Raw genomic sequence first — 57,671 nt, 5'->3', positions numbered from 1 at the left:
GGGCATCAATGCGGATGGGTTCGCACACCACGCCTTTCGCAGCCAACGCGGCAATCGACTGTTCAACATCATCAACACAAAACGCCAGATGACGCAGACCGCAGGCTTCCGGCCCACTGACGCGTGGCGGCGGCGAGGGGAACGAGAACAGTTCGATGGTATAAACCCCGTTCAGTCCCAGATCCCCTTTCCACGAATCACGCTCGGCGCGGTAATACTCACCCAGCAAATCAAAACCTAACACGTCACAGTAAAACGCCTTACTGCGCTGATAATCGGTGGCAATAATGGCAATGTGGTGGATCTGTTTTATCTGCAGCATAGCGGCTCCTAAAGAATCAGCCGCTAAGCCTACGTGCTCGGTAGCGCGCTGAAAAGAGGCAATTGTCCGAAGTTAACGGCTGTTTTCCTCACGGAGCACGCGCACCAGATAGCGCCCATCGTCGGTGAGTGTTGCACCATGGATATCGGTTTCAAATCCAGGATAGTGCCGTCCAATCGTGCAGAGCATCAGCAGAAAATCGAGCACCGCGCGACTCTCCTCCGTGATCATCTCGCCCGGCATCACCAACGGCACGCCCGGTGGATAAGGCAGAATCATGTTGGCAGAGACCCGGCCCACTAACTCACGGATATCGACGGTTTCGACTTGCCCCTGCACCTGGCGCTGGAAGGCCTGATGCGGCGTCATTTTTGATTCAGGTAAAACGTCGAAAGCCTTAAGCATCAGGCGTGGCAGATCGTGTTGTCGAATCAGATTATGAATGCCCTGCGCCAATGTCTGGATGCGCATATTACGATAGAAATCGGGATCTTCGGCATAGAGATCCGGCAGCATGTTTTTCACCCGCAAATTAAGATCGTAGGCGCGTTTGAATTCAGTCAGACCACGCAACACGCTCATGGCTTTGGTTTTATCGATGCCGATGCTGAACAGGAACAGCAAATTGTACGGACCGGTCTTCTCTACCACCACGCCGCGCTGATCGAGGAACTTCGCCACCAGCGCCGCCGGAATGCCTTCATCTGCCATTTTCCCCAATTCACTCATTCCGGGCGTCAGGATGGTGACTTTGATCGGATCGAGGTACATGTGATCACGATCGGCATGGGTGAATCCATGCCAGTCCTCTTCGCCTGGCTGGATCGGCCAGCACTCAGCTTCATCGATCTGCTCAGGCTGCCAGATGTCGAAGAACCAGCCATCGCACTCTTCACGCAGTCGCTGAATCTCACGACGGAAGTGCAAAGCGCGCTCAACTGAGCGATTGATCAATCGCTTTCCCGGATTACCGCGCAGCATCGCCGCCGCCGTTTCGATCGATGAGACAATCGCGTAACTCGGCGATGTGGTGGTGTGCATCATGTAGGCTTCATTAAAGGTGTCGTGGTCGTAATCACCTTTGATGTGAATCAGCGAGGCCTGCGAAAACGCCGCCAGCAGTTTGTGCGTTGACTGCGTTTCATAAATCACCTTGCCGGGAATACGCTCCCCGCTCATACCACTTTTGCCGCTGTAGATGGGATGAAAGTTGGTATACGGCACCCAAGCCGAATCGAAATGAATCGACGGCACATCCAGCGTCTCTTTGATGTACTGGGTGTTATACAACAGGCCATCGTAAGTGGAGTTGGTGATGACGGCATGCACCGGCCAACTGGCGCGTGGTGTCTGATTAACTTTCTGCTGAATGCTGTCGCGTGTGAATTCCCGCTGCGGGATCCCCCCTAAAATGCCCAGCGCATTACGCGTAGGCTTGAGCCAAATCGGGATGATGTCGCTCATCATCAGCAAATGGGTGAGTGATTTGTGGCAGTTACGGTCAATCAGCACCGTACTTCCTGCGGGTGCAGCGTACATCCCAACAATTTTGTTTGAGGTTGAGGTGCCATTGGTCACCATATAGCTTTGTTCAGCGCCAAAAGTACGCGCCACATACTCTTCTGCTTCGAGGTGCGGGCCGGTGTGATCGAGCAGAGACCCCAGTTCGGTGACGGAGATGGAGACATCCGCCTTGAGCGTGTTTGCACCAAAGAAGTCATAGAACAGGCTGCCCACCGGGCTTTTCTGGAAGGCGGTGCCGCCCATGTGGCCCGGCGTACAGAAGGTGTATTTGCCCTCTTTCACATAGGTGAATAGCGCCTTGGTGAGCGGCGGCATGATTTTATCGATGTACTCATCGGTGTACTGCCGAATGTGCAATGCTATGTCGTCAGCGGCATTGAGCGCGTACTCAAAGAATTGCAGCGCCATGCGCATTTCGTTAATGCTGACATCCATCTGCGAATGGGTGTTAATAAAGGCATACAGCGGCAGATATTCGTTGAGCTGGTTGATGTCGCTACACAGCGCCAGACTGTAATCGTCCCAGTCAAAAACCACGCCGCAGATACGCGGGTTGTGTTCTATCAGTTTCAGCAGGTCGCTGGCATTGTTGGGATAGACGGTCTGGAACCCTTGCAGCTTGAGGGCTGCGTCCAGTTCACGAATCGGTTCATCTTTGTAGAACGCGCCGTGCGGTCCCATGATCGCGATAATATTCAATGCTCACCTCCTGTGGTGTTATGGCACTGAATAAGGATAGCGAAAAGTGAGAGGTGAATGTTCTGGAATGCGGTGTTGTTGTTTAGGGGGGATTGCTGTTAATTGGGTGCGAGGGCCAGAAAAGGCCAGCCCGATCGCAAAGGAACAACGCATCCATGCAGATCGGCCGGGCCGTCCATGGCCCGGACGCTTTGCTCTTCGGGCTGGCCTTCTCAGCCCGGTTAGAACGTCATGGCTGACCAATTCATCGTCGTCTGTTTGATCCCACTCAATATTCAGGTGAGTTCATGATTGAATGAGCACCTTGATAATAAAAAGGTTTTTTTGGCTGATTAGATTCTCTTTACTGCCCAATGCATAGCAGTTTGAACGATCTCGCTCGGTAATCAGCGGGCATAAAAAAAGCGGACCGGAGTCCGCTTCTCTTCATGCACAGGCTGGCTTACGCGTAGCCATAGCTCATCAGGCGCTGATAACGACGGTTAAGCAGCTCTTCCGTGCTCAACACGTCGAGATCGGCCAGATCCGCCAGCAGTTGCTTTTTCAAGCTTGCCGCCATATCCACTGGTTGACGATGCGCGCCGCCCAATGGTTCAGGGATGATCGAGTCGATCAGCTTCAGCTCTTTCAGGCGATCGGCGGTGATGCCCATCGCTTCCGCAGCCAATGGCGCTTTATCAGCGCTTTTCCACAGAATAGAAGCACAGCCTTCCGGTGAAATCACCGAGTAGGTGCTGTACTGCAGCATGTTCACTTTGTCGCCCACGCCAATTGCCAGCGCACCACCGGAACCGCCTTCGCCAATCACGGTACAAATGACCGGAATTTTCAGACCTGACATTTCACGCAGGTTGCGTGCGATGGCTTCTGATTGTCCACGCTCTTCGGCGCCCACACCAGGGTATGCACCCGGGGTGTCGATGAAGGTGATCAGTGGCATTTTGAAGCGTTCAGCCATTTCCATCAGTCGCAGCGCTTTACGATAGCCTTCTGGTGCTGGCATACCGAAGTTACGACGGATTTTCTCTTTGGTTTCACGGCCTTTCTGATGGCCAATGACCATCACCGGACGACCATCAAGACGGGCAATACCGCCGACAATCGCTTTGTCATCGGCATAAGCGCGGTCGCCAGCCAACTCATCGAAATCATCAAACGCGTTGCGGACATAGTCCAGCGTGTAAGGGCGCAGCGGGTGACGCGCGAGCTGCGCAACCTGCCATGCACCTAAATCGGAGAAGATTTTACGGGTCAGCTCAACGCTTTTTTCGCGCAGACGCTGCACTTCTTCATCCAGATTAATATCGTGTTTCTCATCCGAACGGCCAATTGACTTCAGCGAGTCGATTTTCGCTTCCAGTTCTGCGATTGGCTGTTCAAAATCCAGGTAATTAAGACTCATAATGTTCCTGTTTTAGTCAAACTCCAGTTCCACCTGCTCCGATCCTACTAACGACCGCAAATCGTTGAGTAAACGATCGCTGGGCGAAATACGCCACGCTGCACCAAAGCGCAGCTTCGCCCGCGCATCTGCTCTCTGATAATAGAGATGCACCGGAATGGTCCCGGAGCGATGAGGCTCCAGAGACTGGCGGAGACGGTTTAAAAGCTGGTCATCAATTTGCCTGTCCGTCAGCGAGATAGCAAGTCCGCGCGCGTATTTTTCCCGCGCTTCGTCGATGTCCATCACTTCTCGAGCGGTCATTTTAAGGCCACCGCTAAAGTCATCAAAGCTGACCTGTCCACTGACGATCAGGATACGGTCTTTCTCCAGCAACTGCTGGTATTTATCTAACGCATCGGTAAATAACATCACTTCCAGACGACCAGAGCGATCGTCGAGAGTACAAATACCAATTCGGTTGCCGCGTTTCGTGACCATCACGCGAGCGGCAATCACCAGCCCCGCCGCGATGGTTACTTTACCACGATCCGTCGGGTGCATGTCCTTCAGGCGCATACCGCCAACGTAGCGATCAATTTCTTTAAGATACTGATTAATTGGGTGGCCGGTGAGATACAAACCCAGCGTCTCACGCTCACCGTCCAGTTGAATCTGTTCCGGCCATGGCGTGATGTTGGTGTATGACTTCTCCACCTGTTCAGGCTCTTCGGCCAGCACGCCAAACATATCTGCTTGTCCGGTCGCTTCCGCTTTTGCGTGCTGATCCGCAGCTTTCAATGCATCGCTGAGCGCGCTCATCAAGGCTGCACGATGCGGACCGAGGCGATCAAAAGCTCCCGACATGATCAGTTTTTCCATCACACGACGGTTAATCTTTTTCGTGTCGGTGCGAGCGCAGAGATCAAACAGCTCTTTGAAGTAGCCGCCTTCGTTACGTGCTTCGATGATGGCTTCAATCGGCCCTTCACCCACGCCTTTAATGGCGCCGATACCATAGACGATTTCGCCTTCATCATTCACATGGAACGGATACAAGCCGGAGTTGATATCGGGCGGCAGCACTTTCAGGCCCATGCGCCAGCACTCATCCACCAGGCCAACGACCTTCTCGGTGTTGTCCATATCGGCGGTCATTACTGCTGCCATAAATTCTGCCGGGTAGTGCGCTTTCAGCCACAGCGTCTGGTAAGACACTAAAGCATAGGCTGCAGAGTGCGACTTGTTAAAGCCATAACCCGCAAACTTCTCTACCAGATCGAAGATCTTCATCGAGAGTTCACCGTCAACACCCATTCTTTCTGCACCGTCCTGGAACACCGAACGTTGTTTGGCCATCTCTTCGGGTTTCTTTTTACCCATTGCACGGCGCAGCATATCCGCGCCACCCAGGGTATAACCCGACAGCACCTGAGCGATCTGCATCACCTGTTCCTGATACAGGATGATGCCGTAGGTGGGTTCCAGTACCGGCTTCAGGGTTTCGTGCTGCCACTGAATATCCGGGTACGAAATTTCTTCACGGCCGTGCTTACGGTCAATGAAGTTATCAACCATGCCCGATTGCAGCGGTCCCGGGCGGAACAGTGCCACCAGTGCAATCATATCTTCAAAGCAGTCCGGCTTCAGACGCTTGATCAGATCTTTCATGCCGCGTGATTCAAGCTGGAAAACCGCTGTGGTTTCCGAGCGTTGCAGCATATCGAAGCTTTTCTTGTCATCCAGCGGGATGGCGGCGATATCAATCGGCTCCAACCCTTCTTTGGCGCGGCGCGGGTTAATCATCTTCAGCGCCCAGTCAATGATGGTCAGCGTGCGCAAGCCGAGGAAGTCAAACTTCACCAGGCCGGCGTATTCCACATCATTTTTATCAAACTGGGTTACCGGGAATTGGCCATTCTCATCACAGTAAAGCGGCGCAAAATCAGTGATTTTGGTCGGTGCGATAACCACCCCACCGGCGTGTTTACCGGCGTTACGTGTGACACCTTCCAGCTTGCGCGCCATATCGATTAGCGCTTTGACCTCTTCATCTGCCTCGTAGATTTCCGGCAGCTGCGGTTCCGCTTCAAAGGCTTTTTCCAGCGTCATGCCGGGATCCGGCGGGATCAATTTGGAGATGCGATCCACAAAGCCATACGGATGACCCAGCACACGTCCTACGTCGCGGATAACCGCTTTCGCCGCCATGGTACCGAAGGTGATGATTTGCGAAACCGCTTCGCGCCCATACATCTCGGCAACGTGATCGATCACCTGATCGCGCTTCTCCATGCAGAAATCGACGTCGAAGTCGGGCATGGAGACACGTTCCGGGTTGAGGAAGCGTTCGAACAGCAGATCAAATTCCAGCGGGTCGAGGTCAGTGATTTTCAGCGCATACGCGACCAGAGAGCCTGCACCCGAACCACGGCCCGGCCCAACCGGGATACCGTTATCCTTCGACCACTGGATAAACTCCATCACGATCAGGAAGTAGCCAGGGAAGCCCATCTGGTTGATAACGTTGAGTTCAATCTCAAGACGTTCATCATATTCTGGCCGCTTCTCTGCACGCACCTTGTCATCCGGGAACAGGAATTCCAGACGCTCTTCCAGCCCTTCACGAGACTTCATGACGAGGAAATCTTCAGTCGTCATTTCCCCGGTGGGGAATTGCGGCAGGAAGTATTCACCCAGGCGTACCGTGACGTTACAACGCTTAGCAATCTCTACGCTGTTTTCCAGCGCTTCCGGGATGTCCGAGAACAGCTCGCACATCTCCTCTTCGCTGCGCATATATTGCTGAGGACTGTAATGACGTGGGCGTTTTGGATCGTCCAGCGTGAAGCCATCATGAATCGCCACGCGAATTTCATGGGCGTCAAAATCTTCTTCGTTGAGGAAACAGACTTCGTTGGTGGCCACCACCGGCACACCTTCGGCAATCGCTAACTCAACGGCGGCATGCAGATAAGCCTCTTCATCGGCGCGTCCGGTACGTGTCAGCTCGAGGTAATAACGATTGGGGAAATGTTCCTGATAGAAACTGAGGCACTGCGACACCAGCGCACTGTTGCCGCGCAGTAGACTGCGGCCAACATCGCCCTTGCGTCCACCGGAGAGCAGAATGATGCCTTCACCCAGTTCGACCAGCCAGTCACGGTCAATAATCGGTCCGGCAATGCCATATCCACGCTGATAGGCACGCGAAATTAACAACGTAAGGTTCTGATAACCGGTGTTGTTGGCGGCAAGGACCGTGAGTTGTGTCAGCTCATCGCCCATCAACTCGCTGGCGACGTGGAAATCCGCACCAATAATCGGTTTGATGCCTGCATCGTGCGCACTGCCGTAAAAACGCACCAACCCGCAAAGGTTGATGTAATCGGTAATCGCAATCGCCGGCATACCCAGCGCAGCCGCCTTCTTGACCAATGGCTTAGTTTTCGCCAGGCCATCGACCATCGAATAGTCGCTGTGTACGCGCAGATGTATAAAACGAGGTTCAGCCATATCAGTTTCCGATTAAAACAGCGTCAGGCTATTAAAGCGCAGTCGGCTGACGCGCGGCCAGCACATCAGCATCAATCAGGGCATTTCGCACCGGGGCAAAGCTGCGGCGATGATGTGGCGTGGCACCAAACTGCGTCAATTTTTCCATATGCAACGCAGTTGGGTAGCCTTTGTGCTGGGCAAATCCATATTCCGGGAACAACAGATCCAGCTCGGCCATTTCACGATCGCGCGTAACTTTCGCGATGATCGAGGCTGCACTGATCTCTTGTACCAGGCTATCGCCCTTCACCACCGCCTGCGATGGCATGGGCAATGCCGGACAACGGTTGCCATCGATCAACACAAAATCAGGCGTAACAGGCAGACCCGCTACCGCACGCTGCATCGCCAGCATAGTGGCGTGCAGAATGTTGAGTTGGTCGATCTCTTCAGGCTCCGCCCGGCCGAGGCTCCAGGCTAGCGCTTTCTCTTTGATCTCGTCATACAGCGCCAGCCGACGCTTTTCGGAAAGCTTCTTTGAGTCGGCCAGCCCTTTAATCGGATTCGCGGGGTCGAGGATGACTGCTGCGGTGACAACGGCGCCTACCAGCGGACCTCGCCCCACTTCATCCACGCCAGCAATGCGCTGTGCGTTTGGGTAGATAAACTCAGTCATTGGCAATCTCCAGTACGGCGTCCGCGGCTTGCTCATCAGCATTCCAGCGAATCTGTTGATGCAACTCGTTGAAGGTGTTCAGCAGGTCATCGCGCTCTGGTCCGGCATGCAACAGAGGTTCCAGCGCAGCCGCCAGTGCCTCTGGCTGGCACTCTTCCTGCAACAGCTCTTTGACCAACTCCCGACCCGCCAGCAGATTGGGCAGTGAAACGTAAGGCGTTTTCACCAAACGCTTCGCCAGCCAGAAGGTAAAGGGTTTCATGCGGTAACCGACCACCATCGGACACTTCGCCAGCATGCACTCCAGCGCAGCAGTGCCGGATGCGAGAATCGCCGCATCGCTGGCGATCATCGCCTGACGGCCTTTGCCATCCAGCAAATGCATCGGTAGCTCGGGCGCCACTTCAGCTTTAATCTGTTCAAACTGTTCGCGGCGTTTGGCATTGACCAGCGGCACCACGATTTCCAGCGCGGGATAACGCTGACGCAATAACTGCGCCGCACGCAAGAAATCCGCACTCAGCATTTCCACTTCTGCACCACGGCTACCCGGCAGCAAGCCCAGACAGATCGCATCCTCCGCGATGCCTAACTCACGTCGCGCCGCAGATTTGTCTGGCTGCAGCGGCATGGCATCTGCCATGGTGTGGCCGATAAAGCGGCAAGGTACGTTGAATCGATCGTAAAACGCTTTTTCAAACGGCAGAAACGCCAATACCAGGTTGGTGTTGCGGCCAATTTTGAACACGCGTTTTTGTCGCCACGCCCAGACGGAAGGACTGACGTAATGAATGGTGCGAATTCCTGCGCGCTTCAGGCTGCCTTCCAATGTGATATTGAAATCTGGCGCATCAATGCCGACGAAGACATCAGGCTTGAGTTCGGTGAAGCGCTGCGTTAAATCCTTGCGAATTTTCAGCAAGCGGCGCAAGCGGCCGAGCACTTCAACAATGCCCATCACCGCCAGCTCTTCCATCTCATACCAGACTTCACAGCCTTCGGCCTGCATCAGCGGACCGGCAACGCCGACAAAGCGGGCATCAGGATGACGCGCTTTGAGCGCACGGATAAGACCTGCACCAAGAATATCGCCGGAGGTTTCTCCGGCGACCAGGGCAATCGTTAAGGGACGCACTGACATGGATTAACGAATCAATCCACGCGTCGAACGGGCAAAGAAGTCATAGAAAGGCTGCACTTCGCTGTGTTGTTTTGCCAGCTCTTCAATCTCTGGTTTCACTTCATCCAGCGTTTTACCACTGCGATACAGCAGTTTGTACGCATTGCGAATCGCGTGCAGTGCTTCTTTGCTAAAGCCACGGCGTTTGAGGCCTTCGATGTTGATACCGAACGGGGTCGCGTGGTTACCCTGCGCAATAACGTACGGTGGGACATCCTGCGCGACGCCTGAACAACCGCCAACCATCACGTGTGCACCAATGGTGCACCACTGGTGGACTGCCGTCATCCCGCCGATAATCGCGAAATCATCCACGGTGACATGGCCACCCAGCGTGGCGTTGTTGGCAAAGATGCAACGGTTACCAATGACGCAATCATGCGCGATATGCGCATTGACCATCAGCAGGTTATCACTGCCGAGTTTAGTGAGGTTGCCACCCTGCGTAGTGCCACGGTGAATAGTCACACTCTCGCGGATGCGGTTGCGATCGCCGATTTCAACACGGGTCGGTTCACCGGCATATTTCAGGTCCTGGTTCACTTCACCAATCGAAGCAAACTGATAGATCTGATTGTCTTTGCCGATACGCGTGTGGCCGTTCACCACCACGTGCGATTTGAGCACCGTACCTTCACCAATTTCCACGTTAGCGCCGACAAAGCAGAACGGGCCGATGTGAACATTGGCGCCGATGACGGCACCTTCTTCAATAACGGAACTGGGATGAATATTGGCGGTTGAATCAATCACTAATTATGCCTCCCGGCTACGGGCACACATCATGGTCGCTTCACAGACAATCTTGCCGTCTACAGTTGCCACGCCTTTGAAGCGCGTCAGACCACGACGAGTTTTCTCGAAGGTCACTTCCATGATCATCTGATCGCCCGGTACCACTGGACGTTTGAAGCGGGCTTCGTCGATACCGGCGAAGTAGTACAGCTCGCCGGGTTCCAGTTTTCCAACGCTTTTGAACGCCAGAATACCGGTTGCCTGCGCCATTGCTTCCAGAATCAGAACGCCTGGGAAAATCGGCTTACCAGGGAAGTGTCCCTGGAAAAACGGTTCATTAACAGAAACGTTCTTCACCGCACGCAGATATTTATGCTCTTCAAATTCCAGCACGCGGTCAACCAGCAAGAACGGATAGCGGTGCGGCAGCAGTTCTAAAATCTCTTCGATTTTCAGAGTATGCGTTTCAGTTGTCAAAATACTCTTCCTGTCCTAAAAAATCTGATGGCAATAATAACACGGCCTGCACAGATCAAAATGATCCTCCGCAGGCCGCAAATCAGTTCGGTGGCGTAACGCTTTCCTGAGAGACCTCCTCACACGCATTCGGGGTAAGCCGAAGTCGCAAGAAGGCACGCTGCTTTATTATGAAAGCGGGTCGCGAGCGATGCGTTTAGTCGTCTTTGCCGACCTTACGTTCGATGGCTTTTAAGCGTTTGCTTATTTCATCGATATTCATCACCAGCGCTGCCGTTTTACGCCAGGTTTTGTTGGGTTGCAGTGGGATACCCGATGAGTATACCCCAGGCTCTGTGATCGGGCGCATTACCATGCCCATGCCCGTTACGGTCACTTTGTCACAGATTTCCATATGGCCGTTAATGACGCTGGCGCCGCCAATCATACAATAACGTCCAATCTTCAGACTACCCGCCATGATCACACCGCCCGCAACGGCCGTGTTATCTCCAATCACAACGTTGTGCGCAATCTGACACTGGTTGTCTATGATAACACCATTGCCGATCAGAGTGTTATCCAGTGCACCGCGATCGATGGTGGTACAAGCACCAATTTCAACGCGATCACCAATTACCACGGTTCCCAGCTGTGGAATTTTCACCCAATTGCCACGGTCGTTAGCATACCCGAAACCATCGGCACCGATCACGGTACCCGACTGAATCAGACAATCCTGACCAATCTCGATCTCATGGTAAATCGTCACGTTAGCCCACAAACGTGAGCCGCGACCGATACGCGTCTGCTTACCGACAAAACATCCTGCGCCAATCACGACGTCGTCGCCCAGCTCAACGCCAGACTCGATCACCGCATTCGCGCCCACCGAAACGTTCTTACCCAGCGTCGCTGTCGGATCGATCACCGCACTGGGCGCGATATTCTGCGCGGGCTGCGGCGTTGTGTCCAGCAGTTGTGCCATGCGAGCGTACGTTAAGTAAGGATTTTTCACCACCAGGGCAGCGGTTTTACACCACTCCAGATCCGCTTCCGTCAGCACCACGGCTGAAGCCTGGATATGAGCGAGCTGCTCGCGGTAGCGGCTGTTTGCAAGAAAAGTGATTTGACCAGTGGTGGCGGATTGCATAGAAGCAATGCCGGAGATGGCGATATCGCCATCTCCGTGCAATTCTGCATCCAACTGCTGGGCTAAATCAGCCAGTCGAATTGATGACATCGATTATTTAACCTGTTTTACAACGTCAGCAGTGATGTCTTTAGCATCAGCAGAAGAGTACAGAACGGCCTGAGAATCCAGCACCAGATCGTAACCATCGCTTTTCGCTACAGACTGAACAGCGGTCTGGATTTTAGCCAGCAGCTTGTTACGCTCCTGCATCTGACGAGTCTGGTTGTCTTTGTCGAAAGCCTGCGCTTTCTGTTCAAAAGCAGCACGCTCAGAAGCAATCTGCTTCTCTTTCTTGGTACGGTCGCTGGCCTTCATGGTTGACGCATTGCGCTGCAGATCCTGGATTTCACCCTGGATTTTCTGCTGCTGCGCCTGGAGGTCAGAAGCACGGCTTGAGAACTCGCCCTCAAGCTGTTTAGCAACAGCGGCACGCTGCGGAGACTGCTGGAATACCTGGCTCAGGTTCACAACGGCGATTTTATCGGCCGCCTGGGCACCCGCAGAAGCAGCTAAAGCAACACCCAGAGCAGCAGCACAGAACAACTTTTTCACTATAAACTCCTTACCTCAACGTGTGTGTTTGCAGCGTGTCACGACAGAGCGCGACACGGATGCAAGACGGTATTTTCACTTCCTTGTTCAGAGCCTTACCAGGTTTTACCAATGTTAAACTGGAACTGCTCTGACTTGTCTCCCTCGACTTTCTTCATCGGCTGAGCATATGAGAATACCAGCGGACCTAATGGCGACATCCATTGCAGGGCGACACCCGCAGAGACACGAATGTTATTCGGATCGCTGTAGTCCGGAATGCCCGCCGCACGCGTTTCTGCAGTGTTCTGCCATTTGGTATCCCAGACGGTACCGGCATCCATAAACACCGAAGTACGGACTGAGTTAGCGTATTTCTCGCTCAGGAATGGCGTTGGCGTGATCAGCTCAAGGCTGGCAATCGCCATAGCGTTACCACCCACCGCGTCATCTGACTTACAGATACCGTTAGCATCGGTCAGATTACAGGTGGACGAGTGATCGTTCAGATAAGCCGCTTTCGGACCAATGGTATTGGACTGGAAGCCACGAACCGTACTTGAACCACCGCCGTAGAAGTTCTCATAGAACGGCATCTCTTTTCCACCGAGCCCGTCACCATATCCGACACGGCCACGTCCCAGCACCACCCAGGTGCCATCACGGTTCAGTGGCACGTACTGCTGGCTATCCAACGTCGCTTTGTAGAAGGCGTTGTCGGAACCCGGAATGGTCACTTTGCCGTTCAGGTTGGTACGGTTACCCTTGGTTGGGAAGAATCCACGGTCCAGCGTGTTATACGTCCAACCGTAGTTGAAGGTGAAGTCATCTGCAGAGAAATCACCATCATCATTCAAACCCTGATGGCGTCCAACCGAGTCCAGATAACGCCACATCGCAACCTGCGGCTGCATGTTGGACAGGTCGTTATGCACATAACCCAGGCCGACACGCAATGTGTTGTTTTCATTAACCGGGAAGCCCAAAGTGCCATCCACACCATAACTTCTGTTGGTGTAGTCAGACAGGTCAGCATCGTCCGCTTTAAAGTCGTTATAGAATACGCGGCCACCCAGGCTCACACCGTCGACCGTGAAATACGGATCGGTCAGTGAGAATTCAGCATAGGTCTGGTAATCGTTTTTAGTACCGCTGATGCCAACGGTATTACCGGTGCCGAGCCAGTTTTCCTGTGTCACACCTACCTGGAAGCTGACGCCACTTTCAGTACCGTAACCCACACCAAAGTTGAAGGTACCGGTGTTACGTTCTTTAACCTTATAAACTACATCCACCTGGTCCGGAGAACCTGGCACACGCTGCGTGTCCACATCGACGGTTTCAAAGTAACCGGTACGGTTCAGACGCTCTTTACCCTGGTCAACCAGGTCGCTGCCCAGCCATGCGCCTTCCATCTGACGCATCTCACGGCGCAGCACGGCATCTTTCGACGTATCGTTACCTTCGAAGCGCACTTTACGCACGTAATAACGGTTACCGGCATCCACATTGATATGCAGTTTAACGGTTTTGTCTGCATCGTTAATTTCCGGCTGTGTCACCACACGCGGATAGGCATAGCCATAACGACCCAGCAGTTTTTTGATGTCGTCTTCCATCTGGGTAACTTTGGTGCCGTTGTACAGCTCACCCGATGGAATACGCGTCATCTTTTCGATTTCCGCAGAGTGGCCCGCCATGCTGCCGTTCACGATCACGCCGGCAATCTTATACTGATCGCCTTCGTTGATGTTCACAGTGATGTAGATGCCTTTTTTATCTGGCGTCAGGCTCACCTGAGTGGAATCGATGTTGAAGCGCGCATAACCGCGATCCAGATAGAAGCTACGCAGGGTCTCAAGATCCCCGGCCAGCTTTTGTTTCTGGTATTTACGATCGCCAACCACGTTCCACCATGGCACTTCATCACGCAGTGAGAAGCGCGAGATCAATTCGTCAGAGCTAAAGGCTTTGTTGCCAACGATGTTGATCTGCTGAATCTGAGCTGACACGCCTTCCTGGAAGACGAATTTCAGATCCACGCGGTTACGGGGCAGCGGTGTCGCAATCGCTTTCACGCTGGCGGTGTATTTACCGACGCTGTAGTAGAAGTCTTCCAGGCCCTTCTCAATCGAAGAAAGTGTGGTGCGGTCGAGTGCTTCACCGACGCGCACACCAGAAGCTTCAAGGTTCTGCTTCAGCTGATCTTCTTTCACCGCTTTGTTGCCGGAGAAAGTGATGCTGGCAATGGTCGGACGCTCTTTCACCTGAACAATCAGGGTTGTTCCATCACGCAGAACCTGAACATCTTCAAAGTTGCCGGTGGCGAACAGAGAGCGAATGGTGTTTCTGACGTCATCGTCAGAAATGGTATCACCGACACGTACGGGCATGCTGAGCAGAGCCGCGCCGACGGCGACTCGCTGGAGACCTTCGAAATGAATGTCCTTCACTACGAAATCGTCTGCACCGTAAACGGTGGCGCTGCTAAACAGCAGCGACGCTATGAGCAACTTTTTCATCGCCATCGTTGTTATGCGTTTTCCTAACACATCCCGCGCCTGTCCGCAGTCCAGCTATTACAGACGTGAGAAATCATTGAAAAGTGCAAGCCCCATTAATAACACCAGCAGAATTGAGCCAATGCGATAACTGAAGTCCTGAACTCGCTCGGACACCGGTCCACCTTTGATCTTTTCGATCGCCAGAAAGAGCAGATGTCCACCATCTAATACCGGCAGAGGGAACAGGTTGATGATCCCCAGATTGACGCTGATCAGCGCCAGGAACATCAGATAATAAATCACCCCGTATTCCGCTGATAACCCTGCACCTTGCGCAATCGAAATTGGCCCGCTCAGATTATTCAGCTTCACATCCCCGGTAATCAACTTGCCCAGCATTGAGACCGTTAACTTCATCAGTTGCCAGGTTTTGACACTGGCTTCACCGATAGCGGCAAAGGGCCCATACTGCCTAACCGTTTTATACTCATCCGGCAGCGGAATGACGCGCGGAATCACTCCCGCAAAGCCTTCCGCTTCATTGCCCGGTTTCGCTTCTGGCGTTAACGTCAACGCCACGAGTTCGCCGTTACGTTCCACATCCAGCGCCATGTTTTTGCGCGGATTATCGCGCACCTGCGCCGCAAAAGCCTGCCATTGTGTTAACGGCTGACCATCGACTTTAACGATCCTGTCGCCTGCTTGCAAACCGGCAGCGCTGGCCGGCGAATTTGCCTGCACTTCAGCTAAGGTCGTTTCGATTTGTGGCCCACGAGGACGAATCCCTAATGCCACAACCGGGTCCTGTTTATCCGGTTCAAACTGCCATTCGCGCAAATCGACCTGCTTCTGCTGCGTGGCATCTTCACCGAATTGCGAGACGGTAAGCGTGGTACTGCTGTCGCCGATTTTTCCGATCAGCGCCATGCGCACTGCATCCCAATCAGGCGTTTCGATACCATCTACCGCTTTAAGTTCCATACCGGAGGTAATTTGCGCTTCAGCTGCGACGGAACCGTTCAGAATTTCGCCAACAACCGGACGCACACCGGGAACGCCGTGGATAAAGACGACCCAATAAGCGAAGACGGCAAAGATAAAGTTAGCAATGGGGCCGGCCGCGATGATCGAAGCACGCTGCAGCACAGTTTTATTGTTGAAGGCCTGATGGCGGAGTTCAGCGGGAACGCTCTCTACGCGTTCGTCGAGCATTTTGACGTAGCCGCCGAGCGGGATCAGGGCAATGACGTATTCCGTGCCCTGACGATCGCTACGACGCCACAACGCTTTGCCAAAGCCAATCGAGAAACGTTCGACTTTAACACCGCAGCGGCGGGCGACCCAAAAGTGGCCGAATTCGTGCACGGTGATCAGTACGCCAAGTGCCACGATAAAGGCGACAAAACTCCAGAGTATGCTCAACATTGTCGCTAATCCTCAGAGGGTGCGGAACACCAGCAGCAGCAGGCAGGCAAAAACCGGCACCGCAGCGGTCAGGCTGTCGATACGATCGAGGATACCACCGTGACCCGGAATCAAGTTACCGCTGTCTTTGATGCCCGCTTCACGTTTGAACATGCTCTCGGTCAGATCCCCCAGAACCGAAGCCAGCGTAGCAATAACGGCACAGATAATCAGCGTACCCGGCGCCACAGAAAGCGGAGCCAGCAGCGCAAACAGCCAGGCGATAATCGCGGATGACAGCAGGCCGCCAAAGAAGCCTTCCCAGGTTTTACCCGGTGACACTTTTGGCGCCAGCTTATGTTTACCAAACAAACGGCCAAACATGTAAGCGCCAGAATCTGCGCCCCAGACCAGCAGCATCACAAACAGCAACCACCATGCTCCCGCAAAGTGATCGGTATCGTAATGATACTGGCGCAGCGCCATCATGCCCCAGAAGAAGGGAATCACGGTCAGGATGCCGAATAACACGCGGAGTGGGCGCGAAGTGCGCCACAACGCCGCAGAGGCAGGATAAAACAGCACGAGAAACAGGGCGACAATCCACCATCCCAGCGCGGCCCAAAGTGAGCCCTCCATCTGGAACTGGTGCAGATTGCGTTGATAGGGTTGCAGGGTGAACAGCATCACTGAGAGCAATAAACCGCATAACACGGCGAGCCAGATACGCTGCTGACGTGTCTTCATACCCGCCAGCTGCCCCCATTCCCAGGCGGCAAGCATACAGATGATGATAGTGGTAATCGCAAATCCGGACAGCGGTAACCAAAACAGAGCAGCGATCACCAGCGGAATCAGAATAAACGCGGTGATCAGACGAGACTTCAGCAAAGGTTACCCCCAGATTGCTCAGGCGCCGCCTGGTGCCGCGCCGCCAAAGCGTCGCTCCCGCGAAGAGAATGCATTCAGTGCACCTTCAAAAACGTGTTCATCAAAATCAGGCCAAAGAACATCGGTAAACCAAAACTCAGCATAGGCAATCTGCCACAGCAGGAAGTTGCTAATCCGATGCTCTCCCCCGGTCCTTATCACTAAATCCACCGGCGCCAGCTCCTGCATACACAGATAGGGAGCCAGACTTTCTTCGGTTATCTGGTCAGGACGTAATAAACCTTCCTGAACCTGTTCAGCCAGTTTTCTGGCACCCTGGATAATATCCCAACGGCCACCATAGTTGGCAGCAATGTTGAGGGTGAGTCCATTATTTTGCTGAGTCAGTTCCTCGGCGCGACGAATGCGTTCCTGAATACGATTATTGAAACGACTAATATCGCCAATCACGCGCAGACGCACGTTATGCTTGTGCAGGCTTTTGACTTCGCTGTCGAGCGCCCAGACAAACAATTCCATTAAGGCCGTCACTTCCTGTACCGGTCGGCTCCAGTTTTCACTGCTGAACGCATAGAGCGTGAGCGCTTCCAGTTTATGGCTGACCGCAAAGCTGACGGCCCGGCGTACTGATTTTACCCCGGCTTTGTGGCCTGAAATACGCAGTTTGCCCTGATTTTTTGCCCAGCGACCATTACCATCCATAATGATGGCCACGTGACGTGGCGTGCAGTACGACTCGTCATCGATTGTGTTGTGATTGTTGGACGACATAACGCGTAATAATTCCTTTCATCAGAAATGCTGTGGTTTCTGAATACATTGCGCCTGCGGCAAACCCCGGCATCGCTACCAGATGACATCGAAACAATGTCGGGCCGAAAAACGCGAGCGAGCGACTATACCATTTTCACCCTGAGCGAACAAATAGCGGGAAGTATCAACCTGCTAAACGAAAGCGTGGTAGCAATTCTGTGGCACAGATACGCGCTAACCGATCGATCTCCATCACATCCTCAATGCTGCCCGGCTCCTGGCATATCAGGGACGCCAGCACTTCGCTGTTGATGGCGGCGATGTCGGTAAAGCGAATCTGATGCTGCAGAAATGCCGCAACGGCCACTTCGTTTGCCGCATTCAGCGTGGTGGTGGCGGCCTGCCCTGTTGAGCAAGCATCGATTGCCAGCTTCAGGCAGGGATAGCGCTCATAGTCCGGCTCAGCAAACGTCAGTGACTTCATTCGCGTGAAATCGAGTGGCGTTACGCCGGCCGAAATACGTGCTGGCCATGCCATGCTGTGCGCGATAGGGGTTCGCATATCAGGCGACCCTAGCTGCGCCAGCACACTGCCATCGCAGTAACGCACCATGGAGTGAATCACCGACTGCGGATGCAGGATGACTTCCATCTGTGCGTCAGTGGCATTAAATAGCCAGCGGGCTTCAATGTATTCAAGACCTTTATTCATCATGGTGGCCGAATCAACGGAGATTTTACGCCCCATTGACCAGTTCGGATGTGCGCACGCTTGATCTGGCGACATAGCGGCCAAATCCGCTAATGGCGTGTCACGAAAAGGACCACCCGATCCCGTAAGGAGAATAGAATCAATGCCATTCTCTCGCAGATCAGCGTACCCCAACTGATGCTGTATGGAAGCGGGTAAACTCTGAAAAATGGCGTTGTGCTCGCTGTCGACCGGCAACAGCTGTGCCTTGTGATGACGCACAGCCTCCATAAACAGGCGGCCGCACGTGACAAGTGACTCTTTATTCGCGAGTAAAACGGTTTTGCCAGCACGAATTGCGGCAAGTGTGGGTTGCAGCCCAGAGGCGCCAACAATAGCCGCCATCACCTGATCCACTTCATCGAGTGCCGCCAGCTCGCAAGCCGCCTGAACGCCGGAGAGCACTTCGGTAGGAAGATTCAATGCTCTCAGTCGCTCACGCAGCGCTTGTGCGGAGGCTTCATCAGACATCGCCGCATAGCGTGGGGTAAATTGCTGACACTGTTCAGCCATCAGCGCTACGTTTTGACCCGCCACCAACGCGGTGACCTGGTACAAGTCTGGATTGGCTGCGATGACTGCCAGTGTGCTGGTACCAATTGAGCCGGTGGAACCCAGCAGAGTTAATCGCTTCATCATGCTATCCCTGTGACGTCGTGGATCGTGCCTGCAACAGCGCCAGGCACAATGTAAAACGCCGCCAGAGTCGCACAACGTCTCTGAACGGCGTTTTTAAAGGCAGTAGATGGAATTAGAAATCCATCAGTTCCTTTTCTTTTTCGGCCAATGCGACATCAACATTTTTGATATAGCCATCGGTCATTTTCTGGATCTCATCCTGCGAGCGACGTTCGTCGTCTTCGCTGATCTCTTTGTCTTTCAGCAGCGCTTTGATCTTGTCGTTAGCATCGCGGCGCACGTTACGAACAGAAACACGCCCCTGCTCCGCTTCACCACGCACGACCTTGATCAGATCTTTACGACGCTCTTCGGTCAGCGCTGGCAGTGGCACACGAATATCGGTACCTGCTGAGCTTGGGTTCAGACCCAGGTCAGATGCCATAATCGCTTTTTCAACGGCCGGGCTCAGTGAGCGGTCAAACACGTTGATTTTCAGCGTACGAGAATCTTCTACCGTGACGCTAGCCAGCTGACGCAATGGCGTAGGTGTACCGTAGTAAGGCACCATAATGCCGTCGAGCAGTGAAGGCGAAGCACGACCGGTGCGCACTTTGCTGATTTGGTTTTTGAATGCTTCCACGCATTTTTCCATGCGCGTGTCGGCATCTTTTTTAATGTCGTTAATCACGTTAAAACCCTTGGATTCGGTTTGACCTGGCCATCTCCGGGCAGCCCGGAAGTGGTATCGATAAACATCGATCATCCTGAAAGCTGCGCGATGCCACTGCATCGCGCCAACAGAATATACCTTATTTTATCTTGCGTCGGGTATTAATGCGTAATCAGAGTGCCTTCTTTTTCACCCATCACTACGCGACGCAGTGCGCCAGGCTTGTTCATGTTGAAGACGCGGATCGGCAGTTGATGGTCGCGAGCCAATGTAAAGGCCGCCAGATCCATCACTTTCAACTCTTTATCCAGTACTTCGCCATAGGTCAGCTGTTCATACAGCGTCGCATCCGGGTTTTTCACCGGATCATCTGAATAAACACCGTCAACTTTGGTGGCTTTCAATACCACATCGGCTTCGATTTCGATGCCACGCAGACAAGCGGCGGAGTCAGTGGTAAAGAACGGGTTGCCAGTACCGGCGGCGAAAATCACCACGCGGTTATTGCGCAGCAGGCTGATCGCTTCTGCCCAGCTGTAGTTATCACACACGCCATTCAGCGGAATCGCGGACATCAGACGCGCGTTAACATACGCACGGTGCAATGCGTCTCGCATTGCCAGACCGTTCATCACGGTTGCCAGCATACCCATGTGATCGCCGACCACACGGTTCATGCCTGCCTGTGCCAGGCCAGCGCCACGGAACAGGTTACCGCCACCAATAACCACACCCACCTGGATGCCCAGCTCAACCAGCTCTTTCACCTCTTGCGCCATACGGTCAAGCACGCTCGCGTCAATACCAAAACCTTCGGCACCTTGCAGTGCTTCGCCACTCAGTTTTAGCAGGATACGTTGATATACAGGTTTTGCGTTGGTCGCCATGGTCAATTCTTCCTGGAAGATATGATGAATGAGAAGTTAAATCTGATCGATCATCCGCTTAGCGAACGAAAAAAGCTATTGGGATGAGACTGAAAAGTGGTCCACGCAAAACGCAGACAAAAAAGAACCGCCTTCCGGCGGTTCTTTCGGAGCATTAAGACTGTTTGGACATTGCAGCAACTTCTGCTGCGAAGTCAGCTTCAACTTTCTCGATGCCTTCGCCCACTTCGAAGCGGATGAAGTTAATCACGTCTGCGCCTTTCTCTTTCAGAGCCTGGCCAACAGTTTTGCTTGGATCGATAACGAAAGCCTGACCGGTCAGAGAAACTTCGCCGGTGAATTTCTTCATGCGGCCTTCAACCATTTTCTCTGCGATTTCTTTAGGCTTGCCAGACTGCATGGCGATGTCCAGCTGAACCTGGTACTCTTTCTCAACCACATCAGCAGACACGTCTTCTGGCTTAACGAATTCTGGCTTGCTTGCCGCAACGTGCATCGCAACTTGCTTGCTCAGCTCTTCATCAGCACCGGTGGTAGAAACCACTACGCCGATACGTGCGCCGTGCTGGTAGCTGTTCAGCTGAGCACCTTCCAGGATAGCAACACGACGGATGTTGATGTTCTCACCGATTTTAGCAACCAGCGCTACGCGTTCTTCTTCGAACTGCGCTTTCAGAGCTTCAACATCAGTCACTTTACCAGCAACAGCTGCATCCAGCACTTTGTCAGCGAAAGCCTGGAATCCAGCATCTTTAGCAACGAAGTCAGTCTGGCAGTTAACTTCCAGAATCACTGCGAAACCATCAGCGATTTTGGTTTTGATCACGCCGTCAGCAGCAACGTTGCCTGCTTTCTTAGCGGCTTTGATCGCGCCAGATTTACGCATGTTCTCAATCGCCAGCTCGATGTCGCCGTTCGCTTCGGTCAGCGCTTTTTTGCAATCCATCATGCCTGCGCCAGTACGCTCACGCAGTTCTTTTACCAATGCAGCGGTAATTTCAGCCATTCCAGAATCCTCGATTCGTCTCTGTGTGCGTTAACACTGTCAGAAACTTGTTGCGGAAAATTTACTCTGCCCCGCTTACCCGAAAGAAGCGTGACAAACTTAGATAAATAAAAGGGGCCTGTGCGGCCCCCTTAACAGATAACATCTGATGTCTAAGGGCTCTTAGAAAGAGCGAACCTTATTAAGCTTCAGCAGCTTCTTCAGCCTGCTCAGCCAGATCCTGTGAACGGCCTTCGCGCACGGTGGTCGCAACAGCAGTCAGGTACAGGCTTACAGCACGGATCGCATCGTCGTTACCTGGGATAACGAAATCAACGCCATCTGGATCAGAGTTGGTATCAACGATAGCAAATACTGGGATACCCAGGTTGTTTGCTTCTTTGATTGCGATGTGTTCGTGGTCAGCGTCAACAACGAACAGTGCATCCGGCAGACCGCCCATATCTTTGATACCGCCCAGGCTGTTTTCCAGCTTGGCCAGTTCACGAGCACGCATCAGTGCTTCTTTTTTGGTCAGTTTGTCGAAAGTACCGTCCTGAGACTGAGTTTCCAGATCTTTCAGACGCTTGATTGACTGACGAACAGTTTTCCAGTTGGTCAGCATACCACCCAACCAGCGGTGGTTAACGAAGAACTGGTCGCAGCTCAGAGCTGACTCTTTTACCGCTTCGGCAGCAGCGCGCTTAGTACCAACGAAAAGGATTTTGCCTTTACGTGAAGAGATCTTCTGCAACTCAGCCAGAGCTTCGTTGAACATTGGTACAGTTTTCTCAAGGTTGATGATGTGAACCTTGTTACGAGCACCGAAGATGAATGGCTTCATTTTCGGGTTCCAGTAACGGGTCTGGTGACCAAAGTGAACACCAGCCTTGAGCATGTCGCGCATTGAAACAGTTGCCATGATTACCTCTAAAGTATGATTGGGGTTGGGCCTCCATGTATCCCATACAACCGACCTCTTTCAAGGCACCCCGGCGTATGTGTCGATACATGTGTGTTTTAGTACACATAATGAGTTTTATGCGTTTCCTGCCAGCCAACAAAACGAAGGTGACAGAGAATCGTCGGCGCGCTTTATACCATAACGCGCAGGAATACGCCAACAGTTGTTAGCAGCGTGAGCGAGGAGTCATCCCGATTTGGCAGCCTAATGACTGACTGCTAACATGACTGCCACAGAACTCATTATTGTCGAAAATGTCGGCAATTGCGGATTATTTAATGGCCATTTCAATCAAAACCCCTGAAGAAATCGAAAAAATGCGCGTGGCGGGCCGTCTGGCTGCTGAAGTGCTGGAAATGATCGCCCCGCACGTGGTGCCGGGTGTGACCACAGGTGAACTCGACCGCCTCTGCCACGATCACATCACGAATAAGCAGCAGGCTATCTCAGCCTGCCTTGGCTATCACGGCTTCCCGAAATCGGTGTGTATTTCGGTTAATGAAGTGGTGTGCCACGGCATCCCGAGCGATGACCGCGTTTTAAAAGATGGCGATGTAGTCAACGTTGACGTCACGGTGATCAAAGACGAGTATCACGGCGATACCTCGAAGATGTTCATCGTCGGCAAACCGACTATTCAAGGCGAGCGCTTGTGCCGTGTCACCCAGGAAAGCCTCTACATTGCACTGCGTCTGGTTAAACCGGGCATCCGCCTGCGCGAGCTGGGCCGTGCGATTCAGCAATATGTTGAAGCACAGGATTTCTCTGTGGTACGTGAATACTGCGGCCACGGCATCGGCAAAGGTTTCCACGAAGAACCACAAGTGTTGCACTATGATGCCGATGACGGCGGCGTGGTGTTGCAGGCGGGGATGACCTTTACCGTAGAGCCGATGGTCAATGCCGGTGATTATCGTATCCGCACCATGAAGGATGGCTGGACCGTAAAAACCAAAGATCGCAGCTTGTCCGCGCAGTATGAGCATACTATTGTGGTGACAGAAAACGGCTGTGAGATTCTTACGCTGCGTGAAGATGACACCATTGCTGCGGTGCTCGAAAACAACGCGTAACGTTCTTCAAGACAGTACCAGGCCGGCATAATGCCGGCCTTTTTTATGGCGCTTACGAGGCATGTCGATGAGTGGTAGCGTGACCGAAGCAGTACACAAAGGCCTGACTGATTCCCCCGCCAGCTGGCCCGATGAAGCCCTGACGCGTGACAAATTAAAACTCTATCTGGAGCAATTCCAGCAGCATCTCGGTATGGCCTTTGATGCCGGTACTGACGTTGAATCACTGATTGATGCCCGCACGCTATTTATCGATCGTCTGTTGCGCCGACTGTGGCGCTTCTACGGCTTCGATAAAATGAAAGAGATTGCGTTGGTTGCGGTGGGCGGCTATGGCCGTGGTGAACTGCATCCGCTCTCCGATATCGATGTCTTGATACTCAGCCGCCAGCCACTGGATGATGCGGCCGCGCAACGCACCAGCGAACTCCTGACGCTGATGTGGGATTTAAAACTCGAAGTTGGCCACAGTGTGCGCACGCTGGAAGAGTGCTTACTGGAGGGGTTGTCCGATCTTACCGTCGCGACCAACCTGATCGAATCCCGCATGCTGACAGGCGATGTCGCCCTGTTCCTTGAGTTGCAGAAGAACATTTTCAGCGATGGCTTCTGGCCGTCCTCTCGCTTTTTCGCGGCCAAGATTGAAGAGCAGCAGGAACGTCATCAGCGCTACCACGGCACCAGCTACAATCTCGAACCCGATATTAAAAGCAGCCCGGGCGGCCTGCGCGACATCCACACCTTACAGTGGGTGGCGCGCCGCCATTTCGGTGCCACCACCATGGATGAAATGGTCGGTTTTGGCTTTATCACGGAAGCCGAACGTAATGAGATCAATGAATGCCAGGAGTTCCTCTGGCGAATTCGCTTCGCGCTGCACTTAACGCTCACACGCTACGACAATCGATTGTTGTTTGATCGCCAGCTCACTGTGGCACAGCGGCTCAACTATCTCGGCGAAGGCAATGAGCCGGTTGAGCGCATGATGAAAGATTTTTACCGGGTGACGCGCCGCATTGGTGAGCTCAATCAGATGCTGCTGCAGCTGTTTGATGAAGCGATCCTCGCGCTCTCCACCACCGAGAAACCGCGCAGCATTGATGATGATTTCCAACTGCGCGGCAATTTGATTGATCTGCGTGACCCCACGTTGTTCGAACGTGAACCGCAGGCCATTCTGCGCATGTTCTATGTGATGGTACGTAATGAGAACATCACCGGCATTTACTCCACCACGCTACGTCATTTACGCCATGCGCGTCGTCATCTGAAGCAGCCGCTGTGCCAGATTGCCGAAGCGCGTGACACCTTTATGGCGATTCTGCGCCATCCGGGCGCGGTAAAGCGGGCGCTGGTGCCGATGCATCGCCACAGTGTCCTTTGGGCGTATACGCCGCTGTGGGGCAATATTGTCGGCCAGATGCAGTTTGACCTGTTCCATGCTTACACGGTGGATGAGCACACCATTCGCGTCCTGCAAAAGCTGGAAAGTTTCGCCAACGAAGCCACGCGTCCGATGCACCCATTGTGTGTAGAACTCTGGCCGCGTTTGCCACAGATCGAACTGCTGCTGATGGCTGCCTTATTGCACGATATTGCCAAAGGGCGCGGCGGTGACCACTCGATTCTGGGGGCGCAGGACGCGCTTGATTTTGCCGAATTGCACGGGCTCAACTCGCGGGAAACGCAGTTGGTGGCCTGGCTGGTGCGCCATCATCTGTTGATGTCGGTCACCGCCCAGCGCCGTGATATTCAGGACCCGACGGTGATTCAGCAATTCGCTGAAGTCATGCAGAATGAAAACCGCCTGCGTTATCTGGTGTGTCTCACCGTGGCCGACATCTGCGCCACTAACGAAAGTCTGTGGAACAGCTGGAAGCAGAGCCTGCTGCGTGAATTGTTCTTCGCGACCGAAAAACAGCTGCGTCGCGGTATGGAAAACAGCCCGGACTTGCGCGAACGCGTGCGTCATCATCGCTTACAGGCTCTCGCGCTGTTACGGATGGAAAACCTTAACGAAGAGCGCCTGCACCATATCTGGAGCCGCTGCCGTGCTGACTATTTCCTGCGTCACACGCCGAATCAACTGGCATGGCACGCACGTCACCTGATCGACCACGACCTCACCAAACCTCTGGTGCTGGTCAGCCCGCAGGCCACTCGCGGCGGGACTGAAATCTTTATCTGGAGCCCGGACCGCCCTCACCTGTTTGCCGCAGTAGCCGGTGAACTCGACCGCAGAAACCTGAGTGTGCACGATGCTCAGATCTTTACCAGCCGCGACGGCATGGCGATGGATACCTTTATTGTGCTGGAACCGGATGGCAGTCCGCTGGCCGCCGATCGTCATCCGATGATTATGCAGGCACTGGAGCAAGCGATTACCCAAACCGAATGGGTGCCGCCGCGAACACGTCGCCAGTCTGCTCGCCTCAAGCACTTCAGTGTCGATACCGAAGTGAATTTCCTGCCGACGCACACCGATCGTCGTAGCTATCTGGAACTGGTCGCGCTGGATCAACCAGGCTTGCTGGCGCGTGTAGGGGAAGTGTTTGCCGACCTCGGCGTTTCTCTGCACGGCGCGCGCATCAGTACGATTGGCGAACGAGTTGAGGATCTTTTCATCCTGGCGGACAGCGAACGGCGCGCACTTGATGTCGAAATGCGCAATGTGCTGCAACAACGGTTGACAGAGGCCCTCAATCCAAACGATAAAGTGTGACCGCAATCGATTTATCGACTTAATTCTCTGTGTCAGCGCGACGCTGGCACCCGTATGACAGACTCAGGAAATTATTATGCAACAGTTACAGAGCGTTATTGAATCTGCCTTTGAGCGCCGCGCCGATATCACGCCAGCCAGCGTGGACAGCGTGACCCGTGAAGCCATCGAACAGGTTATTGGCCTGCTGGATAGCGGCGAACTGCGCGTGTCTGAAAAGATCAATGGAGAGTGGGTAACGCATCAGTGGCTGAAGAAAGCAGTGTTGCTGTCGTTCCGCATTAATGACAACCAGGTGATGGAAGGCGCAGAAACCCGTTTCTACGACAAAGTCCCAATGAAGTTCGCGAACTGGGATGAAGCACGCTTCAAAAATGCGGGCTTCCGCGTTGTCCCCCCTGCTGCCGTGCGTCAGGGCGCTTTCATTGCACGTAACACCGTGCTGATGCCTTCTTACGTCAACATCGGCGCTTACGTTGATGAAGGCACCATGGTTGACACCTGGGCCACCGTGGGTTCTTGTGCGCAGATCGGCAAAAACGTTCACCTGTCTGGCGGCGTCGGCATCGGCGGTGTTCTGGAGCCACTGCAGGCTAACCCAACCATCATCGAAGACAACTGCTTCATCGGCGCACGTTCTGAAATCGTTGAAGGCGTGATCGTGGAAGAAGGTTCAGTGATCTCCATGGGCGTTTACATCGGTCAGAGCACCAAAATCTACGATCGTGAAACTGGCGAAGTGCATTACGGCCGCGTACCAGCGGGCTCCGTGGTGGTATCGGGTAACCTGCCGTCTAAAGATGGTAGCTACAGCCTGTACTGTGCCGTAATCGTGAAGAAAGTGGACGCTAAAACGCTGGCGAAAACCGGCATCAACGAACTGCTGCGTACCATCGACTAAGTTAGAAATTAGTTCGGTTACTCTGCCAACGGGCCTGTATTCAGGCCCGTAATTTTTTCTTTACACTCTCACCCAAACAACCTGCTTCGCGCCGCGAATTAACTGGTGCGTTTATTTTTCAAACAGTTCATAATCCGCGCCAGTTAACTCCGGTCGCGCACTGTTCATCCCGGTTTTTGTGTCTACAGTTGATTAAGTATGCCGTAAGCGTTCCGGTTGCTGTGTATCTGCCGCATCCCGAATGATGATGATAGTCCTGCGCGCTCACCCACTCTTAGATGGAATATAAACGCTATGTACGACAACCTGAAAAGCTTAGGTATCAGCTCTCCTGAAGACATCGACCGTTACAGCCTGCGTCAGGAAGCCAGCAACGACATTCTGAAAATCTACTTCCGCAAAGACAAAGGTGAATTCTTCGCCAAAAGCGTGAAATTCAAATACCCGCGTCAGCGCAAAACTGTCGTCGCCGATCACACCAGCCAGGGCTATAAAGAAGTACAGGAAATCAGCCCGAACCTGCGTTACGTGATCGACGAACTGGACCAGATTTGCCAGCGCGATCAGGTTGAAGTCGATCTGAAACGCAAAATCCTTGCTGATCTGCGTCATCTGGAAAACGTGGTATCCAATAAGATCGCTGAAATTGAATCCGATCTGGATCAACTGACCCGCAACGGTCGTTAATTTCCTCCCCCGCATTCCCAGGGCCAGCTTATGCTGGCCTTTTTTTTGCCTTAATTCCGTTTTATCTGGGCCTGTTTCACCTATCTGAATTCATAATCCCTGGCTAGTATCGGGTTATGTCTGACTTCAGGTATCACAAAAACCATGCAATTTGCAGCCATCACCTCAGGACAGCGCGGTCTGGATGTTCATATCGCCGGTGACCTCGCGCAAAAAATTCTCTCTGGAACGCTAAAGGCTGGTGATGTTCTGCCCAGCGAAGTCGAGCTATGTAGCCACTTTGGCGTCAGTAGAACTGCCGTGCGTGAAGCGCTCAAACTGTTATCTTCAAAGGGATTATTAGAATCGCGGCCTAAACTCGGCACGCACGTGCGCGACCGCACTTACTGGAATTTGCTTGATGTGCACTGCTGGAATGGATGCAGAGCATTGAATCAACGGCGGAGATGTACCAATAGTTTCTGGCCTTCCGTGAGGCCATAGAACCGCAGGCCGCCCGACTGGCTGCGCTACACGCTACGCAGGCACAACGCACCGAACTTTCTCTGTTATTTCGTGAAATGATCGCTGTTTGCGCTGCGAGTAAATTCGATCTTGCTCGCTGGCTGGAGGCAGACAGTGCCTTTCATCGCCTGATCTTTCACTCTACCGACAACTGTTTTTACATCCCGTTCGGTAATTTGCTGGAAACCATTTTTAAATGCTTTTTTACCTGGCCTTCCAGCGCGCAGGATATTTTTTTGGACGAACACCGCAAGATTTATGAAGCGATCATGATCGGCGATGCCGATGCGGCGCACAGGGCGTCGATGAATCTAATGCTTAACAGCACACAGCCTCGGCTATAACTTTCCCCTCACCGATACGTGGGTGGGCGCGATAACAACCACAGATCACGCAGCGCTTCTCTTTCCGAACCGCGCGCTGCTGGGCTGATAGGGGCCGTCGATTGCGATTCGATCGCGCGATGAATCCAGGGCTGAAAACGGTCGCTGTTCAGGCTGCGATCCGTGAGCGAGAGCAGTGGAATCAAGCGAAGACTGACACGATCGCGATTTTTCCATGGCCAGGTTTTGCTGTCATCACTAAACGGTGCCATATAATTCAGCGCACTCAACAATGAACCGCTCTGCTGTTGATAGTGCCAAAGATCGCCCGCGCCGCTTCGCTGTGCCAGTTGCGCGAGGCTGGTCAGAGCCTGCAAATTGAAATAGCTATAGTGGAACGAGCGTGTGCGTGCCAGTTCCATTGGCTGCGTTCCGTCCGTACGAATTTGCCCGGCGATTTTATCCTGAGCTAAAACCACCATCTGCTTAATCACCTGAGGTTGATGCAAATACCACGCGATGCCCGCCACCTGTGCGGCATACCAACTGCCATGGTTATTAGGTGCATCACGCTCGCCTTGTGCCAACTGACTGTGCAATAGCCAGCCGAGATAATCGCTAAACCATGCATGTATCGCAGCCTGATCCTGCGGGTGCCAGCCGGGCGAATCGTGCAGTAGCTGCAGTGCATCCACTATGCGCGTGGCAAAGTAACGCCCATCCAGCACACCGGTGTGTCGGCCCTCAGCCTTACCCGGCACACCCTGAGCATAATTAAGATTGGGATTCATGCGGGTGGTGGGATCGATGAACCAGCTGCGAATCATCGATTGGGCTTTGGCTGCATAACGGGTTTCGCCGGAGAAATACCAGGCAAGCGCCAATGCCTGCACGTCTGCGGTGAAACGAGCCAGACGCACACCATCGCTTTGGTCGTTTTTACTCGCCGGATTGACCGCACCATCACGGCGTTCCCATGGCAAGCCATTGGGCTTGTCGGGATTCGGCCACCAGTAGGCACTCAGGCTGAGATAATCATGGCGGGAACCGCTGGGAGGTAACATCCCTTTCTGCGTCACGCTGGGATTGGGCTGATTAAGCGCACGATCGGCAGCCTGCTTGAGTTGCTGCCACGCCTGCTCAGTCTGTGGCGCAGCCTGATGATTTTGCAGCGCAGTTCGCGTCTGTTGCATCTCTTCGCCAGATAAAAAGGCCAGCGAAACAGCTTTGGCATGACAGGTCGCGGTCATCAGCAAGCCGGCCAACAGCCAGATCAGGCGCACATTCAAACGGGGCATCTTCCTCTCCCGGCCCTGCTAAGGGTTAGCTCTGTTCATCCAGTTGCAGCGCCACATACAGCAACAATCGATCGTCAAAATTGCCGAGGTTTAATCCGGTCAGCTCGGAGATGCGGTTCAGGCGATACTCGAGCGTATTACGATGGATAAATAGTGCGCGTGCCGTGGCGCTGGGCTGCACGTTATGACTGAACCACGCCACCAGCGTACGTCGCAATAATCCATTATTATCATTGGCTTTGAGTTTCGCCAACGGGCGCGCCAGTTCATTCGCTTGCCAGCCACCGCGCAGGCTATCCAGCAGTACGGGCAGCACCAAATCCTGATAGAAGAAGCTGCGCTGTTCCGGCATGCGCTGTTTACCCACCATCATGGTGGTGCGCGCCGTACGGTAGGAACGCGCAATACTGCCGGGACCGGTAAAGAAATTACCCAGCGCGATGCGCATTCGCACCTGCCCACTCTCTTTCATACGCTGTAATAACTGATCCACGCGACGGCGGTGATCGTCTTGATCGTAACGGCCGTGGGCATTGAGCGCCGGCTTCAACACCACCATTTCAGTGAGTGAAACGATAGCAATCAGGTTGTCACGATCCGGCGTTGTCAGCAGAGTTTGTAAATGCTGCAATTCCGACATCGCACTGTCAACGCCAAGCTGGCCGCTGTCGACTTCCACCACCGCCACCACGCGCGGTTGATTGAGATCGATGCCCAGGCGCTGCGCCCACTCGCTCAACGCCGGTGAAAGCGTATCGCTGCGAATCAGGTTCAGCACCAGCTCTTCGCGCAGACGGCTATCCTGCGCCAGCATATGCAACAGCCGCGCTTGTTCCAGCATCATTTCGGCGGTCATACACACCAGTTCACCGTAGTGACGCAGCGCTGCCGGCTGGCCGGTCAGGCCAATTACACCGACAATCTCACCATCAATGCGCAACGGCAGGTTGATGCCAGGACGCACGCCGTGCAGATGTTTCGCCACGGCCTCATCAATGTCCACTACCCTTCCCTGCGATAACACCAGCAACGCACCTTCGTGCAATTCGCCAATACGCTCACGATCGCCGCTGCCAATAATGCGGCCGCGTGCATCCATCACGTTGACATTACTGTCAATAATTTGCATGGTGCGGGCAACAATATCCTGAGCCAGTCGCGCATCGAGATGATAGGTGGCCATCAATCACTCCAGAGAAAGGGAAGAATTGACAGAATACGCATCCCACGCACGGCTGGCATTGTGCAACTGCACATAGCCGGATAGAGAATACGGGAATTGCGGTAGGCGTCACATTGCGAAACGGACATCTGCACAATGTGGACCACACTAAAAAGGTGTTGATGCTAGCCAGGAGCGCAGCTGCGCCAGACAAAAACAAAAAAGGCGAGCCGAAGCTCGCCTGTACTCAATTATCTAAGACTTACTGCATCAGCAGATAGAGGCTGCTGTCGCCACGCTGCACATTCAGGGCCAGCACGGACGGTTTGGTGTCGAGGATTTTGCGCAGTTCACCAAGGTTGGCAATCGCCTGCTGGTTAACGCCCCTAATCACGTCACCTTTCTTCAGACCAATACGCGCTGCAGCACTGCCTGCCTTCACATTATCCACGCGCACGCCTTTCTGGCCGTTGCTGTCGATGTTGCTCAGGTCGGCACCTTCAATGCCGGTGTAAATCGTGGCGGACTGCACTTTATCCTGCGAGCTCTGCTGCAGTTCAACCGTAATCGTCACCGGTTTACCATCACGTAACAGACCCAGCTGCAGTTTAGTGCCCACTGGCAGTGAACCCACTTCTGCACGCAGTGCGGCAAAACTGGTCAGCGGTTTGCCATTCATCGACACCACGACATCGCCGGCTTTCACACCCGCTTTTGCCGCTGCCGAGTTAGGCAGGACCTGGCTCACAAAGGCACCGCGCTGGGCATCGACTTTCATCGCTTTCGCCAGCTCAGAGTTAAGCTCGGTACCCATAATGCCCAGCTCGCCACGCTTCACCTGACCATACTCGATCATCTGCGCCGTCAGGTTTTTCACCATCGCGCTTGGGATAGCAAAGCCGATACCGATATTGCCGCCGTCTGGCGCCAGAATCGCGGTGTTAATCCCGATCAGTTCACCGTTCAGGTTCACCAGCGCACCACCGGAGTTACCGCGGTTGATGGCAGCATCGGTCTGGATGAAGTTTTCGTAGTTCTCGACGTTCAAGCCGCTGCGGCCCAACGCTGAAACGATACCGGAGGTTACTGTTTCGCCGAGTCCATACGGGTTACCGATTGCGACAGTGTAATCACCGACACGTAAGTCATCGGAGTCAGCGATCTTAATCGCCGTCAGGTTCTTGGCGTCCTGCAATTGAATCAGAGCAATATCAGACTGCGGATCTTTACCAATCACTTTGGCGTCATAGCGACGGCCATCGCTCAGCTGCACCTGAATTTTGGTGGCGTTATCTACCACATGGTTGTTGGTGACGACATAGCCTTTATCGGCATTAATCACGACACCCGAACCGAGTGCACGGAATTTTTGCTGCTGGGTGTTGGCGCCGCCGTTGTCACCGCCCTGGCTACCATCACCGCCGCCCTGGCACATTGGCGAGCTTTGGAATGGCGAACCGTCCTGGCAGAATGGCGAGTTATCACCAAAGAATTGCTGGAATTGCTGCGGCATGCGCGGGGTTTTCACCGTGGTGCTGCCTTCAACGCTAATACTCACCACGGAAGGCATCACTTTTTCCAGCATCGGCGCCAGGCTTGGCAACTGTTGGTTCGAGGAGGAAGCACTTTCCGCCGCGAAACTGACAGGGCTCAATGCCATGCCCAGACTAAGCGCCAGCGCACTTAACATTAATGTGCTTTTTTTCATTTGTCTGTGTCTCTCTAAGATTTACGGCCAGACCATTGCTGTGGTCGTGATGGTGAGATTAAGTTTTTAGCGCGAAGTTCCTAATAAAGTTTTGGGCAAAGGTAAAAATTTATTCTTCATCTTTACAAAACTCGGCTTATTCCACGGCCATCAAACGACGATACTCATCCCACGCATAATTGTCTGTCATTCCGCTGATATAGTCCTGAATCAAGCGCGAACGGTAATAACGTTCCCACAACAAACGTTGATATTTATGCTCGACAATCAGTGTACGCATCTGCTGCTGATAAGCTTTGCGATGTTTTCCTGAAAGCTTATGAAACAGTCGCGTTTCTATCGGATATTTCGGCAGAAAATCGTCGTTCATCAGCGTAGTAAATTGTTCATAATCCAGCAACATTAATGACTGATAGATTTCCAGCAACCCTTTTATTACCCGATAACCTTGTAATTCGAGTTGCTCAACTTCCGGATGATTAAATACCTGCTGGCGCGCCACGGTTTTAAATAATTTCAACAGACGGCCTTCATCACCGTCATCTTCCAGCAGCGCATGATTGAAGTTTCCTTCAAAAATAGCCGGGAGATTATCGACAAAACGGCGCACGGCATGGCTAACCAACACATTTTGCACGTTAACCCGTAATGACATGAAAAATTGATCGCTCAGGCTACGGCGTTTTTTCTGGTTGGCTTCTTTCCATGCCTCGCTCACTGTGCGACTGAACGCATCACCACTATTTACCGTCCCCCAGGCTTTGAGCAGAGACTTATACAAGGTCTCAACATCAAAAATGTCTTTTTCGACCGCATCATCTAAATCGGCAATACAGTATGAGATATCGTCAGCGGCTTCCATAATCCAGGTGAGTGGATAGCGATGATGCTCTTTAATATCGGTGGCTGCGCGTAAGTCAGAGACATATTCACGCTCGGACAAATAAAAGCCCGGCTTCTTCATCAGCACGCTAAATTCTGCCGGCTTATCGCCCTGCCACCATGCGGGGGCGGTATATTTTAAAATACAGGCCACCTGCGCATAGCTAAGATTAAGCTGCAGCAGCGTATGCACCAGGCGAATCGCCTGCGCATTGCCTTCGAAGTGGCACAAATCCTGACGAATCATTGCATTTAGCTGGTCAAAATCAGTGCGCTGATGCTCATCTGCCACGCCCGCCACCAGCGGGTCCACGAGTTCAAGAGGCAGATTGTCGTCAAACCAGTCATTGATCGCGGCTTCACCAAAGTGACCAAACGGCGGATTACCCACATCATGCAGCAGGCAGGCCATCTCAATCAGACTCTCAAACGCGCCTTCAAACTCCTCCAGCCCGTAATTTGCCAGTCCACCGCCCTGCGTTTTCAGGTATTGCAGGATCTCTTTGGTGATATAGCGCCCGGTTTGCTGCACTTCCAGCGAGTGGGTCAAACGTGAACGCACCGCTGCATTACGCTCCAGAGGAAAAACCTGAGTCTTTTGTTGCAGGCGGCGGATCGCGGCAGAATTGATGATGCGGCCACGGTCACTCTCAAAGTGCCGTGTAATAAAGTATTCGCCCTCTGGATCTTTGCGGCTGGTATAAGGGCGGGTGAAACTGATCTTATTTTTGAAATTGATCGTCGCCATCATTACCCCTTATTTTTTGGTGAATTCATCCTCTGCCAGCCATGGTAGACTATGCCTCACTTTTAAGCTTTACATCCATAACTACAGCGAGATTCTTTATGAAAGCAGGCATTATTGGCGCGATGGAGCAGGAAGTCACCCTGCTGCGTGACAAAATCGAAAACCGTCAGACGCTGACGCTGGCTGGTTGTGAAATTTATACCGGCACGCTGAACGGTGTTGAGGTTGCTCTGCTGAAATCAGGCATTGGTAAAACCGCGGCGGCGCTCGGCACGACCCTGTTGCTGGAGCTGTGCAAACCCGACCTGGTGATCAATACCGGCTCTGCGGGTGGTCTGGCCGCTTCACTGAAAGTGGGCGATATCGTGGTTTCCGATGAAGTGCGCTATCACGATGCCGACGTCACCGCTTTTGGTTACGAACCTGGCCAGATGGCCGGTTGCCCGGCAGCCTTTGTGGCGGATGAAAAACTGATCGCCGCTGCGGAGCAAGTGATTAAGCAGCTGGATCTCAACGCAGTGCGCGGTTTAGTGGTCAGCGGTGATGCCTTCATCAACGGTGCTGAACCTCTGGCACGCATTCGCACCACCTTCCCACAGGCGATCGCCGTGGAGATGGAGGCCACCGCCATCGGTCATGTTTGCCATCAGTTCAAAGTGCCGTTTGTGGTGGTGCGCGCGATTTCCGATGTCGCAGATAAAGAATCCCACCTGAGCTTTGATGAGTTCCTCGTCGTTGCCGCTAAACAATCGTCACTGATGGTTGAAAACCTGCTGGCACAGCTGGCGCGTGGCTAAATATCTGCTGCTGGGGCTATTGCTGATCGGCAATAGCCTGTTTGCTGCTGCCCCACGCGTTATCACGCTATCGCCCCATCTGACCGAACTGGCTTTTGCAGCGGGCATTACGCCGGTGGCGGTGAGTGCTTATTCGGATTTCCCGGCGCAGGCCAATCAGCTGGAGCAGGTGGCAAACTGGCAGGGCATCAAAGTCGAGCGCATCCTGCAACTGAAACCGGATGTGGTGCTGGCCTGGCGCGGTGGTAATCCACAGCGGCAGATCGACCAACTGCAACGTCTGGGCATTAAAGTCGAATGGATTGATCCGCAGACCATTGATCAGATGATTGATGCGTTAGCAGCGCTCAAACCGTGGAGTCCACAACCTCAGCAGGCGGCGGCTGCCGCACAGGCGCTGCGCCAGCAAGAGGATGATCTGCGTAAACAGTATCAACAACGCACGCCGATCCCTCTGTTTTTGCAGTTTGGTCAACAGCCGCTGTTTACTGCATCGCGTAATACGTTGCAAAACGAGGTAATCACCCTGTGCGGTGGCAAAAATATCTTTGCCGACAGCCGTGTCAGCTGGCCGCAGGTGAGTCGTGAGCAAGTATTAGCACGTCATCCTCAGGCGATTGTGATCGGCGGTGGCCCCGCGCAAGCCGCGAATATTGTGAAATTCTGGCAGCCACAACTGACGGTGCCGGTGATTGCCATTAACGATGACTGGCTGAGTCGACCGGGTCCACGTATCCTGCTGGCAGCCAAACAGCTGTGTGCAGATTTACATCCGGCGAAAAATAGCACCAAAAAAGATTAAAGATTCGGCAAAAATTGTCGAAAATCAAAATACAAGGCACTGCGGCCACGTATGCTCAGTGCCCTTTTTGCGCAACGCGCAACTTTTGACTTCACCAGGAATTATCAATGACCAGAGCACTGCTACTGGCCATAGGGCTTGCGATGGCTGCGCCAATTGGCGCGGCGACCTCCACCGGCTCTATTGCCGTCACGTTGACCATATTTTCCCGCTGCGATATCTCACGGCAAAGCGAACAAACATTGCCATCGATTGATTGTGGACGTCACTTCAGTGCACAGCCGCGCGTGACCGAAAGCGTGTTAAAGCGCGATGCGAAGCGTCGTGAGTCGTCACGATTAGTGACCGTAGAGTGGTAACGTTCTGACCGCCAGAACGGCGGTCAGAAAAGGGGATCAGATGCTGAAGGAAGAACCACAACCGCAAGTCGTTTTCGCGTTTGGGTTTGTCACGATAAAACGTGAACCCTCAAGACCTTCGGTATAATCAACCGAACCGCCCACCAGATACTGCAGGCTCATTGGATCAACCACCAGCGCCACGCCTTGCTTTTCAATGGTCATGTCGCCGTCATTCATTCGATCGTCAAAAGTAAAACCGTACTGGAAACCACTGCAACCGCCACCGGTGATGTACACGCGCAGTTTCAGCTCAGGATTCTCTTCATCCGCGATCAAATTTTTCACTTTTTTCGCTGCTGCTTCAGTGAATTGCAAAGGCAGCGCTGCTACGTCGTCACTCATGTTTTACTCCGGGTAAACGTCCAGGTCAGAAAACGACCTTAATTTCACTATTATCTGCCAGCCGCCCAGTGCAATCAAGTACTGCGCTTGACACTATGTGCCGCCTGCGCTGCGCTAAAGTATAGCTTTAAAAGGCTTTCGCACCCGCTTGCCTTTCTAATCGGGCGACTCTTCCCTTAGAATGGCGCCAGAATTTTTTTCCAGAACAGCAGGAGCCGAGCAATGAGTAAGTCTGAAAACCTGTATGCCGAAGCGCAACGCCTGATCCCTGGCGGTGTGAACTCCCCGGTACGTGCTTTTACCGGTGTGGGCGGCGTGCCGCTGTTCATCGAACGCGCCGACGGCGCTTATCTGTATGACGCCGATGGCAAAGCCTACATCGACTACGTCGGTTCATGGGGCCCAATGGTGCTGGGGCATAACAACGCCAATATCCGCAATGCGGTGATTGAAGCGGCATCTCGTGGTTTAAGTTTCGGTGCCCCAACCGAAATGGAAGTGAAAATGGCCGAGCTGGTGTGTGAGCTGGTGCCAAGTATGGATATGGTGCGCATGGTGAACTCCGGCACCGAAGCCACCATGAGCGCGATTCGTCTGGCTCGTGGCTTTACCCATCGTGACAAGATCGTCAAATTTGAAGGCTGCTACCACGGCCACGCCGACTGTCTGCTGGTGAAAGCGGGTTCCGGCGCATTGACCCTGGGCCAACCGAACTCGCCGGGTGTTCCGGCTGATTTCGCTAAACACACCCTGACCTGCACTTACAACGATCTGGCGTCAGTACGCGAAGCCTTCGAGCAATATCCAGAAGATATCGCCTGTATCATCGTTGAACCCGTTGCGGGCAATATGAACTGCATCCCACCGCAACCGGACTTCCTGCCGGGCCTGCGTGCACTCTGTGATGAGTTTGGTGCGCTGCTGATCATCGATGAAGTGATGACCGGCTTCCGTGTGGCGCTGGGCGGTGCTCAGGCTTATTACGATGTCACGCCGGATCTGACCTGTCTCGGCAAAATCATCGGTGGCGGCATGCCGGTGGGCGCATTTGGTGGTCGTCGTGATGTGATGGCTGCACTGGCACCAACGGGTCCGGTTTACCAGGCGGGCACGCTTTCCGGTAACCCGATTGCCATGGCGGCCGGTTTTGCTTGCCTGACGCAGATTGCTCAACCGGGCACGCACAGCACTCTGACCGACCTCACCACCCAACTGTCTGAAGGCTTGCTGGCAGCGGCAAAAGCAGAAAACATTCCGCTGGTGATCAACCACGTTGGCGGCATGTTCGGTATCTTCTTTACCGATGCCGAAAGCGTAACCTGCTATGCCGACGTGACAAAATGCGACGTTGAGCGCTTTAAGCGCTTCTTCCACCTGATGCTGGAAGAAGGTGTTTACCTCGCACCTTCTGCTTTTGAAGCGGGCTTTATGTCGCTGGCACACAGCCAGGAAGATATTCAGCGCACCATTGATGCGGCACGCCGCAGCTTTGCGAAGCTGTAAGCCATTAGCGGGCGCCAGGAATGGCGCCCCTACATTAATGTGCCCGGCTGTCCCTTGAGGCACAACCTCCCCTAAAGACACCCTTGCCGTTCGTTCGCATCGTTATGCTCAGCTACACGCATACACCCATTTCCGTTAGGTTGCACAATTATGCGCAGCTGCCCTGTAAGCACCGATTGACGTAGGCTGCGCGTTTATGCGCGACGCAACAGCCAGATAAAATACGGCGCGCCGAAGAAGGTCGCCATTAAACCTGCAGGGATCTGATCCGGGAAGGCCAGCATCCTGCCGCACCAGTCTGCAAACACCATCAATCCGCCGCCTAATAATCCCGCCATCAACACCTGCGGTAATGCGCGCCTGAAGCCCAGCATGCGCACGATATGCGGCGCCATCAAACCGACAAAACTCAACGGGCCGATGGTCAAGGTCGCCGTAGCCGTTAACGCCGCCGCCAGCAGCAGCAGGGCCAGACGCGAACCTGTTAATGCCATCCCCGCTGAACGTGCCGTCGCACTACCCAGCGGCAGCAGTGTGAGCCAGCGGCTCGCCAGTGGCGCGAGCGCAATAAATACGATACCCACCACGGCGCTTTGCACTGCCTGCGGCATATTGATGTTGTACGTCGAACCGGAAATCCAGCTTAGCAGGCCGCCCATGCGCGGATCGCCACTCGCCATTAACACCATCAGTAAGGTGACAAACGCACTGTTAAGCGCCATGCCCGCCAGCAACATACGCTCCGGTGAGAAACCTCCGCGACTGGCGACCAGCATAATGACCAGCAGCGTCAGCGCCGCGCCTAATGCGCCAGCGGGCAGCAACCACGCCACGGCGTCACCCGGCACAAAGAACATCATCACAACCACACCACAGGCCGCGCCGGAACTGATGCCTAACACTTCCGGACTGGCCATCGGGTTGCCAGTGAGGCGCTGAATCAACGCACCTGCAACACCCAGCATCATCCCCACGACTAACGCCGCCAGCACGCGAGGTGCACGCCACGGCAGCAGTTGATGCAGCATCTCACCACTCACCCACGTCCAGCTGTGTGCATCACGACCAAAGGAGATGCCGATAACGCTCAGCAGCGCCAGCACCCCAAGGCCAATGCCACACCACAGCACCACCTTCTGGCGCTCTGCCGGCACCTTGTCGCCCATATTCATCGCCGGTGGAACCGAGCCGGTACGTAAACGCGGCAACAGCCACAGCAGAATCGGTACGCCAATCAACGCGGTCGCTGTGCCGGTGGAAACCTCGCGCCAGTGGCTGGTCAGCCACAATACGCACTGATCGGCCAGCCACAGCAGTAAGGCACCAATCAGCGGAGCCAGCAGCATACGGCTGAGTAAGCGACGCCCCCCGAGCATTTTCGCCAGCAGTGGTGCAAACAGCCCGATAAAACCGATAATCCCGGCGACGTTCACCAATTGCGCACTTAACAGAATCGTCAGAGCGAGTGCGCCGACACGCGCAGCAGACAGTGCCAGACCGAGATTTTTTGCTACGCCGTCATCAAGCCCCATGAGCGTCAAGGGGCGCAGCAATGCCAGCGCCACGACAAAAGCCAACAGCAGACGCGGCCACAGCATGGCGACGTTGTGCCCATCCATCTGATTCAGTGTGCCGGTGCTCCACAAGAACATATTCAGCAGCTGATCATGATTGAAGATGGCAAAGATTTGATTCACCGAACCGGCATACAGGCTCAGGACCAGCCCGGCGAGGATCAGTGTCACGGGTGACAGCCGTTTGCCCCAGGCCACGCCAAATACCAGGATGCCCACCAGCACTGCGCCCGCCATCGCAGCAAATTGCTGTGTCAGCTCACCACCCGGTAAATGCCAGAGCGTGGCGACCGTAATACCGAGCTGTGCACCGGATGACACACCCAACGTGGTCGGTTCCGCCAGCGGATTACGCAGCACCTGCTGAAACAGTAAACCGGCCAATCCGAGACCCGCCCCCACCAACAGCGCCAGCGCCAGACGCGATAACAGGCTGTGATGGAACACCACCTGTTGGATACTGTTGATGTCCGGCGCAAAGAAGGCTTGTGACCACTGCGCCGTTGGCAGCGCGTCACGCAGATTGATAAAGGTCAGCGCCAGCGCCAGTAAAAACATGCTGCTTAACAGCATCACAGGAAAGAGACGATGGCGCATCAGTGCGACTCCAGCGCGTGTTCCAGCACGCGAACAAATTTCAGCGCTGAATAGGTCGCGCCGTAATACCAGACGGCAGGCACACGCTTGAAGCGGCCCGCGCGGATAAACGGCAGCGCCTGCCACAGCGCAGTTTTCATCACCTGCTGCATGTCACGATCGTTATCGTGATCAAAACAGATCACCTGCACATCGCCGACATCGGCTAACCGCTCAAGCCCAACCACGGCACTGCCCCAGAAATTGGTTTCACCCTGCCAGGCGTTACTCAGGCCAAGGATTTCCATCACTTCGAGGAACAGACTGTTGGTGCCAAACGTGATGGCGTGACGGCTGTCCATCAATGACATCAGCAGCACCGGACGATCTGCCCAGGGTTTGAGACGTTCGCGCGCTGCCGCTAGCTGCTCATCCAGGAATTGCAGATGCTGTACCGCCTGCGCTTCCCGGCCCAGCCGGGCACCGAGCGCATGCAGTGATTTACGGGCAGTACTTAAGGGTTTACCGTCCCCGCTATTCAGATCAAAGCCCATGGTCGGCGCGATGCGATCGAGTTTATCTAATCCCGGACCGTAGCCGTTGGAGTGCAGGATTAAGGAAGGTTCGAGCTGCGTCATCAGTTCCAGATTGGGTTCGGTGCGCAAGCCGAGATCGATGGTGCTGGCGGATAGCATCGGCTCGCCAACCCAGATGTTGTAGTTGCGCAAATCAGCCACACCGAGCGGCGATACACCGAGCGCCATCAGTAGCTCAACAGGTAGCCATTCCAGCGCCAGGATGCGCTGCAGATCGGGTGTTGCCGCACGCAATGGGGCAACGTTCATCAGTGGCGTCAGTGCCAGCGCCGTCAGCAAGCGACGGCGTGAAATGTCGAACATGGCGAGGCCTCAGTAAACAAAACTGACGGGAGCACCGCCTTGTGGATGGGGCAAGATGCCCATCGGAATACCGTAGATATTGCCCAGCACATCGGCCTGCATGATGACATCAGGCCCGCCTTCCGCAATCATTTCGCCGCCGCGCAGCGCCACCAGGCGATCGCAATAGCGCGCCGCCATGTTGATGTCGTGCAGTACCGCAATCACCGTCAAGCCACGCTCGCGGCTGAGACGTTGAATCAGAGCTAGCACATCCACCTGATGCGCAATATCCAGTGCGGAAGTGGGTTCATCCAGCAGCAGGCATCGGCTGTTCTGCGCCACCAGCATCGCTAACCACGCGCGCTGGCGTTCGCCGCCTGACAGGCTATCCACCAGACGCCCGGCGAACGGTTTCAAGCCCACCAGCGTAATCGCTTCTTCCACGCGATCGCGATCTTCCTGGCCGTAGCGCCCGAGCGCCCCGTGCCACGGATAACGACCAATCGCCACCAGCTCACGCACCGTCATCCCTTCTGCCGCCGGTAACTGCTGCGGCAAATAGGCCACCTGGCGCGCAAAATCTTTGCTGCCCCAGTTCTCCACCGCATCGCGGTTCAACAGCACCTGACCTTCACTTGCCGCATGGTGACGCCCCAGCATTTTCAGCAAGGTGGATTTACCCGAGCCGTTGTGGCCAATCAGCGCCGTCACTTTACCCGGCGCAAAGGTGAGTGAAAGTGGATGCAGCAACGTGCGTCCAGGTACGCGAAAGCTGACATTATCCAGCGTGAAGGTGGTTTCTTCGTGGTGCGGATGCTGCATGGTGATCCCTGGTTAATTAGCACAAAACCGATCTGATTCTGAAGGGGGCGGCCCTGAGGCCGCCCAAAATCACAACATATTCGCCCTGACGAATCAGAAGCGGAAGGTGGCGGTACCAACGATTTGACGTTCAGCGCCCCAGTAGCAAGCGTAATCACGGTAGCAGCTGGCAACGTATTCACGATCGAACAGGTTGTTGATATTAACACCCACAGAAGAGCCCGGCAGACCGAAACGGCCGAGGTCATATTTCAGCGCTGCGTCGACGGTGGTGTAACCCGCTACGTCGAAGTTTTGGTTTGAGTTACTGCCATTCTGCGTATTCTCTGCATATAACCCTTTGCTTTCACCTACATAACGCACACCCGCACCCAGTGTCACACCTGACAATGCCGTTTCGTGGAAGGTGTAATCCCCCCACAGCGATGCCATATGCTTCGGCACCTGCACTGGTGTTCTACCTTTCAGCACTGTGTCTTCAGTGTATTCGGCATCGGTATAGGTGTAAGACGCAGTCATGTTGATGTTGGCGTTCAGTGCTGCCTTGGCTTCCAATTCAACACCGCGAGAACGGATTTCACCGCTCTGTACGCTGAAGTTAAGGTTGTTTGGATCGGCGGTAAGGTTTTTGGTTTTGGTCAGCTCATACACCGCAGCAGTTACGACAACCGGACGATCTTTAGGAACATACTTCACACCGGCTTCATACTGCTTAGCACGCGATGGATCAAACGGCTGGCCCGAGGCGGTAGTCCCAGAATTCGGAATAAAGGACTCACTGTAGCTAAAGTACGGCGCAATGCCGTTATCAAACACATAGTTCAGACCACCACGCCAGGTGAAGGCCTGATCGTGATTTTTCACTTCGGTATTGCCGTTACGATTCAGTGCTGAAGTCATCGCATAATCGTAACGTCCACCTAAGGTCAGCACCCAACGGTTCCATTCCATCTGATCTTGAGAGTACAGACCGGTTTGCTCTTGGCGATTCAGATATTGGTAAGGGAACGCAGCACCATCTAGCGCATCGTTACCATACTGAGGATTGAACGCACTAATTGGGAATGCTGATCCAAACGCCGCATCAATATCATTACGGGTGCGCTGGTAATCCACACCCATCAGCAAAGTATGATCCACTGCGCCAGTGCCAAATTTGGCCTGTGCCTGCGTATCTACCGCAAACTGATTTAACTTCTCATCTGACACCGCCGAACCACGGGTAATTTCATTGGTGGCAGCGTTGAAGCCATTACCATAAATACTGCGGTAATTGGTTCTTAAATCCGCATAACGCAGATTCTGGCGCACCGTCCAGGTATCGTTAAAGCTGTGTTCGAAGTTGTAGCCCACCATCTTGGTGTTGCGCGAGATCTTGTTGCTGTCTTCGCCTTCATCAAAGTTGGTTGGCAGTTTATAGCTGCTACCGTCCGGGCGGGTAATGCCTACCACGGTGCCCTGACGCGGCAACCAGCCGTAATAACCGGTTTCCGGTTCATTCTGGAAGTAGGTCAGCAGGTCAAAGCGGGTATTGGCATCAGGACGCCAGCTGAACGAAGGCGCGATGGTGTAGCGCTTCTCTTTGTTCATCTCCTGCTGCGCGTCGGCGCTGCGAGCCAGACCCGTCAGGCGATAGCTGTACACGCCGTCATCATCCAGCGATCCGCCGAAATCGAAGCCGGTAGAGAACAGGTTATCAGTGCCCATCTGGAACTGCACTTCACGCAGTGTTTCCTGCGTCGGGCGCTTGCTCACCAGCGACACCACGCCGCCTGGGTTGCTTTTGCCGTACAGCACCGAAACCGGGCCACGCAGCAGTTCCGCACGCTCAAGGAAGTAAGGATCAATGGCGAACTCGGAGTAGTTATCCCCCTGCAGCTTCAGGCCATCAAGATATTGGTTAGTGTTGGTTTCGCTAAAGCCACGAATCGACAGCGCATCGATTACGCTTGAGCTGCCGCGGTTACCCGTCAGCACGCCAGCCGTGTAGTTAAACGCACCTTTTACGCTGGTTACAGCGTGCATCGCCATCTCTTCCTGCGTCACCACCGAAACCGACTGTGGGTTTTTCTCAATCGGCGTATCGGTTTTGGTGCCGGTAGCACTGTGTTTCGCGGCAATGGTAGGAGCCGGACCCCATGCGCTTTCCTGCGCGACGGTGTTGCCGCCATTGGCGGTCACCACCACGGTATCTTCTGCCAGCGCCTGTGCGTTCAGCGTACCCAGAGTTAAAGAAATTAATAAAGCGAGCGGACGGCGGGAAGTCGCAGCACGGGCAGAACAAGGATTTGAAATTCGCGTATTCATAAAAGGATCTCTCGGAAAGAAAACGACGCAGGTGAATACAAACGAGAATGATTATTAGACGCACGGATTTTAGGCGAAGTTTGGCGAGATCCGCAAGATGTAATGCCTGATGGCGGTGCGTTTGCGACCAGATCGTGCATGTCCATGATCGCGATTAACAAATCACAGGCATGAAAAAGGGCGCCGTAGCGCCCTCAGTTTTCTGCAGCTAACTATTTGCTGCCGAACATATCCTTGATCCAGCCCGCCACGCCGTCAGCATCTTTCTGCTCACCCTGCTGCTGCTGAGGTGACTGCTGCTGAGGTTGCGACTCTTGCTGCTGTTGGATCTGCTGCTGTTGCTGGATCTGTTGCTGGCACAGCGCGTTAGGATCTAACGTCCACACTGGCAGTGAACGCCAGGTGCTGCTACCAGAACCACACACGAAGTTACCGGCAGAGTCGACGTTCATCTGCGTGATATCTTCTGGCGGTGTCAGCACCAGCGGCATCGGCGCCTGGTTGTCGAGATAACGGCGATAAATCTGCATCGCACCGCTCGCACCGTACAGCTTCGACGTCTGGTTGTTGTCGCGGCCAACCCAGGTGATCGCGACCTCTTTGCCATCAATACCCGCAAACCAGCTATCGATCAGATCATTGGTGGTACCGGTTTTACCCGCCAGATGGGCATTCGGGTAACGCGCGCCCAGCGCACGGGCGGTGCCGTGATCGGCAACTTGCTGCATGGTGTACAAGGTCATATAAGCAGCCTGCGCCGGTTCAACGCGTTGCGCCTGCGGGAAGCTCTGGTACAACACCGTGCCATCTTCAGCAATCACCGAACGTACCGCCGACAGGTCGGCGCGGTTACCGCCGCTGGCGATCGACTGGAACGCCTGTGCCGCTTCGATCGGTGTCAGGTTAAGTGCTCCCAGTAACATCGCTGGCACCGGATTAAGCTGATCTTTCGGCACGCCCAGCTTCGTCCAGGTATCCACCACCGAAGGCAGACCCAATGTCATCCCCAGATTTACGGTAGGTACGTTCATGGAGTTGGTTAAGGCATCCACCAGCATCACTTTGCCGCTGAAACGCTTGTCGTCGTTCATCGGTTTCCAGATGGAACCGTTCGGCTGTTTCAGCGCAATCGGCTCATCCGCCAGCCAGGTGTTCAGCCGATAGGTATTCGGCTGGCTCAATGCGGTGAGATAGGTCGCCGGTTTAGCCAGTGAGCCAATAGAACGACGCGCCTGCAGCGCACGGTTATAGCCCGCGAACTGCGGATCGGCACCGCCCACCATGGCACGCACTTCACCACTGAAGCGATCCACCACCACCATCGCGGTTTCCAGATCCTTCAAGCCACGCTGTTTTTTCAGCGCCGGGATGCCATCTTCGACCGCTTTTTCCGCCGCATCCTGAGAGATAGGATCGAGCGTGGTGAAGATCTTCACGCCAGACAGATCTTTAATCTTGTCGCCCAGTTTGGCCTGCAACTCGTTACGTACCATCTGCATAAAGGCAGGCTGCGGCGTGATCACGCCCCCTTTCGGCTGCACACCCAGCGGACGCGCCGAGAGCATATCGTACAGCTCCTGATCGATGACGTTCTGCTGTTGCAGCAAACGCAGCACCAGGTTGCGGCGCTCGAGAGCCAGTTTCGGGTTGCGCCACGGGTTATACAGCGAAGCACCTTTCACCATACCGACCAGCATCGCCTGCTGATCGAGGCTCAGCTCATCGACGGGACGACCGAAGTAATACAAACTCGCCAGCGGGAAGCCACGGATCTGATCGTTGCCCGCCTGACCGAGGTAAACCTCGTTGAGGTACAGCTCAAGGATGCGATCTTTGCTGTAACGCGCATCCATGATCACTGCCATGTAAGCTTCACGCGCTTTGCGCCACAGTGAACGCTCGTTGGTCAGGAACAGGTTTTTCACCAGCTGCTGCGTCAAGGTACTGCCGCCCTGTACCGCTTTACCTGCCGTGATATTGGCAAGGAATGCACGGCCAATCGAATACGGGCTAATACCATCATGCTCATAGAAGTGACGGTCTTCGGTCGCGATCAGCGTACTGACCAGCAGATCCGGGAAGCCCGCACGCGGCACGAACAGACGCTGCTCACCGTTCGGCGATTGCAGCATGGTGATCAAACGTGGATCAAGGCGGAAGAAGCCAAAATCACGTCCGGTATCGAGGTTTTTAATCTCGCTCAGTTCGTTGTTGCTGAACGTCAGACGGGCGTTGATCTGCCCCTCTTTGCTGTCCGGGAAGTCAAACGGACGACGCAGCAGATCGATGGTGTTGCCTTTGACGCTAAATTCGCCCGGACGGGTAATGCGCGACACTTCGCGATACTGCGTGCCTTCCAGCAGCGCAATCATCTCTTTTTTGTCGTACGACATCCCCGGCTCAAGGCTCACCATGCGGCCGTAGACAGCAGCAGGCAACTGCCACACTTTACCGTCGATGCGGCTGCGGATTTCAGAGTCGAGATAGATGCCCCAGGCCACCATCACGACCACAAAGACCAGGAAAAGCTTAATTAACCAGCCTAACCAACGACGTTTGCCGCGTGGCGGACGTTTTCCTTTCCCTTTACCTTTTGGTGGCACCGGTGTGCTCTCCTCATCGTCTTTGTCAAAATCGTCCTGATCGATATCATCATCAAGCTCCCTGCGGCGACCCCGGCGCGCAGTGCTGCGCGGCGGCTTTGGCGCTTTTCCTTTACGCCCAATAGGTTCGCGATCGTTCCCAGACATGCTTTTATTCTCCAGGCATAGCTACGGCTACGGCCGTTACTCTAACTGCTTTCTCGTGCTGCGCATGGCAGAACCCTCTGAATTCGATCCACAGAGTGTCACGATGAAAATTTCTTGGTGCGCCTTGTCGGTAAGGCGTTTGCCGGATCGTCGGGCCAGGGATGTTTGGGATAGCGCCCTTTCATCTCTTTCTGCACTTCTGGATACGCTCCGCGCCAGAACGCAGCGAGATCACGGGTGATCTGCAACGGACGCTGCGCCGGTGACAACAACTCCAGCACCAGCGGAATGCGGCCTTCGGCCACCGCGGGATTTTGCGCTTCCCCAAACATCTCCTGCATACGCACTGCCAACGCTGGAGGCTTTTCAGCATCGTAACGAATAGGCAGGCGACTTCCGGTCGGCACAGTGTAATGAGTTGGCAGCACAGTATCCAGCCGCTGACGTTGTGACCATGTCAGCAAATGTAATAATGCGCTGACAAGATTGACGGCCTGCAGGCTCTTGAGATCGCGCACGGAACCCATCTCGGGTAACAGCCAACGCTCCAGCGAGTCGAGCAGGCTCTCATCGTCCAATGGCGGCCACGCCTCTTCCGGCAGCCACTCGGCGGCACAATGCAAACGCAAACGCAGCTGTTCCGCTTCGGGGGTCCAGCCGAGTACCGAGAGCCCTTTTTCGCGGATCCAGCGCAACATCGCCGGGTGTAAAATCTCCGGTTCCGGTCGCGCCTGCGGCTGTGCTTTTAGGACCAGCGCACCCACGAGTTCCCGTTTCCAGGCGCGCAATGTCCCTTTCTCCTCATCCCATTCCACATCAATGCGCTGCGACACCAGTTCAGGACATTGCTGGCGTAACGCACTTATCTCTACCGGCAGCGCCAGTAACATGCGGGCTTCGGCGGCACTGGCGCCCTGTAACAGGGTCGGCGCGATTAACCACTCATAGCGGCTCAGGCCATCCTGTTCATCCAGCATGGCGCCAATACCGTTAGCCAGCTGATAGCGTGCGCTTTCGCCTCGCCGCTGCGCCAGACGATCGGCAAAGCCTGCCACCAATAATGCGGGGAAAAGATCGGGATTGACGCGGCCATCGCTGGCATTCAACCGTTGCTGCCACTGACGCGCGCGCCTTTGCCAATGCGGCTGTGGTCGATTAAGGGCGTCGCGCAAATCTGCACTACCGTTGCGCGGTGGATCTTCAAGTATCGCCACCAGCAGAGCGGCACTGGCGATGGCATCCTGACTTTGTGCCGCACACAGAATCGCCGTCAAACGTGGATCGCTGCCAAGCGTCGCCATTTTACGGCCGCGCGCGTTAAGCCTGCCGTTTTCTAATGCGCCTAAGCGCGTTAGCAAAGCCTGTGCCGCTCGCAAGCTGAGTTGCGGTGGCGCGTCCAGCCAGCAGAGCTGTGACGCATCCTGGCAACCCCATTGCAGCAAATCGATCTGCAGCGCAGCCAAATCGCTATTGAGGATTTCGGGTTCACTTTGCGCCGCTGCACGCATCGCCTGCTCCTGCGGCAGCAAATGCAGGCAAATACCGGGTTCAAGACGCCCGGCTCGCCCGGCTCGCTGGGTCATGGAAGCCTGGCTGATGCGTTGCGTTTGCAGGCGCGTGACGCCGCTACGCACATCAAACTGTGCCGAACGCTCCAGCCCGCTATCCACCACTAAGCGGATACCTTCAATAGTGAGACTGGTTTCGGCAATGTTTGTGGCGAGCACCACTTTGCGGCGACCGGCAGGCGCAGGCAGAATCGCTCGACGCTGCGCATCCAATGACAGCGCACCATATAAAGGAGAGAGATCCACGTCTTCATCGACGCGGGATTCCAGCTCGCGCTTTACGCGCTCAATTTCTGCCACGCCCGGCAGGAACAGCAGCAGCGAGCCCGACTCCTCACGCAGCAACTGCGCCACTTCTCGCGCCACCGCTTCGTCAAAACGTTGCTGCGGGTTGAGTGAGGCATAACGGCGTATCACCGGAAAGCTGCGTCCTTCAGAAACAATAAAAGGCGCAGCAGGCAGCAGCTGACGCAACCGATCGTTATCCAGCGTTGCGGACATCAGCAGAATTTTCAGGTCATCGCGCAGCCCTTGTTGCACATCCAGCAGCAGCGCCAGCGCCAAATCAGCCTGTAGGCTGCGCTCATGAAACTCATCGAGGATCACCAGCGACACACCTTCGAGCATCGGATCGCGCTGCAACATGCGCGTCAGAATGCCTTCGGTCACCACTTCCAGTCGCGTATGGGGGCCGCAGCAGTTTTCACCGCGCATGCGATAACCCACGGTGCCACCGGGCTGTTCCCCCAACTGATCCGCCAGGCGCTGCGCCACATTTCGCGCCGCCAGACGACGCGGCTCAAGCATAATGATGCGCCCCGGCAGCACCGACTGCTGTAGCAGTTGCAGCGGCAGCCAGGTCGATTTTCCCGCGCCGGTGGGTGCCGCCAGTAAAACTTGTGATGACTGAGACAATGCATCGAGCAATGCAGGCAGCACCTCACTTACCGGTAATTCACTCACACTTAACTCCCACTCTGCCTGTGCTAACATGGCGCGCATTGTAGCACTCAACGGCCACGTCACCATGTCGATACAACGTCTGTTTTTTGCCCTCGAACTGCCCGCGCCACTCCAGCAACAGCTGGTACAGTGGCGCGCAGATCACTTTGCAGAAGGGGCAGGAAAACCGGTGGCCGCCGCCAATCTGCATCTGACGCTGGCGTTTCTGGGGGATGTCAGTGCCGAGACCTCGCAGCAGTTACAGCAGTTAGCTTCGCGCATTGTTCAGCCCGGTTTTAGCCTGGATTTGGATGATGCGGGACACTGGCCGCGCCCCGGTGTCGTGTGGCTTGGCTGCCAACGTGCGCCACGCGGCTTGTTGCAGTTAGCGAGCCTGCTGCGTGCTCAGGCGGCACGCCATGGCTGCGCCCAGAGTGCACAGCCTTTTCACCCGCATATCACTTTGTTGCGCCACGCCACGCAAAAAGTGGCCTTACCCCCGCGCGGCTTTCACTGGCAGTACGATGTCAGTGACTTTGCGCTGTTCTCATCGACCTTTAGCCAGGGACGCACCCGCTATCGGCGGCTGGCGCGCTGGCCATTGCCCTCTTCGTCAGGAGCCTGAATGCAGTTTGATCCACCGTTAAAACCCGCTCGTCTTATCGCGCGCTATAAGCGCTTTCTTGCCGATGTCGTGACGCCAGAGGGGGAGACACTGACCATTCACTGCGCCAATACCGGCGCGATGACCGGCTGCGCCACACCGGGCGATACCGTGTGGTACTCCACCTCAGACAGCATCACGCGCAAGTATCCGCACAGCTGGGAACTGACCGAGACACAACAAGGCCACTGGATCTGCGTGAACACCCTCAGAGCCAATCAACTGGTGCGTGAAGCCTTAACCCTTGAGGCCATTCCAGAATTGTCCGCTTACAGCCACTGCCAACCTGAAGTGAAATACGGTACGGAAAAAAGCCGAATTGACTTCCTGCTGCAAGCGGAGGGCAGATCAAACTGCTATATTGAAGTCAAGTCCGTCACCCTTTTACAGCAGGGTAAAGGCTTTTTTCCGGATGCGGTGACGGCTCGAGGACAGAAGCATCTGCGCGAACTCAGTGCTATCGCGGCAGAGGGTCATCGAGCTGTTTTGTTGTTCGCCGTTCTGCATACGGGGATTGAGGACGTCTCCCCGGCGCGCCATATCGACGCACACTACGCAGAACTACTGGGACAGGCTCAACGCTGTGGAGTGGAAGTGTTGGCGTATCAGGCTCAGATATCACCTGCTCAAATGTTACTCACTCAGCCGCTCGCGGTGACGATTAACGTAGAGTTGTAATATTTATAGCAATTTGCTGTGATAGGAATGTTCTGGGCGGTGCGCTAAATACGCTGTTCCTCACAGGCTTGTCAAGGTGCGAATATGAATAATTGCCAACCTTGACTGCTTCTGCTATTTATAGCGGCCTGTTTTTTCCCTGATGGGAATCGATATACCCCTTAATAATTCGCGTTGCTGGCAGTCGGTGGTCAATTTAGCCAATGCACATGCAACCTGAAGTATGACGGGAAGGGCGTGTTATCCAGGAGAAACAACATGCAAGAAGGGCAAAACCGTAAAACATCGTCCCTGAGTATCCTCGCCATCGCTGGTGTGGAGCCGTATCAGGTGAAACCGGGCGAAGAGTATATGAACGACGCCCAACTGAGCCATTTCCGCAAGATTCTGGAAGCCTGGCGCAACCAACTTCGGGATGAAGTAGACCGCACTGTGTCGCATATGCAGGACGAAGCTGCGAACTTCCCGGATCCGGTAGACCGTGCCGCGCAGGAAGAAGAGTTCAGCCTGGAATTACGTAACCGCGATCGTGAGCGTAAATTGATCAAGAAGATCGAGAAGACGCTGAAGAAAGTGGATGACGACGATTTCGGCTACTGTGATTCTTGTGGTGTAGAAATTGGTATTCGTCGCCTTGAAGCGCGTCCGACTGCCGATCTTTGCATCGACTGCAAAACGCTGGCTGAAATCCGCGAGAAGCAGATGGCAGGCTAATGGCCGTGAGCAGACTGTCGCCGCACTGCCGGGAAAACCACTGTTTTCCCGGCGTGCGGTGCACCTCAAAATGAACTCTTCAACCTCTTCCTGCGTCGGGCGTTTCGCTCCCTCTCCTTCTGGTGATCTGCATTTTGGTTCGCTGATAGCTGCCTTAGGCAGCTACCTGAGCGCGCGTGCGCAACAAGGCCGTTGGCTGGTGCGTATTGAAGATATCGATCCGCCGCGAGAAGTGGCTGGCGCAGCGACACGCATCCTGAAACAGCTGGAGCATTATGGCCTGCAGTGGGATGGCGACGTGTTGTGGCAGTCGCATCGTCATGATGCCTACCGGGAAGCGCTGAGCTGGCTGCAACAGCACCGTCAAAGCTACTTTTGTACCTGCACGCGCAGCCGTATTCAGCAGCTTGGGGGGTTCTACGACGGTCACTGTCGGGAATTACATCTCCCTGCAGAGAACGCAGCGCTGCGCCTGCGTCAGCATGCGCCGGTTTATGGCTTTAACGATCGCCTGCGCGGCCATTTAGCGGCAGAGCGCTCGCTGGCGGAAGAAGATTTTATTATCCATCGCCGGGATGGTTTGTTTGCTTATAACCTGGCGGTAGTAGTAGATGACCATTTTCAGGGTGTGACGGAAATCGTACGCGGGGCAGATTTGATTGAACCCACGGTGCGTCAAATCGCGCTCTACCAGCAGTTCGGCTGGCCGGTGCCTGCGTATCTGCACCTGCCGCTGGCCATCAATGACGATGGCAATAAGCTCTCTAAACAGAATCATGCGCCCGCTCTACCTGATGGGGATGCGCGCCCATTGCTGGTATGCGCGTTGCACTTGCTGGGGCAATCGGTTTTAGAGAGTTGGCAAGATGCCACAGTGGAGCAACTGCTCGATAACGCGGTGGCACAGTGGAGTATCCAACTGATCCCACAACAGAACGCGCGAATCACGGATGAGGCGACATCGCCATTCCTAAATGGTTCGCAACAGGCTATGATTAGCCGCTGATTTATTAACACCCTTTTATCACTGTCGAGGTGTCCCATTTTTACCCGAGTCGCAAATTTTTGCCGGAGAGTCCTCAAGCGTGACGAGGAGGCGCCTGAAGAGGTGGAAACTGAAAGTCTGATGACCGTCATTCCCCGTGAAAGCCATAACATCTCACGCAAAGATATCAGCGAAAACGCCCTTAAAGTGCTGTATCGCCTGAATAAAGCCGGTTTCGAAGCTTACCTGGTAGGCGGCGGCGTGCGCGATTTGCTGCTGGGTAAGAAGCCAAAAGACTTTGATATCACCACCAACGCCACGCCTGAGCAGATGCGCAAATTGTTCCGCAACTGCCGTCTCGTCGGTCGTCGTTTCCGTCTGGCACATGTGATGTTCGGTCCTGAAGTGATCGAAGTCGCGACTTTCCGTGGCCATCACCAGGAAGAAGCTGAAGACGATCGCAACAACTCCCAGCGCGGCCAGAATGGCATGCTGCTGCGTGATAACATTTTTGGCAGCATCGAAGATGATGCCCAGCGCCGCGATCTCACCATCAACAGCCTGTATTACAGCGTGGCGGATTTCTCCGTACGTGATTACGTCGGCGGTTTGCAGGATCTGGAAGACGGCGTGATCCGTTTGATTGGCGATCCGGAAACCCGTTATCGCGAAGATCCGGTACGTATGCTGCGCGTGGTGCGTTTTGCCGCCAAGCTGGAGATGCGCATTGCCGCGGAAACTGCCGAGCCGATTCCGCGCCTGGCCACGCTGCTGAATGACATTCCGCCTGCGCGTCTGTTTGAAGAATCCCTTAAATTGCTGCAAGCCGGTTACGGATTCCGTACCTATCAGATGATGCGTGAGTACCATCTGTTCCAGCCGCTTTTCCCTACCCTGACGCGTGGCTTCACCGCCGAAAGCGACAGTCTGATGGAGAAAATGCTGGCTCAGGTGCTGAAGAACACCGACAACCGCATTCAGAACGATATGCGCGTCAATCCGGCCTTCCTGTTTGCCGCGATGTTCTGGTATCCGCAGCTGGAATCGGCCCAACGCATTGCGCAGGAAAGCGGACTGACCTATTACGACGCCTTTGCGCTGTCGATGAACGAAACGCTGGATGAAGCCTGCCGTGCGCTGGCGATTCCTAAGCGTATCACCACCCTGATTCGCGATATCTGGCAGCTGCAGTTGCGCATGTCACGTCGTCATGGCAAACGCGCATGGAAGCTGATGGAGCATCCTAAATTCCGTGCCGCTTATGATCTGCTGGCGCTGCGAGCCGATGTGGAACACAACCGCGAACTGCAAAGCCTGACCCATTGGTGGGGCGAGTTCCAGGCTGCGGCGCCGGTCGAGCAGAAAACCATGATGAACACGCTGGGCGATGATCCGGTGGCACCGCGTCGCAAACCACGTCGTCCGCGCCGTCGTCCAACCGGCCCGCGCCGCGATACCAATAGCGCATCATGATTCGTGTTTACCTCGCCTTAGGCAGTAATCTGGCCGACCCGCTGCATCAGGTTGATGCAGCGCTGGCCGCGATTGATGCGATACCGCACACCTCGCGCGTCGTCACCTCTTCGCTGTATCGCACGCCACCGTACGGCCCGCCAGACCAGCCCGATTACCTGAATGCGGTGGTCGCGCTGGACACCACGCTGGAAGCTGAAGCGCTGCTCGATCATACGCAACGTATCGAGCTGGAGCATGGGCGTGTGCGCAAAGCGGAGCGCTGGGGACCGCGCACCCTCGATATCGACATCATGCTGTTTGGTCAGCAGACGATTCACACCCCACGTCTCACCGTGCCACACTACGACATGCACAACCGTGCGTTTATGCTGGTACCGCTGCTGGAAATCGCGCCTGGCCTGCGCTTGCCCAACGGTCAGCCACTGACCGGCATCCTCGCCACGCTGGATCGCAGCACCATCCGCTTGTGGTCTGAGTAGGCGGCAATAATCGCACTACGGTCGTATCGCCTTTTCAATCAATCCAGTACACTGCGCGCATCAGAAAACTCTGGAGTGTGCGATGAAACCGACAACCATCTCCCATTTACGCCAGCTCAAAGCCAGTGGCCGCAAATTTGCCACCCTGACGGCCTACGACTTTAGCTTTGCCCGCCTGTTTGCCGATGAAGGCATTCAGGTGATGCTGATTGGCGACTCCCTTGGCATGACCGTGCAAGGCCATGAATCCACATTACCTGTCACCGTGGCGGATATCGCTTATCACACCGCGTCCGTGCGCCGAGGCGCGCCGAATGCGTTGGTGATGGCCGACCTGCCGTTCATGAGTTACGCCACACCGCAGCAAACCTTCGATAACGCCGCTCAACTGATGCGTGCCGGTGCCAACATGGTGAAGCTGGAAGGCGGTGAATGGCTGGCAGACACCGTGCGTATGCTTACCGAGCGCGCCGTGCCGGTCTGTGGTCATTTAGGCCTGACGCCACAGTCAGTGAACATCTTTGGTGGCTACAAGGTGCAGGGCCGTGATGAAGCGGGCGCGGAGCGTTTGCTGGCCGATGCACTGGCGCTGGAAGCCGCCGGAGCACAATTGATGGTGCTGGAGTGTGTGCCGGTGGCGCTGGCAGAGCGTATCACCAAAGCGTTGAGCATTCCGGTCATCGGTATTGGTGCGGGTAACGTCACCGATGGACAGATTCTGGTGATGCACGATGCCTTTGGCATTACCGGCGGTCATATTCCTAAATTTGCCAAAAATTTCCTCGCGGAAACCGGCGACATTCGCGCGGCAATTCGCCAGTATATTGCCGACGTTGAGGCGGGCATCTACCCTGCCGCCGAACACAGTTTCCAGTAAATCAGGAGAGTTGCAGTGCTGATTATTGAATCGCTGCCGATGCTGCGACGAGAAATTCGTCGCTGGCGGCAGGAAGGCAAACGTATCGCGCTGGTGCCCACCATGGGCAACCTGCATGACGGCCACCTGACGTTGGTGGATGAAGCGCGCGAGCGGGCCGATATCGTGGTGGTCTCGATCTTCGTCAACCCGATGCAGTTTGAACGCGCCGATGACCTGGCGCGTTATCCCCGCACCTTGCAGGACGATTGCGAGAAGCTCAATCGTCACAGTGTCGATTTGGTGTTTTCCCCTGCGCCAGCGGATGTGTATCCCAAAGGGCTGGATAGCCAGACCTTCGTTGAAGTTCCGGGGTTATCGTCTCTGCTGGAAGGTGCCAGTCGTCCCGGTCACTTCCGCGGTGTGTCCACTATTGTGAGCAAACTGTTTAATCTGGTGCAGCCCGATATTGCCTGTTTTGGTGAGAAAGATTTCCAGCAGTTAGCCATTATTCGCAAGATGGTGGCCGACATGGGCTTCGATATCGAGATTGTCGGCGTGCCAACCGTACGCGCGCAAGATGGTTTGGCGTTGAGCTCACGTAACGGTTATCTCACCAGCGAAGAGCGCGCGATTGCTGCGGGTCTGAGCCAGGTGATGAACAGCATGGCCGAGCGTCTGAACAACGGCGAACGCCATGTTGAAGAGATTATCGAAACGGCCGAGGCCGCATTGCGTGAGAAAGGCTTCCGCCCTGATGGCCTGGCCATTTGCGATGCCGACAATTTGCAGCCGCTGACGGTGGATAGCCAGCGCGCCGTGATTCTGATGGCCGCCTGGTTGGGGAATGCGCGCCTGATCGATAATCAGCAAGTGGATCTGACGGAGTAACCTCCGTCGTTTAATCGCAGCTTAATAAGGTTATCCCGTTATGATTCGTACCGTACTTCAGGGCAAACTGCACCGCGTGAAAGTTACGCAGGCAGATTTGCACTACGAAGGTTCCTGCGCCATCGACCAGGATTTTCTTGATGCATCCGGCATTCTGCAATACGAAGCCATCGACATTTATAACGTCACCAACGGTCAGCGTTTCTCCACCTACGCGATTGCCGCTGAGCGTGGCTCGAAGATCATCTCCGTCAATGGTGCCGCCGCCCGTTGTGCCTGTGAAGGTGACATCATGATCATCTGCTCTTATGTGCAGGTGGAAGATGAAGTCGCCCGTAGCTGGCAGCCCAAAGTCGCTTATTTCGAAGGCGACAACGAGATGAAACGCATCGCTAAAGCGTTGCCGGTTCAGGTGGCTTGATACAACGAGGGCGGCCATTCGGCCGCCCCCGTAAAACTTAAGTCCGCAATCCGCGACCGCGCTGAATCAACGCATACACCAGTACGTAAAACACCACGATAAAGGCAATCAGCACTGACAGGGTAAACACCAGCGGCACATCATTGATGCCGAGGAAACCGTAGCGGAATCCACTGATCATATATACCACCGGGTTCAGTTTCGACACCGCCTGCCAGAACGGCGGCAGCAGCGTCAGCGAATAGAACACCCCCCCCAAATAGGTTAACGGTGTCAGCACGAAGGTGGGGATCAAGCTGATATCGTCAAAGGTACGCGCAAACACCGCATTCAGCAGGCCAGCCAGCGAGAACAGAATCGCAGTCAGCAGCAGCGTCAGGGCCACCATTGACCACGAGTGCACGTGGAACGGCACAAAGAACAGCGAAATCGCCGTCACCAGAATACCGACGCACACGCCACGCGCCACGCCGCCGCCAACATAACCAGCGATGATAATGTGCGTGGGCACCGGCGCCACCAGCAGCTCTTCAATATTGCGCTGGAATTTGGCGCTGAAGAATGAAGAGGCCACGTTGGCGTAAGCGTTGGTAATCACCGCCATCAT

General features: G+C 54.6%; 50 protein-coding genes (2 of these 50 only partly in view). 19 read left to right on the top strand and 31 right to left on the bottom strand.

The features are described from left to right. The 19 genes from CRO33_RS12885 to rpsB form a co-directional block, all read right to left on the bottom strand. A protein-coding gene (locus CRO33_RS12885; RefSeq protein WP_058962058.1) for a VOC family protein crosses the window boundary here: on the bottom strand, positions 1-322 show its 5' portion. Its footprint begins 68 nt before the window's first position; the window shows 322 of its 390 coding nt (coding positions 1-322); it begins with the start codon at positions 320-322; its stop codon lies beyond the left edge, outside the window. Between the two features lie 72 nt (positions 323-394). Continuing rightward, entirely contained in the window at positions 395-2,545 is a 2,151-nt protein-coding gene (locus tag CRO33_RS12880) for a lysine decarboxylase LdcC (RefSeq protein WP_097118392.1), read from the bottom strand. A gap of 442 nt (positions 2,546-2,987) precedes the next feature. Continuing rightward, positions 2,988-3,947 (bottom strand): acetyl-CoA carboxylase carboxyl transferase subunit alpha, encoded by a 960-nt coding sequence (accA, locus tag CRO33_RS12875; RefSeq protein WP_034829454.1) that lies wholly within the window; start codon positions 3,945-3,947, stop codon positions 2,988-2,990. A gap of 12 nt (positions 3,948-3,959) precedes the next feature. After that, positions 3,960-7,442 (bottom strand): DNA polymerase III subunit alpha, encoded by a 3,483-nt coding sequence (gene dnaE / locus CRO33_RS12870; protein ID WP_097118391.1) that lies wholly within the window; start codon positions 7,440-7,442, stop codon positions 3,960-3,962. A gap of 31 nt (positions 7,443-7,473) precedes the next feature. Beyond that, complete coding sequence (gene rnhB / locus CRO33_RS12865) at positions 7,474-8,100, bottom strand: ribonuclease HII (RefSeq protein WP_034829460.1); 627 nt, start codon at positions 8,098-8,100, stop codon at positions 7,474-7,476. Continuing rightward, entirely contained in the window at positions 8,093-9,241 is a 1,149-nt protein-coding gene (lpxB, locus tag CRO33_RS12860; protein ID WP_058962062.1) for a lipid-A-disaccharide synthase, read from the bottom strand. Before lpxB ends, rnhB begins: the two co-directional genes overlap by 8 nt. A gap of 3 nt (positions 9,242-9,244) precedes the next feature. Beyond that, positions 9,245-10,033, bottom strand: coding sequence for an acyl-ACP--UDP-N-acetylglucosamine O-acyltransferase (gene lpxA, locus CRO33_RS12855; RefSeq protein ID WP_097118390.1), 789 nt, complete (start codon positions 10,031-10,033; stop codon positions 9,245-9,247). 3 nt (positions 10,034-10,036) lie between these two features. After that, positions 10,037-10,492, bottom strand: coding sequence for a 3-hydroxyacyl-ACP dehydratase FabZ (fabZ, locus tag CRO33_RS12850; protein ID WP_013507953.1), 456 nt, complete (start codon positions 10,490-10,492; stop codon positions 10,037-10,039). 196 nt (positions 10,493-10,688) lie between these two features. Next, on the bottom strand, positions 10,689-11,714 hold the full coding sequence (lpxD, locus tag CRO33_RS12845) for a UDP-3-O-(3-hydroxymyristoyl)glucosamine N-acyltransferase (protein ID WP_045813806.1): 1,026 nt from the start codon (positions 11,712-11,714) through the stop codon (positions 10,689-10,691). A gap of 3 nt (positions 11,715-11,717) precedes the next feature. Further along, positions 11,718-12,218 (bottom strand): OmpH family outer membrane protein, encoded by a 501-nt coding sequence (locus CRO33_RS12840; protein ID WP_034829472.1) that lies wholly within the window; start codon positions 12,216-12,218, stop codon positions 11,718-11,720. A gap of 95 nt (positions 12,219-12,313) precedes the next feature. Next, positions 12,314-14,725 (bottom strand): outer membrane protein assembly factor BamA, encoded by a 2,412-nt coding sequence (bamA, locus tag CRO33_RS12835; RefSeq protein WP_097118389.1) that lies wholly within the window; start codon positions 14,723-14,725, stop codon positions 12,314-12,316. A 51-nt stretch (positions 14,726-14,776) separates the two neighbouring features. Further along, positions 14,777-16,126, bottom strand: coding sequence for a sigma E protease regulator RseP (gene rseP, locus CRO33_RS12830; protein ID WP_038648921.1), 1,350 nt, complete (start codon positions 16,124-16,126; stop codon positions 14,777-14,779). A gap of 12 nt (positions 16,127-16,138) precedes the next feature. Continuing rightward, positions 16,139-16,996 carry a phosphatidate cytidylyltransferase gene (gene cdsA, locus CRO33_RS12825; protein ID WP_034829478.1) on the bottom strand — a complete coding sequence of 286 codons (858 nt, stop codon included), beginning with the start codon at positions 16,994-16,996 and terminating at the stop codon, positions 16,139-16,141. Positions 16,997-17,014: 18 nt separating this feature from the next. Beyond that, on the bottom strand, positions 17,015-17,767 hold the full coding sequence (ispU, locus tag CRO33_RS12820) for a (2E,6E)-farnesyl-diphosphate-specific ditrans,polycis-undecaprenyl-diphosphate synthase (RefSeq protein WP_034829480.1): 753 nt from the start codon (positions 17,765-17,767) through the stop codon (positions 17,015-17,017). A gap of 166 nt (positions 17,768-17,933) precedes the next feature. Further along, complete coding sequence (gene ispC, locus CRO33_RS12815) at positions 17,934-19,136, bottom strand: 1-deoxy-D-xylulose-5-phosphate reductoisomerase (RefSeq protein WP_176505770.1); 1,203 nt, start codon at positions 19,134-19,136, stop codon at positions 17,934-17,936. A 115-nt stretch (positions 19,137-19,251) separates the two neighbouring features. After that, entirely contained in the window at positions 19,252-19,809 is a 558-nt protein-coding gene (gene frr / locus CRO33_RS12810; RefSeq protein ID WP_034829486.1) for a ribosome recycling factor, read from the bottom strand. A 143-nt stretch (positions 19,810-19,952) separates the two neighbouring features. Next, the gene (gene pyrH, locus CRO33_RS12805; RefSeq protein ID WP_034829488.1) at positions 19,953-20,678 is read right to left on the bottom strand and encodes a UMP kinase; all 726 of its coding nucleotides are present in this window, start codon (positions 20,676-20,678) and stop codon (positions 19,953-19,955) included. A gap of 154 nt (positions 20,679-20,832) precedes the next feature. Beyond that, the gene (gene tsf / locus CRO33_RS12800) at positions 20,833-21,684 is read right to left on the bottom strand and encodes a translation elongation factor Ts (protein ID WP_034829489.1); all 852 of its coding nucleotides are present in this window, start codon (positions 21,682-21,684) and stop codon (positions 20,833-20,835) included. 181 nt (positions 21,685-21,865) lie between these two features. Further along, positions 21,866-22,585, bottom strand: coding sequence for a 30S ribosomal protein S2 (rpsB, locus tag CRO33_RS12795; protein ID WP_034829491.1), 720 nt, complete (start codon positions 22,583-22,585; stop codon positions 21,866-21,868). A 320-nt stretch (positions 22,586-22,905) separates the two neighbouring features. Here rpsB and map point away from each other — a divergent pair, with 320 nt between their 5' ends. From map to CRO33_RS24810, 6 genes are all read left to right on the top strand, one after another. After that, a complete protein-coding gene (gene map, locus CRO33_RS12790) occupies positions 22,906-23,700 on the top strand; it encodes a type I methionyl aminopeptidase (protein WP_034829494.1) in 795 nt (264 codons plus the stop codon). 67 nt (positions 23,701-23,767) lie between these two features. Beyond that, the gene (gene glnD, locus CRO33_RS12785) at positions 23,768-26,422 is read left to right on the top strand and encodes a bifunctional uridylyltransferase/uridylyl-removing protein GlnD (protein WP_058962066.1); all 2,655 of its coding nucleotides are present in this window, start codon (positions 23,768-23,770) and stop codon (positions 26,420-26,422) included. Positions 26,423-26,498: 76 nt separating this feature from the next. Then, a complete protein-coding gene (gene dapD / locus CRO33_RS12780) occupies positions 26,499-27,323 on the top strand; it encodes a 2,3,4,5-tetrahydropyridine-2,6-dicarboxylate N-succinyltransferase (RefSeq protein ID WP_038648942.1) in 825 nt (274 codons plus the stop codon). 294 nt (positions 27,324-27,617) lie between these two features. Next, a complete protein-coding gene (locus CRO33_RS12775; protein WP_034829501.1) occupies positions 27,618-28,010 on the top strand; it encodes a DUF3461 family protein in 393 nt (130 codons plus the stop codon). A gap of 144 nt (positions 28,011-28,154) precedes the next feature. Continuing rightward, on the top strand, positions 28,155-28,493 hold the full coding sequence (locus tag CRO33_RS24815; protein ID WP_237448786.1) for a FadR/GntR family transcriptional regulator: 339 nt from the start codon (positions 28,155-28,157) through the stop codon (positions 28,491-28,493). Further along, a complete protein-coding gene (locus CRO33_RS24810; protein ID WP_369682974.1) occupies positions 28,472-28,858 on the top strand; it encodes a FadR/GntR family transcriptional regulator in 387 nt (128 codons plus the stop codon). Before CRO33_RS24815 ends, CRO33_RS24810 begins: the two co-directional genes overlap by 22 nt. An 8-nt stretch (positions 28,859-28,866) precedes the next feature. Here CRO33_RS24810 and CRO33_RS12765 read toward each other — a convergent pair whose 3' ends face one another. From CRO33_RS12765 to dgt, 4 genes are all read right to left on the bottom strand, one after another. Further along, complete coding sequence (locus CRO33_RS12765; RefSeq protein WP_176505765.1) at positions 28,867-30,135, bottom strand: alginate lyase family protein; 1,269 nt, start codon at positions 30,133-30,135, stop codon at positions 28,867-28,869. Positions 30,136-30,160: 25 nt separating this feature from the next. Next, complete coding sequence (locus tag CRO33_RS12760; protein WP_034829508.1) at positions 30,161-31,318, bottom strand: CdaR family transcriptional regulator; 1,158 nt, start codon at positions 31,316-31,318, stop codon at positions 30,161-30,163. Positions 31,319-31,559: 241 nt separating this feature from the next. After that, entirely contained in the window at positions 31,560-33,005 is a 1,446-nt protein-coding gene (degP, locus tag CRO33_RS12755) for a serine endoprotease DegP (protein WP_097118387.1), read from the bottom strand. A gap of 136 nt (positions 33,006-33,141) precedes the next feature. Then, a complete protein-coding gene (dgt, locus tag CRO33_RS12750) occupies positions 33,142-34,635 on the bottom strand; it encodes a dGTPase (RefSeq protein ID WP_097118386.1) in 1,494 nt (497 codons plus the stop codon). 98 nt (positions 34,636-34,733) lie between these two features. Here dgt and mtnN point away from each other — a divergent pair, with 98 nt between their 5' ends. The 3 genes from mtnN to CRO33_RS12735 all read left to right on the top strand — a co-directional run bounded on the left by mtnN (position 34,734) and on the right by CRO33_RS12735 (position 36,593). Further along, the gene (gene mtnN / locus CRO33_RS12745) at positions 34,734-35,432 is read left to right on the top strand and encodes a 5'-methylthioadenosine/S-adenosylhomocysteine nucleosidase (protein ID WP_045813812.1); all 699 of its coding nucleotides are present in this window, start codon (positions 34,734-34,736) and stop codon (positions 35,430-35,432) included. Beyond that, positions 35,425-36,234 (top strand): vitamin B12 ABC transporter substrate-binding protein BtuF, encoded by an 810-nt coding sequence (btuF, locus tag CRO33_RS12740; protein WP_097118385.1) that lies wholly within the window; start codon positions 35,425-35,427, stop codon positions 36,232-36,234. Before mtnN ends, btuF begins: the two co-directional genes overlap by 8 nt. Before the next feature lie 107 nt (positions 36,235-36,341). After that, positions 36,342-36,593 carry a hypothetical protein gene (locus CRO33_RS12735; RefSeq protein WP_034829521.1) on the top strand — a complete coding sequence of 84 codons (252 nt, stop codon included), beginning with the start codon at positions 36,342-36,344 and terminating at the stop codon, positions 36,591-36,593. A 36-nt stretch (positions 36,594-36,629) separates the two neighbouring features. Here CRO33_RS12735 and erpA read toward each other — a convergent pair whose 3' ends face one another. Further along, on the bottom strand, positions 36,630-36,977 hold the full coding sequence (gene erpA / locus CRO33_RS12730) for an iron-sulfur cluster insertion protein ErpA (protein ID WP_097118384.1): 348 nt from the start codon (positions 36,975-36,977) through the stop codon (positions 36,630-36,632). 222 nt (positions 36,978-37,199) lie between these two features. Between erpA and hemL the strand changes: the two genes are divergently transcribed. Further along, positions 37,200-38,480: a glutamate-1-semialdehyde 2,1-aminomutase gene (gene hemL, locus CRO33_RS12725; protein ID WP_097118383.1), complete on the top strand. Its 1,281-nt coding sequence runs from the start codon at positions 37,200-37,202 to the stop codon at positions 38,478-38,480. Positions 38,481-38,674: 194 nt separating this feature from the next. Here hemL and fhuB read toward each other — a convergent pair whose 3' ends face one another. From fhuB to hrpB, 6 genes are all read right to left on the bottom strand, one after another. Further along, a complete protein-coding gene (gene fhuB / locus CRO33_RS12720; protein ID WP_097118382.1) occupies positions 38,675-40,651 on the bottom strand; it encodes a Fe(3+)-hydroxamate ABC transporter permease FhuB in 1,977 nt (658 codons plus the stop codon). Further along, positions 40,651-41,529: a Fe(3+)-hydroxamate ABC transporter substrate-binding protein FhuD gene (fhuD, locus tag CRO33_RS12715; RefSeq protein ID WP_097118381.1), complete on the bottom strand. Its 879-nt coding sequence runs from the start codon at positions 41,527-41,529 to the stop codon at positions 40,651-40,653. Before fhuD ends, fhuB begins: the two co-directional genes overlap by 1 nt. A gap of 9 nt (positions 41,530-41,538) precedes the next feature. Beyond that, positions 41,539-42,333, bottom strand: a complete 795-nt coding sequence (fhuC, locus tag CRO33_RS12710) for a Fe3+-hydroxamate ABC transporter ATP-binding protein FhuC (RefSeq protein WP_038648971.1) — start codon at positions 42,331-42,333, stop codon at positions 41,539-41,541. Between the two features lie 93 nt (positions 42,334-42,426). Beyond that, positions 42,427-44,640 carry a ferrichrome porin FhuA gene (gene fhuA, locus CRO33_RS12705; protein ID WP_097118380.1) on the bottom strand — a complete coding sequence of 738 codons (2,214 nt, stop codon included), beginning with the start codon at positions 44,638-44,640 and terminating at the stop codon, positions 42,427-42,429. Between the two features lie 212 nt (positions 44,641-44,852). After that, entirely contained in the window at positions 44,853-47,390 is a 2,538-nt protein-coding gene (gene mrcB / locus CRO33_RS12700) for a bifunctional glycosyl transferase/transpeptidase (protein ID WP_097118379.1), read from the bottom strand. A gap of 98 nt (positions 47,391-47,488) precedes the next feature. Further along, positions 47,489-49,960, bottom strand: a complete 2,472-nt coding sequence (gene hrpB, locus CRO33_RS12695) for an ATP-dependent helicase HrpB (RefSeq protein WP_097118378.1) — start codon at positions 49,958-49,960, stop codon at positions 47,489-47,491. 25 nt (positions 49,961-49,985) lie between these two features. On the opposite strand from hrpB, the gene thpR reads away from it, so the two are divergent. The 9 genes from thpR to panD all read left to right on the top strand — a co-directional run bounded on the left by thpR (position 49,986) and on the right by panD (position 57,064). Then, the gene (gene thpR, locus CRO33_RS12690; protein ID WP_097118377.1) at positions 49,986-50,525 is read left to right on the top strand and encodes an RNA 2',3'-cyclic phosphodiesterase; all 540 of its coding nucleotides are present in this window, start codon (positions 49,986-49,988) and stop codon (positions 50,523-50,525) included. Further along, entirely contained in the window at positions 50,526-51,242 is a 717-nt protein-coding gene (gene sfsA / locus CRO33_RS12685) for a DNA/RNA nuclease SfsA (protein WP_097118376.1), read from the top strand. Positions 51,243-51,500: 258 nt separating this feature from the next. After that, a complete protein-coding gene (gene dksA / locus CRO33_RS12680; protein ID WP_034829547.1) occupies positions 51,501-51,956 on the top strand; it encodes an RNA polymerase-binding protein DksA in 456 nt (151 codons plus the stop codon). A 70-nt stretch (positions 51,957-52,026) separates the two neighbouring features. Continuing rightward, the gene (gene gluQRS / locus CRO33_RS12675) at positions 52,027-52,962 is read left to right on the top strand and encodes a tRNA glutamyl-Q(34) synthetase GluQRS (protein ID WP_097118375.1); all 936 of its coding nucleotides are present in this window, start codon (positions 52,027-52,029) and stop codon (positions 52,960-52,962) included. A 36-nt stretch (positions 52,963-52,998) separates the two neighbouring features. Beyond that, a complete protein-coding gene (pcnB, locus tag CRO33_RS12670) occupies positions 52,999-54,414 on the top strand; it encodes a polynucleotide adenylyltransferase PcnB (RefSeq protein ID WP_217992809.1) in 1,416 nt (471 codons plus the stop codon). Beyond that, positions 54,411-54,896, top strand: coding sequence for a 2-amino-4-hydroxy-6-hydroxymethyldihydropteridine diphosphokinase (folK, locus tag CRO33_RS12665; RefSeq protein ID WP_097118373.1), 486 nt, complete (start codon positions 54,411-54,413; stop codon positions 54,894-54,896). Before pcnB ends, folK begins: the two co-directional genes overlap by 4 nt. Positions 54,897-54,978: 82 nt before the next feature. Continuing rightward, positions 54,979-55,773: a 3-methyl-2-oxobutanoate hydroxymethyltransferase gene (panB, locus tag CRO33_RS12660; RefSeq protein ID WP_097118372.1), complete on the top strand. Its 795-nt coding sequence runs from the start codon at positions 54,979-54,981 to the stop codon at positions 55,771-55,773. Between the two features lie 15 nt (positions 55,774-55,788). After that, entirely contained in the window at positions 55,789-56,643 is an 855-nt protein-coding gene (panC, locus tag CRO33_RS12655; RefSeq protein ID WP_097118371.1) for a pantoate--beta-alanine ligase, read from the top strand. A 40-nt stretch (positions 56,644-56,683) separates the two neighbouring features. After that, positions 56,684-57,064, top strand: a complete 381-nt coding sequence (panD, locus tag CRO33_RS12650) for an aspartate 1-decarboxylase (RefSeq protein WP_034829560.1) — start codon at positions 56,684-56,686, stop codon at positions 57,062-57,064. Positions 57,065-57,101: 37 nt separating this feature from the next. Here panD and CRO33_RS12645 read toward each other — a convergent pair whose 3' ends face one another. Beyond that, positions 57,102-57,671, bottom strand: partial view of an ABC transporter permease gene (locus tag CRO33_RS12645; protein WP_034829563.1) — the 3' portion only. Its footprint extends 201 nt past the window's final position; only the last 570 of its 771 coding nucleotides appear in the window; the start codon falls outside the window, past its right edge; the stop codon is at positions 57,102-57,104.

The organism is Pantoea sp. GL120224-02 (assembly GCF_900215395.1).
GTDB classification, from domain to species: domain Bacteria; phylum Pseudomonadota; class Gammaproteobacteria; order Enterobacterales; family Enterobacteriaceae; genus Pantoea; species Pantoea communis.
Note: the sequence above shows the minus strand (reverse complement) of the source record. Positions and strands in the feature narration are given on the sequence as shown.

Coding starts and splice junctions, on each gene's coding strand:
- accA (WP_034829454.1), bottom strand. CDS start 3,947: ATGAGTCTTAATTACCTGGATTTTGAACAGCCAATCGCAGAACTGGAA.
- dnaE (WP_097118391.1), bottom strand. CDS start 7,442: ATGGCTGAACCTCGTTTTATACATCTGCGCGTACACAGCGACTATTCG.
- rnhB (WP_034829460.1), bottom strand. CDS start 8,100: ATGACTGAGTTTATCTACCCAAACGCACAGCGCATTGCTGGCGTGGAT.
- lpxB (WP_058962062.1), bottom strand. CDS start 9,241: ATGTCAGTGCGTCCCTTAACGATTGCCCTGGTCGCCGGAGAAACCTCC.
- lpxD (WP_045813806.1), bottom strand. CDS start 11,714: ATGTCATCAATTCGACTGGCTGATTTAGCCCAGCAGTTGGATGCAGAA.
- bamA (WP_097118389.1), bottom strand. CDS start 14,725: ATGGCGATGAAAAAGTTGCTCATAGCGTCGCTGCTGTTTAGCAGCGCC.
- rseP (WP_038648921.1), bottom strand. CDS start 16,126: ATGTTGAGCATACTCTGGAGTTTTGTCGCCTTTATCGTGGCACTTGGC.
- ispU (WP_034829480.1), bottom strand. CDS start 17,767: ATGTCGTCCAACAATCACAACACAATCGATGACGAGTCGTACTGCACG.
- ispC (WP_176505770.1), bottom strand. CDS start 19,136: ATGAAGCGATTAACTCTGCTGGGTTCCACCGGCTCAATTGGTACCAGC.
- pyrH (WP_034829488.1), bottom strand. CDS start 20,678: ATGGCGACCAACGCAAAACCTGTATATCAACGTATCCTGCTAAAACTG.
- tsf (WP_034829489.1), bottom strand. CDS start 21,684: ATGGCTGAAATTACCGCTGCATTGGTAAAAGAACTGCGTGAGCGTACT.
- rpsB (WP_034829491.1), bottom strand. CDS start 22,585: ATGGCAACTGTTTCAATGCGCGACATGCTCAAGGCTGGTGTTCACTTT.
- map (WP_034829494.1), top strand. CDS start 22,906: ATGGCCATTTCAATCAAAACCCCTGAAGAAATCGAAAAAATGCGCGTG.
- glnD (WP_058962066.1), top strand. CDS start 23,768: ATGAGTGGTAGCGTGACCGAAGCAGTACACAAAGGCCTGACTGATTCC.
- dapD (WP_038648942.1), top strand. CDS start 26,499: ATGCAACAGTTACAGAGCGTTATTGAATCTGCCTTTGAGCGCCGCGCC.
- CRO33_RS12775 (WP_034829501.1), top strand. CDS start 27,618: ATGTACGACAACCTGAAAAGCTTAGGTATCAGCTCTCCTGAAGACATC.
- CRO33_RS24815 (WP_237448786.1), top strand. CDS start 28,155: ATGCAATTTGCAGCCATCACCTCAGGACAGCGCGGTCTGGATGTTCAT.
- CRO33_RS12765 (WP_176505765.1), bottom strand. CDS start 30,135: ATGCCCCGTTTGAATGTGCGCCTGATCTGGCTGTTGGCCGGCTTGCTG.
- CRO33_RS12760 (WP_034829508.1), bottom strand. CDS start 31,318: ATGGCCACCTATCATCTCGATGCGCGACTGGCTCAGGATATTGTTGCC.
- degP (WP_097118387.1), bottom strand. CDS start 33,005: ATGAAAAAAAGCACATTAATGTTAAGTGCGCTGGCGCTTAGTCTGGGC.
- dgt (WP_097118386.1), bottom strand. CDS start 34,635: ATGGCGACGATCAATTTCAAAAATAAGATCAGTTTCACCCGCCCTTAT.
- mtnN (WP_045813812.1), top strand. CDS start 34,734: ATGAAAGCAGGCATTATTGGCGCGATGGAGCAGGAAGTCACCCTGCTG.
- CRO33_RS12735 (WP_034829521.1), top strand. CDS start 36,342: ATGACCAGAGCACTGCTACTGGCCATAGGGCTTGCGATGGCTGCGCCA.
- erpA (WP_097118384.1), bottom strand. CDS start 36,977: ATGAGTGACGACGTAGCAGCGCTGCCTTTGCAATTCACTGAAGCAGCA.
- hemL (WP_097118383.1), top strand. CDS start 37,200: ATGAGTAAGTCTGAAAACCTGTATGCCGAAGCGCAACGCCTGATCCCT.
- fhuB (WP_097118382.1), bottom strand. CDS start 40,651: ATGCGCCATCGTCTCTTTCCTGTGATGCTGTTAAGCAGCATGTTTTTA.
- fhuD (WP_097118381.1), bottom strand. CDS start 41,529: ATGTTCGACATTTCACGCCGTCGCTTGCTGACGGCGCTGGCACTGACG.
- fhuC (WP_038648971.1), bottom strand. CDS start 42,333: ATGCAGCATCCGCACCACGAAGAAACCACCTTCACGCTGGATAATGTC.
- fhuA (WP_097118380.1), bottom strand. CDS start 44,640: ATGAATACGCGAATTTCAAATCCTTGTTCTGCCCGTGCTGCGACTTCC.
- mrcB (WP_097118379.1), bottom strand. CDS start 47,390: ATGTCTGGGAACGATCGCGAACCTATTGGGCGTAAAGGAAAAGCGCCA.
- hrpB (WP_097118378.1), bottom strand. CDS start 49,960: ATGCGCGCCATGTTAGCACAGGCAGAGTGGGAGTTAAGTGTGAGTGAA.
- thpR (WP_097118377.1), top strand. CDS start 49,986: ATGTCGATACAACGTCTGTTTTTTGCCCTCGAACTGCCCGCGCCACTC.
- sfsA (WP_097118376.1), top strand. CDS start 50,526: ATGCAGTTTGATCCACCGTTAAAACCCGCTCGTCTTATCGCGCGCTAT.
- dksA (WP_034829547.1), top strand. CDS start 51,501: ATGCAAGAAGGGCAAAACCGTAAAACATCGTCCCTGAGTATCCTCGCC.
- gluQRS (WP_097118375.1), top strand. CDS start 52,027: ATGAACTCTTCAACCTCTTCCTGCGTCGGGCGTTTCGCTCCCTCTCCT.
- folK (WP_097118373.1), top strand. CDS start 54,411: ATGATTCGTGTTTACCTCGCCTTAGGCAGTAATCTGGCCGACCCGCTG.
- panB (WP_097118372.1), top strand. CDS start 54,979: ATGAAACCGACAACCATCTCCCATTTACGCCAGCTCAAAGCCAGTGGC.
- panD (WP_034829560.1), top strand. CDS start 56,684: ATGATTCGTACCGTACTTCAGGGCAAACTGCACCGCGTGAAAGTTACG.